The sequence below is a fragment of the Mesorhizobium marinum genome (assembly GCF_040813675.1).
GTDB lineage: Bacteria > Pseudomonadota > Alphaproteobacteria > Rhizobiales > Rhizobiaceae > Mesorhizobium_K > Mesorhizobium_K marinum.
The window spans coordinates 137501-192801 of sequence record NZ_JBFOCI010000002.1; the positions used below are offsets into that span (position 1 = coordinate 137501).

At 67.5% G+C, this 55301-nt stretch carries 53 protein-coding genes and 1 tRNA gene (2 of these 54 running past the window's edge); 22 read left to right on the top strand and 32 right to left on the bottom strand.

From position 1 onward, the window contains the following. Positions 1-1083 carry the 3' portion of a M23 family metallopeptidase gene (locus ABUE31_RS06150; protein ID WP_367722651.1) on the top strand. 882 nt of this gene lie to the left of the window's left edge, so 1083 of the gene's 1965 nt are visible here — the last part of the coding sequence; the start codon falls outside the window, past its left edge; its stop codon occupies positions 1081-1083. A gap of 112 nt (positions 1084-1195) precedes the next feature. Here the strand turns inward: ABUE31_RS06150 and ABUE31_RS06155 are convergent. The 11 genes from ABUE31_RS06155 to ABUE31_RS06205 form a co-directional block, all read right to left on the bottom strand. Continuing rightward, positions 1196-1962, bottom strand: a protein-coding gene (locus ABUE31_RS06155) for an IS5 family transposase (RefSeq protein WP_367722482.1) whose coding sequence is annotated in 2 segments (ribosomal slippage) — positions 1196-1638 and positions 1638-1962 — 768 coding nt in all. Because the reading frame shifts where the segments join, the coding sequence is not laid out codon by codon here. Between the two features lie 70 nt (positions 1963-2032). Continuing rightward, complete coding sequence (locus tag ABUE31_RS06160; protein WP_367722652.1) at positions 2033-3520, bottom strand: L,D-transpeptidase family protein; 1488 nt, start codon at positions 3518-3520, stop codon at positions 2033-2035. Between the two features lie 154 nt (positions 3521-3674). After that, on the bottom strand, positions 3675-4031 hold the full coding sequence (locus ABUE31_RS06165) for an MmcQ/YjbR family DNA-binding protein (RefSeq protein WP_367722653.1): 357 nt from the start codon (positions 4029-4031) through the stop codon (positions 3675-3677). Between the two features lie 91 nt (positions 4032-4122). Beyond that, positions 4123-4857, bottom strand: coding sequence for a PGG domain-containing protein (locus ABUE31_RS06170; RefSeq protein WP_367722654.1), 735 nt, complete (start codon positions 4855-4857; stop codon positions 4123-4125). 210 nt (positions 4858-5067) lie between these two features. After that, positions 5068-7674, bottom strand: a complete 2607-nt coding sequence (gene clpB / locus ABUE31_RS06175) for an ATP-dependent chaperone ClpB (protein WP_367722655.1) — start codon at positions 7672-7674, stop codon at positions 5068-5070. A 204-nt stretch (positions 7675-7878) separates the two neighbouring features. Then, on the bottom strand, positions 7879-8634 hold the full coding sequence (locus ABUE31_RS06180; protein WP_437344080.1) for a DUF4167 domain-containing protein: 756 nt from the start codon (positions 8632-8634) through the stop codon (positions 7879-7881). A 296-nt stretch (positions 8635-8930) separates the two neighbouring features. Beyond that, complete coding sequence (gene prmC, locus ABUE31_RS06185; protein WP_367722656.1) at positions 8931-9785, bottom strand: peptide chain release factor N(5)-glutamine methyltransferase; 855 nt, start codon at positions 9783-9785, stop codon at positions 8931-8933. A 52-nt stretch (positions 9786-9837) separates the two neighbouring features. Continuing rightward, the gene (gene prfA, locus ABUE31_RS06190; RefSeq protein ID WP_367722657.1) at positions 9838-10911 is read right to left on the bottom strand and encodes a peptide chain release factor 1; all 1074 of its coding nucleotides are present in this window, start codon (positions 10909-10911) and stop codon (positions 9838-9840) included. A 9-nt stretch (positions 10912-10920) separates the two neighbouring features. Next, positions 10921-13191 carry a phosphoenolpyruvate--protein phosphotransferase gene (gene ptsP / locus ABUE31_RS06195; RefSeq protein WP_367722658.1) on the bottom strand — a complete coding sequence of 757 codons (2271 nt, stop codon included), beginning with the start codon at positions 13189-13191 and terminating at the stop codon, positions 10921-10923. Positions 13192-13283: 92 nt separating this feature from the next. Further along, positions 13284-14558 carry an aspartate kinase gene (locus ABUE31_RS06200; protein WP_367722659.1) on the bottom strand — a complete coding sequence of 425 codons (1275 nt, stop codon included), beginning with the start codon at positions 14556-14558 and terminating at the stop codon, positions 13284-13286. Positions 14559-14738: 180 nt separating this feature from the next. Further along, positions 14739-16145 carry an adenylate/guanylate cyclase domain-containing protein gene (locus ABUE31_RS06205; RefSeq protein WP_367722660.1) on the bottom strand — a complete coding sequence of 469 codons (1407 nt, stop codon included), beginning with the start codon at positions 16143-16145 and terminating at the stop codon, positions 14739-14741. A 176-nt stretch (positions 16146-16321) separates the two neighbouring features. Between ABUE31_RS06205 and ubiG the strand changes: the two genes are divergently transcribed. Further along, positions 16322-17068, top strand: a complete 747-nt coding sequence (gene ubiG, locus ABUE31_RS06210) for a bifunctional 2-polyprenyl-6-hydroxyphenol methylase/3-demethylubiquinol 3-O-methyltransferase UbiG (protein ID WP_367722661.1) — start codon at positions 16322-16324, stop codon at positions 17066-17068. Positions 17069-17081: 13 nt separating this feature from the next. Here ubiG and ABUE31_RS06215 read toward each other — a convergent pair whose 3' ends face one another. The 4 genes from ABUE31_RS06215 to ABUE31_RS06230 are packed head-to-tail and all read right to left on the bottom strand — an operon-like array spanning position 17082 to position 19492. Continuing rightward, positions 17082-17507, bottom strand: a complete 426-nt coding sequence (locus tag ABUE31_RS06215; protein ID WP_367722662.1) for a DUF1178 family protein — start codon at positions 17505-17507, stop codon at positions 17082-17084. Next, complete coding sequence (locus tag ABUE31_RS06220) at positions 17504-18367, bottom strand: carbon-nitrogen hydrolase family protein (RefSeq protein ID WP_367722663.1); 864 nt, start codon at positions 18365-18367, stop codon at positions 17504-17506. Before ABUE31_RS06220 ends, ABUE31_RS06215 begins: the two co-directional genes overlap by 4 nt. A gap of 17 nt (positions 18368-18384) precedes the next feature. Next, entirely contained in the window at positions 18385-18648 is a 264-nt protein-coding gene (gene grxC / locus ABUE31_RS06225) for a glutaredoxin 3 (RefSeq protein WP_367722664.1), read from the bottom strand. Positions 18649-18676: 28 nt separating this feature from the next. After that, on the bottom strand, positions 18677-19492 hold the full coding sequence (locus ABUE31_RS06230) for a ComFC family protein (protein ID WP_367722665.1): 816 nt from the start codon (positions 19490-19492) through the stop codon (positions 18677-18679). An 87-nt stretch (positions 19493-19579) separates the two neighbouring features. Here ABUE31_RS06230 and ABUE31_RS06235 point away from each other — a divergent pair, with 87 nt between their 5' ends. Continuing rightward, positions 19580-20464 carry a methyltransferase domain-containing protein gene (locus ABUE31_RS06235; protein WP_367722666.1) on the top strand — a complete coding sequence of 295 codons (885 nt, stop codon included), beginning with the start codon at positions 19580-19582 and terminating at the stop codon, positions 20462-20464. 1 nt (position 20465) lies between these two features. On the opposite strand, the gene ABUE31_RS06240 is transcribed toward ABUE31_RS06235, so the two are convergent. The 5 genes from ABUE31_RS06240 to argJ all read right to left on the bottom strand — a co-directional run bounded on the left by ABUE31_RS06240 (position 20466) and on the right by argJ (position 23662). After that, complete coding sequence (locus ABUE31_RS06240) at positions 20466-20642, bottom strand: Flp family type IVb pilin (RefSeq protein ID WP_367722667.1); 177 nt, start codon at positions 20640-20642, stop codon at positions 20466-20468. Between the two features lie 103 nt (positions 20643-20745). Further along, positions 20746-21051 (bottom strand): hypothetical protein, encoded by a 306-nt coding sequence (locus tag ABUE31_RS06245; RefSeq protein WP_367722668.1) that lies wholly within the window; start codon positions 21049-21051, stop codon positions 20746-20748. Between the two features lie 139 nt (positions 21052-21190). Beyond that, positions 21191-21604 carry a (deoxy)nucleoside triphosphate pyrophosphohydrolase gene (locus ABUE31_RS06250; RefSeq protein WP_367722670.1) on the bottom strand — a complete coding sequence of 138 codons (414 nt, stop codon included), beginning with the start codon at positions 21602-21604 and terminating at the stop codon, positions 21191-21193. 3 nt (positions 21605-21607) lie between these two features. Beyond that, on the bottom strand, positions 21608-22381 hold the full coding sequence (locus ABUE31_RS06255; RefSeq protein ID WP_367723565.1) for a GNAT family N-acetyltransferase: 774 nt from the start codon (positions 22379-22381) through the stop codon (positions 21608-21610). A 39-nt stretch (positions 22382-22420) separates the two neighbouring features. Continuing rightward, positions 22421-23662 (bottom strand): bifunctional glutamate N-acetyltransferase/amino-acid acetyltransferase ArgJ, encoded by a 1242-nt coding sequence (argJ, locus tag ABUE31_RS06260; RefSeq protein ID WP_367722671.1) that lies wholly within the window; start codon positions 23660-23662, stop codon positions 22421-22423. Between the two features lie 210 nt (positions 23663-23872). Here argJ and ABUE31_RS06265 point away from each other — a divergent pair, with 210 nt between their 5' ends. Then, positions 23873-24817 carry a glycosyltransferase gene (locus ABUE31_RS06265; RefSeq protein WP_367722672.1) on the top strand — a complete coding sequence of 315 codons (945 nt, stop codon included), beginning with the start codon at positions 23873-23875 and terminating at the stop codon, positions 24815-24817. Between the two features lie 69 nt (positions 24818-24886). On the opposite strand, the gene ABUE31_RS06270 is transcribed toward ABUE31_RS06265, so the two are convergent. Then, positions 24887-25798, bottom strand: coding sequence for a peptidylprolyl isomerase (locus tag ABUE31_RS06270; protein ID WP_367722673.1), 912 nt, complete (start codon positions 25796-25798; stop codon positions 24887-24889). A gap of 244 nt (positions 25799-26042) precedes the next feature. On the opposite strand from ABUE31_RS06270, the gene secA reads away from it, so the two are divergent. The 4 genes from secA (at position 26043) to ABUE31_RS06290 (ending at position 33465) form a co-directional block, all read left to right on the top strand. Then, complete coding sequence (gene secA, locus ABUE31_RS06275) at positions 26043-28778, top strand: preprotein translocase subunit SecA (protein WP_367722674.1); 2736 nt, start codon at positions 26043-26045, stop codon at positions 28776-28778. Between the two features lie 137 nt (positions 28779-28915). Beyond that, complete coding sequence (locus ABUE31_RS06280) at positions 28916-30667, top strand: B12-binding domain-containing radical SAM protein (RefSeq protein WP_367722675.1); 1752 nt, start codon at positions 28916-28918, stop codon at positions 30665-30667. Positions 30668-30784: 117 nt separating this feature from the next. Further along, positions 30785-32188 carry a lipopolysaccharide biosynthesis protein gene (locus tag ABUE31_RS06285; RefSeq protein WP_367722676.1) on the top strand — a complete coding sequence of 468 codons (1404 nt, stop codon included), beginning with the start codon at positions 30785-30787 and terminating at the stop codon, positions 32186-32188. Continuing rightward, a complete protein-coding gene (locus ABUE31_RS06290; protein ID WP_367722678.1) occupies positions 32185-33465 on the top strand; it encodes a GNAT family N-acetyltransferase in 1281 nt (426 codons plus the stop codon). Before ABUE31_RS06285 ends, ABUE31_RS06290 begins: the two co-directional genes overlap by 4 nt. On the opposite strand, the gene ABUE31_RS06295 is transcribed toward ABUE31_RS06290, so the two are convergent. The 5 genes from ABUE31_RS06295 to ABUE31_RS06315 form a co-directional block, all read right to left on the bottom strand. Continuing rightward, positions 33452-35095 carry an AMP-binding protein gene (locus ABUE31_RS06295; protein ID WP_367722679.1) on the bottom strand — a complete coding sequence of 548 codons (1644 nt, stop codon included), beginning with the start codon at positions 35093-35095 and terminating at the stop codon, positions 33452-33454. The genes ABUE31_RS06290 and ABUE31_RS06295 overlap by 14 nt on opposite strands. A 240-nt stretch (positions 35096-35335) precedes the next feature. Then, positions 35336-36622 (bottom strand): TRAP transporter large permease, encoded by a 1287-nt coding sequence (locus tag ABUE31_RS06300; RefSeq protein WP_367722680.1) that lies wholly within the window; start codon positions 36620-36622, stop codon positions 35336-35338. A 16-nt stretch (positions 36623-36638) separates the two neighbouring features. Next, positions 36639-37142 (bottom strand): TRAP transporter small permease, encoded by a 504-nt coding sequence (locus tag ABUE31_RS06305; protein WP_367722681.1) that lies wholly within the window; start codon positions 37140-37142, stop codon positions 36639-36641. 96 nt (positions 37143-37238) lie between these two features. Then, positions 37239-38279, bottom strand: a complete 1041-nt coding sequence (locus ABUE31_RS06310; RefSeq protein WP_367722682.1) for a TRAP transporter substrate-binding protein — start codon at positions 38277-38279, stop codon at positions 37239-37241. Positions 38280-38391: 112 nt separating this feature from the next. Then, complete coding sequence (locus ABUE31_RS06315; protein ID WP_367722683.1) at positions 38392-39180, bottom strand: IclR family transcriptional regulator; 789 nt, start codon at positions 39178-39180, stop codon at positions 38392-38394. Between the two features lie 181 nt (positions 39181-39361). Here ABUE31_RS06315 and ABUE31_RS06320 point away from each other — a divergent pair, with 181 nt between their 5' ends. Beyond that, complete coding sequence (locus tag ABUE31_RS06320; RefSeq protein WP_367722684.1) at positions 39362-40261, top strand: dihydrodipicolinate synthase family protein; 900 nt, start codon at positions 39362-39364, stop codon at positions 40259-40261. A gap of 157 nt (positions 40262-40418) precedes the next feature. Here the strand turns inward: ABUE31_RS06320 and ABUE31_RS06325 are convergent. Continuing rightward, positions 40419-40503: transfer RNA gene (locus tag ABUE31_RS06325), tRNA-Leu, on the bottom strand. A gap of 229 nt (positions 40504-40732) precedes the next feature. On the opposite strand from ABUE31_RS06325, the gene ABUE31_RS06330 reads away from it, so the two are divergent. Beyond that, positions 40733-41314: a YqaA family protein gene (locus ABUE31_RS06330; RefSeq protein WP_367722685.1), complete on the top strand. Its 582-nt coding sequence runs from the start codon at positions 40733-40735 to the stop codon at positions 41312-41314. Positions 41315-41321: 7 nt separating this feature from the next. Then, the gene (locus tag ABUE31_RS06335; RefSeq protein ID WP_367722686.1) at positions 41322-41828 is read left to right on the top strand and encodes a disulfide bond formation protein B; all 507 of its coding nucleotides are present in this window, start codon (positions 41322-41324) and stop codon (positions 41826-41828) included. A gap of 4 nt (positions 41829-41832) precedes the next feature. Here the strand turns inward: ABUE31_RS06335 and ABUE31_RS06340 are convergent, their stop codons facing one another. Together ABUE31_RS06340 and ABUE31_RS06345 are read right to left on the bottom strand one after the other, a co-directional pair. Next, positions 41833-42390: an HNH endonuclease gene (locus ABUE31_RS06340; protein WP_367722687.1), complete on the bottom strand. Its 558-nt coding sequence runs from the start codon at positions 42388-42390 to the stop codon at positions 41833-41835. Positions 42391-42520: 130 nt separating this feature from the next. Beyond that, the gene (locus ABUE31_RS06345) at positions 42521-43162 is read right to left on the bottom strand and encodes a DNA-3-methyladenine glycosylase family protein (protein WP_367722688.1); all 642 of its coding nucleotides are present in this window, start codon (positions 43160-43162) and stop codon (positions 42521-42523) included. Positions 43163-43254: 92 nt separating this feature from the next. On the opposite strand from ABUE31_RS06345, the gene gluQRS reads away from it, so the two are divergent. Continuing rightward, positions 43255-44127 (top strand): tRNA glutamyl-Q(34) synthetase GluQRS, encoded by an 873-nt coding sequence (gene gluQRS, locus ABUE31_RS06350; protein ID WP_367722689.1) that lies wholly within the window; start codon positions 43255-43257, stop codon positions 44125-44127. A gap of 3 nt (positions 44128-44130) precedes the next feature. Here gluQRS and ABUE31_RS06355 read toward each other — a convergent pair whose 3' ends face one another. Beyond that, positions 44131-44418: a hypothetical protein gene (locus tag ABUE31_RS06355; RefSeq protein WP_367722690.1), complete on the bottom strand. Its 288-nt coding sequence runs from the start codon at positions 44416-44418 to the stop codon at positions 44131-44133. Between the two features lie 163 nt (positions 44419-44581). On the opposite strand from ABUE31_RS06355, the gene ABUE31_RS06360 reads away from it, so the two are divergent. Beyond that, a complete protein-coding gene (locus ABUE31_RS06360; RefSeq protein ID WP_367722691.1) occupies positions 44582-45463 on the top strand; it encodes a DMT family transporter in 882 nt (293 codons plus the stop codon). On the opposite strand, the gene ABUE31_RS06365 is transcribed toward ABUE31_RS06360, so the two are convergent. After that, complete coding sequence (locus ABUE31_RS06365; RefSeq protein ID WP_367722692.1) at positions 45460-46311, bottom strand: YihY/virulence factor BrkB family protein; 852 nt, start codon at positions 46309-46311, stop codon at positions 45460-45462. The genes ABUE31_RS06360 and ABUE31_RS06365 overlap by 4 nt on opposite strands. Positions 46312-46446: 135 nt before the next feature. On the opposite strand from ABUE31_RS06365, the gene ABUE31_RS06370 reads away from it, so the two are divergent. The 8 genes from ABUE31_RS06370 (at position 46447) to ABUE31_RS06405 (ending at position 53093) form a co-directional block, all read left to right on the top strand. Beyond that, positions 46447-47280 (top strand): SDR family oxidoreductase, encoded by an 834-nt coding sequence (locus ABUE31_RS06370; protein ID WP_367722693.1) that lies wholly within the window; start codon positions 46447-46449, stop codon positions 47278-47280. Positions 47281-47300: 20 nt separating this feature from the next. After that, entirely contained in the window at positions 47301-47495 is a 195-nt protein-coding gene (locus ABUE31_RS06375; RefSeq protein WP_367722694.1) for a twin transmembrane helix small protein, read from the top strand. Between the two features lie 7 nt (positions 47496-47502). Then, positions 47503-48084, top strand: coding sequence for a cob(I)yrinic acid a,c-diamide adenosyltransferase (locus tag ABUE31_RS06380; protein WP_367722695.1), 582 nt, complete (start codon positions 47503-47505; stop codon positions 48082-48084). A gap of 34 nt (positions 48085-48118) precedes the next feature. Further along, positions 48119-48889, top strand: a complete 771-nt coding sequence (locus ABUE31_RS06385; protein ID WP_367722696.1) for a rhomboid family intramembrane serine protease — start codon at positions 48119-48121, stop codon at positions 48887-48889. Between the two features lie 196 nt (positions 48890-49085). Further along, complete coding sequence (locus ABUE31_RS06390) at positions 49086-49832, top strand: electron transfer flavoprotein subunit beta/FixA family protein (protein WP_367722697.1); 747 nt, start codon at positions 49086-49088, stop codon at positions 49830-49832. A gap of 19 nt (positions 49833-49851) precedes the next feature. Beyond that, complete coding sequence (locus ABUE31_RS06395; protein WP_367722698.1) at positions 49852-50781, top strand: electron transfer flavoprotein subunit alpha/FixB family protein; 930 nt, start codon at positions 49852-49854, stop codon at positions 50779-50781. Between the two features lie 115 nt (positions 50782-50896). Then, positions 50897-51772 carry a 3-hydroxybutyryl-CoA dehydrogenase gene (locus ABUE31_RS06400; RefSeq protein WP_367722699.1) on the top strand — a complete coding sequence of 292 codons (876 nt, stop codon included), beginning with the start codon at positions 50897-50899 and terminating at the stop codon, positions 51770-51772. A gap of 121 nt (positions 51773-51893) precedes the next feature. Continuing rightward, a complete protein-coding gene (locus tag ABUE31_RS06405; RefSeq protein WP_367722700.1) occupies positions 51894-53093 on the top strand; it encodes a hypothetical protein in 1200 nt (399 codons plus the stop codon). Positions 53094-53326: 233 nt separating this feature from the next. Here ABUE31_RS06405 and tlpA read toward each other — a convergent pair whose 3' ends face one another. Then, positions 53327-54016, bottom strand: a complete 690-nt coding sequence (tlpA, locus tag ABUE31_RS06410) for a thiol:disulfide interchange protein TlpA (protein ID WP_367722701.1) — start codon at positions 54014-54016, stop codon at positions 53327-53329. Between the two features lie 44 nt (positions 54017-54060). Between tlpA and argH the strand changes: the two genes are divergently transcribed. Next, positions 54061-55301, top strand: partial view of an argininosuccinate lyase gene (gene argH / locus ABUE31_RS06415; RefSeq protein WP_367722702.1) — the 5' portion only. 172 nt of this gene lie beyond the right edge of the window; 1241 of the gene's 1413 nt are visible here — the first part of the coding sequence; it begins with the start codon at positions 54061-54063; its stop codon lies off the right edge, out of view.

Below are 55301 nucleotides of genomic sequence, written 5' to 3' on the forward strand. Positions count from 1 at the left end.
GTCGACATGGCCGATGCGATCGCCAAGCTGATGAACGCGCCGGCGCTGAAGGCCGGCACCGTCCTGCGCGTCGGCCTCGAGGTCAACGGCGACATCGCCAAGGTGGTACGCACCAGCGTCTACGACCGCCAGACGCATCTCGTCTCGATCGCGCTCGACGACCGCGGCCAGTACGTGCCGGCGGCCGAGCCCGAGCCCAACCCCGAACTGCTGACCGCCTTCGACGAGAACCGTCCGAAGCCGGCCACCCGCGGCAACCTTCCGTCGATCTACGACGGCATCTACCGCACCGCCTATTCCTACGGCATGTCGAAGCGCATGACGCAGCAGCTGGTCAAGCTGCTGGCGTCGGACGTCGACTTCCAGTCGCGGCTGAAACCGGCCGACAACATCGAGGTGCTGTTCTCGCAGCCCAACGGCCAGGACGAGGTGTCGGCCGATTCGGAGCTGCTGTTCGTCTCGGCGACGTTCGGCGGCAACACCCGCAACCTCTACCGCTTCCAGATGGAAGACGGCAGCTACGACTACTTCGACGAGGACGGCCGCAGCGCCAAGCAGTTCCTGCTGCGCAACCCGCTGCCCAACGGCAAGTTCCGTTCGGGCTTCGGCGGCCGCCGCCACCCGATCCTCGGTTATTCGAAGATGCATACCGGCGTCGACTGGGCGGCCCCGACCGGATCGCCGATCCTCGCAGCCGGCAACGGCGTCGTCGAGAAGGCCGGCTGGGCCGGCGGCTACGGCAAGCAGACGATCATCCGCCACGCCAATGGCTACGAGACGTCCTACAACCACCAGAGCCGCATCGGCGACGGCATCAAGCCGGGCGCCCGGGTGCGCCAGGGCCAGGTGATCGGGTATGTCGGATCGACCGGCCTGTCGACCGGCGCGCACCTGCACTACGAGCTGATCGTCAACAAGCGCAAGGTCGACCCGATGCGCGTGCGCCTGCCGGTCGGCAAGGTGCTGAAGAGCAAGGAACTCGAAGCCTTCAAGCGCGAGCGCACCCGCATCGACGAACTGCTGAAGCAGGAGGACGGCGATTCGCTGAAGGTCGCCAGCGCCACCGGCAAGCTCGGCGGCTGATCGAAGAATTTTGGAGCCGGTCGAACCGGCGTGAACAAAAAAGGCGCCTGCGGGCGTCTTTTTTGTTGGGTCTGATTCGGGCGGAACATGCGGCCGCTCCAGTTCCCACGGACTAGGGCGTGGACTCAACTGAACGCATCCAGAGTCTAGCCGAAGCGAGTGCGACAGCGGCGAGGAAGTTCGTGGCGTGCTTTTCGAAGCGAGTGGCGATGCGCCGGAACTGCTTGATCTTGCAGAAGAAGCGCTCGACCAGGTTGCGGCGTCTGTAGAGTTCGTGATCGACGGAGCGTTGGGCCTTGACGCGGCTCTGGGTCGGGATATGGGCCTCACCGCCTGCCCTGCGGACGAGATCGATGATGGCGCGGCTGTCGTAGCCACGGTCGGCGACGAGCGCCCGAGCTGGCGGCAATCCCGCCAGAAGATCTGGCACGGCGGTCTTGTCTGACGCCTGCCCAGGCGTGATCAACAACCGGACCGGCAGTCCGTCTTGATCGACGACGGCATGGATCTTGGTGCTCAGTCCGCCACGAGAACGGCCGATGGCGTGATCCGGACCCCCTTTTTTCCACCGGCTGCGTGCTGGTGGGCCCGCACGATCGACGAGTCGATCAGGTGAAGAGACTGCGGCGACTGGGCCGCCAGGGCCTCGAACAGGCCGAGCCATACCCCCTTCTTGGCCCAACGATTGAAGCGGTTGTAGACCGTCGTGTATGGCCCATACCGTTCCGGCAGATCACGCCACGGCGATCCTGTCCTCAGCACATAGAAGATGCCGTTGACCACCCGACGGTCGTCAACCCGACGCTTACCCTTGCCAGCCGCAGGAAGTAGCGGCTCGACAATCCGCCACTCCGCCTCGTTCAGATCGTATCGCGCCATTTCAAGGCCTCCTTCCGGAACCCTTGAATCAACACCGCGACCAATCAGCAAGGCCTATTGAGTACGCGCCCTAGTCGACGAACTCGACCGGCACGCCCGCCTTGACCATCTTGGCCAGCTCCTGCGCGTCCCAGTTGGTGAGGCGCACGCAGCCGTGGCTTTCCGTCTTGCCGATCTTGGAGGGATCGGGCGTCCCGTGCACGCCGTCGGTCGGCTTGTCGAGCGCGATCCAGACCGAGCCGACGGGGCCATTGGGTCCGGGCGGGATGGTCAGGATCTTGTCGTTGTCGCCCTGCTTGAAGTTGACGTTCGGGTTGTAGGTGTAGTCGGGGTCGAGCACGACGCGCGAGACCAGATGCGTGCCGGTCGGCGACGGCGTGTCCGTGGACCCGATGGTGGCCGGGTAGCTGACCACCAGCCGGTTGTCGTCGTCATAGGCAAACACCTGCTTCCTGCCCTTGTCGGCGACGATGCGCGCAACCGCGCCGGTGGCCGGCTTGCCGATGTTGGCGACCCGGATGATCGTGCCGACACGGCCGAAATTGGCGTTGGGGTTGAGCGCCTTGAGATAGGCCTCGTCCATGTGGAAGCGCTCGGCGAGCATTTCCGAGACCGAGGTGTAGCTGAGCTTGTCCAGCTTCGCCTTGGCGCCGTAGTCGGCCGGCACCGACGCCACGACGGGGCCGGAGGCGTCGGCTGCGGTGATGGTGTAGTTCACGAACGGGTCGCCGCCACTCTCGGCGAGCGCCTTCTTGATTCCCTCCGCGTCGGTCGACTTAAGGTTCTCGCGGGTGATCGACCGGTAGGCGACGATGGCCTTGTCGACATTCGAGCCGAAACGCCCGTCGATCACGCCGGGCGACGCGCCGCGCCGGTCGAGCAGTATCTGCAGCGCGGCGACATCCTCGCGCGCGCCGAGCTTGAGCGACGGATCGATCGCGCCCTCGATGATGGTCGGCGCGGTCGCCGAGGGAAGCTCGGCGACCGCGGGTGATTCGGGCCGGGCCTGCGGGCTGTCGAGCGGCGCACGCTCGATCGGGCCCGGCGCCGGCTCGCGCGCGATCACGTCGGGGGCCGGCTCGATCGGCATCGCGCGGCCGCGCGGCGCCTCGGGATACCGGTCGATGCCGCCCGGCAGGCCCTGGCGCGAATAATCTTCATACCGGTCGACAGGCGGCCGGGCGACGATGCCGGCGTCGCGCAGCTTCTGCTCGCGCAGCCGGCGCATGTCCTCGGGGTCGTCAAGGTAGTAGCGTTCCTGCTCGCCGCGCCTGGCGTCGCGGCGCGCCCGCATCTCGTCGCGGCGCTGCCGGCGTTCGCCCCGGCGCGGCCGTTCCACGGCGATCACCTCGCCGGTATAGGCATCGATGATGACGCGGCGGCCGAACTCGTCGTAGTAGACTTCGACGTCGCCGTACTGGGCAAGCTGCAGGCCCCTGGCGGTCGGGGCAGCGGCCGGAACGGCCGCGCCGTCTCCGGCCGGCGGAACCGCCGCTTCGGCCCCGAGCGTCGCCAGGCCAGCCAGGAGCGCCGAAAGCACGATTGTCCTGCGCAGCATCGTTTGATCTCTCCGTCCGTTTCCATCGTCCCGTCGCGCCGCGCCCACCTCGGAGGGCAGCAAACATGGGAACAACGTCAATCCCGCATTAACGGTTGCAACATGAACGGGGCATGAAAATGGCGCGTTTCCGGGCCCGGCCCGACGTCCGCGCTCACAGCCCGGCCTCCATTCGGACGCGCTTCGGCAGCCTGGCGGCGACCAGCCGATGGCTCTCGGCGAGGTAGGCCTCGAGCGCGGCGTCGTCCATGCTCTCGTCGGTCATGCGCTGGATCCAGCTCATGCCGCGCGAGGCGAGATAGGGGGCCGGACGGCAGCCCGGCTGCTCCTTCAGAAGGTCGAAGCTCATCTCCGAGCATTTGAAGGTGACGAAGAGCGCTTCGCCGTCATCCCAACCGCCGATGGCGAACACTTTGCCGGCGACCTTCCACACATGCGCGCCGCCCCATTGGACGACATGGCTGGCGGCGGGCAGCGAAGCGCAGAAACGATTGTATCCGTCGAGGGTCATGGTTCTCCTCTCTCGCACACATGCGGGATCGTCGCCACGCCGGCGTCCTGCCGGGCAGCCTGTTTCCGAAATTGCGACGGCAGGCGGCAGCTCATGAGGTATCGGGGCCGCGGGCGCGAAGCGTCAGCGCATGATGGGCGAGCGCATGGGCATGGGCCAGGATCACATCGACGTCGCGAACGCTCCTCCCGCGATGCGCATCGGGGTCGTGGCGCGCCAGGCGTCCACCCGGCGGGCGGCCGCCGCGCAGCGGGCCGACCCGGTGGGACCGGCCCGCCGCCAGCGCCCGGTCGCGCCGCGCCTGCCAGCGCTGGAAGCGCCGGGCAAGCCCGGGCAGGTCGTCGAGCACGCCGGCGAGCGCGGCAAGCCGCCGGCCAAGGCGCGTGGCGTCGAGCGGATCGTCCGGCAGCGGCGGCCGCCAGGCCGGGACGACGGGGCGCGGGCCGACGCCGGGCACCGAAATGCGGGGTGGTGCGACGGCCGCCGTCCGGCGGCGGCGGCGACGCCACCGCGCCAGCGGATCGAGAAGCGGGAAGGCGAGCACGCCGGAAGCGACACGGGCGGGCGCCGGGCGTGACGACGGCGCGTGCGGAACAGGCGGCGGCCAGGCAAGACGGCAGGCGAGCGCGACGGCCAGCCGCCGCGCCGCCGATTCGGCCGGCCTCAGCAGCCGGAGCACCGCGCGGTGGAGATGGCGCGGCAGCCTCGCCGGCCCGTCGCCGCCCGGCATGGACCGGCCCGCGCCGAACGCGACCATGGCGACGAGCGCGGCGACGATGCCCTGCAGCGCCGCGCGGTGCCTTCCGATCACGGTGGCCAGGTCCATTGCCGCTTCCTTTCGTTCGGCCCGGTTTCGGAGGGCGAAATTATGCCGGAGGGGCGGAAGACGTGGATGAAATGTCGGGAAAAATGTCGATTCTGGATGGGAACCCGGCGATCGGCGACGAGAAGCACCCCCTCACCGTCTCGGCCCCGCAGGCCGAGCCACCTCTCCCCCTGACCGGGGGAGAGGATATGCCAGTCGACAAGGGCCGCCTTACGCCGCCTCGTCGGTGGCGACCGCGGCGGGCTTCGCGCGGAAGTTCAGGCGGTCGGAGCCGGCCGTGATCTTCACCGTCGAGTTGTCGCGGATGTCGCCCTGCAGGATCTTCTCGGCGAGCGGGTCCTGCAGTTCCTTCTGCATGACGCGCTTCAGCGGGCGCGCGCCGTAGGCCGGGTCGTAGCCCTTGGCCGCAAGCCAGTCGACGGCCTCCTTGTCGAGGTCGAGCGCAATCTTGCGCTCTTCCAGGAGCTTTTCGAGCCGCTTGAGCTGGATCTCGACGATCCTGCCCATGTCCTGCCGGCGCAGCCGGTGGAACAGCACGATCTCGTCGACGCGATTCAGGAACTCCGGCCGGAAGTGCGCACGGACGGCGTCCATGACCGGGCCGCGCGCGGCGTCGACATCCTGGTCCTCGCCGAGATTGACGAGGAACTCGGAGCCGAGGTTGGAGGTCATCACGATCAGCGTGTTCTTGAAGTCGACCGTGCGGCCCTGGCCGTCGGTGAGGCGGCCGTCGTCGAGCACCTGCAGGAGCACGTTGAAGACATCGGGATGCGCCTTCTCGATCTCGTCGAACAGCACGACCTGGTAGGGCCGGCGGCGGACGGCCTCGGTAAGCGCGCCGCCCTCCTCGTAGCCGACATAGCCGGGAGGCGCGCCGATCAGCCGGGCAACCGAATGCTTCTCCATGAACTCCGACATGTCGATGCGCACGAGCGCATGCTCGTCGTCGAACAGGAAGTCGGCGAGCGCCTTGGTGAGCTCGGTCTTGCCGACGCCGGTCGGCCCGAGGAACATGAACGAGCCGATCGGCCGGTTCGGATCCTGAAGGCCGGCGCGGGCGCGCCGGACGGCCTTGGAGACCGCCTGCACCGCCTCGCCCTGGCCGACGACGCGCTTCGCCAGCTCGTCTTCCATGCGCAGGAGCTTGTCGCGCTCGCCTTCCAGCATCTTGTCGACCGGGATCCCGGTCCAGCGCGACACGATGTGCGCGACGTGATCCGGCGTCACGGTCTCCTCGACCATGCCGCCCTTGTCGTCCTGCGCCTCGGCCTCGGCGAGCTTCTTCTCCAGCTCGGGGATGCGGCCGTAGGCAAGCTCGCCGGCGCGCTGGAACTCGCCCTTGCGCTGGGCGATGGCGAGTTCGTTGCGGGCTTCGTCGAGCTGGCCCTTGAGGTCGGCCGCAAGGCCGAGCTTCTGCTTCTCGGCCTGCCACTTGGCGGTCAGCGCGTCGGATTCCTCCTCGAGGCCGGCGAGTTCCTTCTCGATGCGCACCAGCCGGTCCTTCGAGGCGTCGTCCTTCTCGAGCTTCAGCGCCTCGGCCTCGATCTTCAGCTGCATGATGCGGCGGTCGATCTCGTCCAGCGCCTCGGGCTTGGAATCGACCTGCATCCTCAGCCGCGACGCGGCCTCGTCGACCAGGTCGATCGCCTTGTCGGGCAGGAAGCGGTCGGTGATGTAGCGGTTCGACAGCGAGGCGGCCGAGACCAGCGCGGAATCGGAGATACGCACCTTATGGTGCTGCTCGTACTTCTCCTTCAGGCCGCGCAGGATGGAGATGGTGTCTTCCACTGTCGGCTCCTCGACGAAGACCGGCTGGAAGCGGCGGGCGAGCGCCGCGTCCTTCTCGACATGCTTGCGGTATTCGTCGAGCGTGGTCGCGCCGACGCAGTGCAGCTCGCCGCGGGCGAGCGCGGGCTTCAGGAGGTTCGACGCGTCCATCGCACCGTCCGCCTTGCCGGCGCCGACCAGCGTGTGCATCTCGTCGATGAACAGGATGACGCCGCCGGCGGCCGCTGTGACTTCCGCAAGCACCGCCTTCAGGCGCTCCTCGAACTCGCCGCGATACTTCGCGCCGGCGATGAGCGCGCCCATGTCGAGCGCCATCAGTTGCTTGTCCTTCAGCGATTCCGGCACGTCGCCGTTGACGATCCGGAGCGCCAGGCCCTCGGCGATTGCGGTCTTGCCGACGCCGGGCTCGCCGATCAGCACCGGGTTGTTCTTGGTGCGGCGCGACAGAACCTGGATGGTGCGGCGGATCTCGTCGTCCCGGCCGATGACCGGGTCGAGCTTGCCGGACCGCGCGTCGGCGGTGAGGTCGCGCGCATATTTCTTCAGCGCGTCGTAGCCCTGTTCGGCGGATGCGCTGTCGGCCGTGCGGCCCTTGCGCAGATCGTTGATCGCCTGGTTGAGCGACTGCGCGGTGACGCCGGCCTTCGACAGGATGTCGGCGGTCTTCGCCGACTTCTCGACGGCGAGCGCGGTAAGCAGGCGCTCGACCGTGACGAACGAATCGCCGGCCTTCTTCGCCATCTCCTCGGCGGTGGTGAACACCTTGGCCAGCGGCTGCGCCATATAGAGCTGGCCGTTGCCGCCCTCGACCTTCGGCAGCGCGTTCAGCGCCGCCTCGACGCCCATCTGCACGGACTTCGCGTCGCCGCCGGCGCGCGCGATGAGCGAGGCGGCGAGCCCTTCCTCGTCGTCGACGAGGACCTTCAGCAGATGTTCGGGGGTGAACTGCTGGTGGTTGCGGGAGAGCGCCATGGTCTGCGCCGACTGGATGAACCCGCGCACCCTCTCCGAGTACTTCTCAATATTCATATCCTGTCTCCTATCCGTCTGCGGCCCGCTTCGCGGCGCCGGTCAGGCAAAGTTGACGGACCCCCTCATGCGAGCAGGGCCCTAATGGAAACGGATATGGGTATGCGCCGGTTTTCGCTCAAGAAGCATCCGGCGCGGCGGGCAACAAAAAAGGGCGGCGGGATTGAGCCCGCCGCCCTCATGCGATGCTTCGCGAAACTGCGTTCAGCTTCCGGTGTCGGCGAGCTCGGGATCGCCCTCGCCCTTCGCCTCGGCGGCAGGCTCCTGGGGCGCCGACGGCGCCGCGCCGCGCGACAGCGTGGCGGCCAGACCCTGCTCGGCGGACGCCTCGTCGGCATCGCCGCCCTCGGTGTCGGGACGGCTGCGCTCGCCGCGGCGCGGACGCCGGCTGCGGCGGCCTTCGCCATGGCCGTTGACCGCGCGCTCGCGCGCGCCGTTGCCTTCGCCGGCCGCTTCCGGGTTGAGCGCGACCTCGGCCGGCACGCCCTCGATCACCGGCTGCGGACCGGAGGCCTGGTCGACCTCGGCCTCGTTGCCCGGCGCGGCGGCTTCCTGGCGGTTGCCCGACGGCGCCGGCTGCGCGGCGTTGCCCTGGTTCTGGCCGGTCACGACGTGGTCGAACTCGTCGCGCTCGTCGTCGCCATCGTCGTCCGACGCGTCGCGCTGGTTCTGCACGTTCTGGATCGGCATCTGCGCCTGGGCGGCCGCGATGATGCGATTGTAGTGCTCGGCGTGCTGCAGATAGTTCTCGGCCATCACCCGGTCGCCGGAGCTCTGGGCGTCGCGGGCCAGCTGCGCATACTTTTCGGCGATCTGCTGGGCGGAACCGCGGATCTTCACGTCCGGCCCGTTGCTCTCGTAGTTGCGCGTCAAGGGGTTGGGGCCCTTGCGGTTCTGGTTGTTATTACCGCCGCCGCCGTTGCGGCCGCGCATGCGCCTGTTCTGCTGTTGTGGCCTCATAAGACTCTCTTGGTTGAGTAAGCGACGGATACGGGGCGCAGGAAATGCCCGCCGTTCCATGTTGTCCTAACGGTGCTCGCCCGCGTTTGCGTCGGCGCCACGTTTCCCGTTCCAGTTACGTGTTAACTGCCGGACGATCCCCGCACGAAGCTAAGGCGTCGTTTTCGCAAGAAGGCAGAGCATTCCTTTGGAGAACCCGGTCGGTGACAGCACTGCCTGCTTCGTCTCATCCGGTTATCGGAACCCTAGCGGCATTCGACATGCTTGCCAAGCGGTTTTTGTGCGGCGGAAATGCGTCAATTCCGCCCGAAAACCAGCACCCTGTCGCGCCCCGCGAGGTCGCTCCTCGCCTCGACCAGCCGAAAGCCGGAACGCTCGAACAGATGCGTCACGTCGCGCTTCTGCGCGTGCCCGATCTCGACCGCGACGAGCCCGTCGGGCTCCAGATGCGCCGCCGCCTGCGCGGCGATCGTCCTGTAGGCGTCGAGCCCGTCCGGCCCGCCGTCGAGCGCGCGCGCCGGATCGAATTCCCTGACTTCCCGCTGCAGGGTCGCGATCTCCCGGCTTTCTATGTAGGGCGGGTTGGAGACGATTGCATCGAACCGGCCGGAAACTGCCTCGAACCAGTTGGAGCGGATTGCCGAAAACCGCTCCGAAAGCCCGTTTTCCAAGGCGTTGCGGCCGGCGGTGGCAAGCGCGTCGGCAGACAGGTCGACGCCGACGGCGGTCGCCTGCGGCACCTCGGCGAGCAGCGCCAGGGCGATCGCGCCGGTGCCGGTGCCGAGATCGAGGAGGCGGCAGGCGCCGCCCGCCGCGACGCGCCGGCGCAGCCACGGCAGGACGGCGTCGACCAGCGTTTCTGTGTCCGGGCGCGGCTCCAGCGTCTCGGCCGACAGGAAAAGTTTCAGGCCGTAGAACTCGCGAAAGCCGAGGATGCGGTGGACCGGCTCGCCGGCCGCCCGGCGGGCAATGGCGTCGCGCGTCGCGGCGACCGCCCGGGGATCGATCGCCATGTCGGGCCTGCCGATCGCATCGGTCCTGCTGGTGCCGGAAAAGTGCTCGACGATGACGCGTGCGTCGAGCGCCGCGTCGTCGATTCCGGCTTCCGCGAGGGAAGCGCGTGATTCGCCGAGTAGAACGGAGAGCTTCACTGGCGTCGAGGAGCGGCCGGCGCTCTATGTTGCCGCCTGGCACCCATCGCGACTACGCGCTCTCGGCCGCCAGCAGCTTCGACTGGTGGTCGGTGATCAGCGCGTCGATCAGTTCGTCGAGTTCGCCCATCATCACCCGGTCGAGCTTGTAGAGGGTAAGGTTGATGCGGTGGTCGGTGACGCGGCCCTGCGGGAAATTGTAGGTGCGGATGCGCTCCGAACGGTCGCCGGAACCGACCTGCAGCTTGCGCGATTCGGACCGTTCCTCGTCGGCCCGGGAGCGCTCCATGTCGAACAGGCGGGCGCGGAGGATCTGCATGGCGCGCGCGCGGTTCTGGTGCTGCGACTTCTCCGCCTGCACCACCATGATGCCGGTCGGCAGGTGGGTGATGCGAACCGCCGAGTCGGTCGTGTTGACGTGCTGGCCGCCGGACCCCGACGCGCGCATCGTGTCGATGCGGATGTCTTCGGCGCGTATCTCGATGTCGACCTCCTCGGCCTCCGGCAGCACGGCGACGGTCGCGGCCGAGGTGTGGATGCGCCCCGATGCCTCGGTGGCCGGCACGCGCTGCACGCGATGCACGCCCGATTCGAACTTCAGCCGGGCGAACACGCCCTTGCCGGACACACTGGCGATGATTTCCTTGTAGCCGCCGGCGTCGCCCTCGCTCGCCGAGACGACCTCCATGCGCCAGCCATGGTCGGCGACGTAGCGCTCGTACATGCGAAAGAGGTCGCCGGCGAAAAGCGCCGCCTCGTCGCCGCCGGTGCCGGCCCTGATCTCGAGGATCGCGTTCTTGTTGTCGGCGGCATCCTTCGGCAGCAGGAGAATCTGGATGTCCCGCTTCAGGTCGTCGATCCGCTCCTCGACGCCGGGAAGGTCGGCCTCGGCGAGCGCTCGCATCTCGGCGTCGGTGCCCTTGTCGGCGAGCATCGCTTCGAGGTCGGAGAATTCCGCCTCCGCCTTGAAGAGCTCGCGGACCCTGGTCGCGATGTCCTGCAGCTCCGAATATTCAGAGGCCAGCTTCACATAGGCGTCGGCGTCGGGACCGGCGGCCATCCTGGCTTCGAGCATGTCGAAGCGCTTGACGAGCTGGTTCATCCGGTCGCGGGGGAGAGAAATCATGGGCACACTTCAGAGCGGGATGCCGCGGTCGTCGGCGAAGGCCTGCAGCAGGGCGCGCATCGGAAGGCCGGCGGCCTGGCCCGCCAGGTTCTCCTCGAAGAACGTCTCGAGTTCGCCGACCGGCAGCTCGGCCAGCATCGCCTTGACCGGGCCGATCGACGCCGCCGACATGGAGATCGACCTGTAGCCGAGGCCGATCAGGGCCATCGCCGAGATCGGCTTTCCGGCGAGTTCGCCGCACAGGGTGACCGGCGTGTGGTTGCGCGCTCCAGCGTCGGCAACCGACTTCAGGGCGCGCAGGAAGGGCGTCGACAGCGGATCGAAGCGGTCGGCAAGCTGCGTGTTGCCGCGATCGGTGGCCATGATGAACTGGAACAGGTCGTTGGAGCCGACAGAGACGAAGTCGACCGCCTTCATCAGTTCGTCGAGCTGCCACAACAGCGACGGCACCTCGACCATGGCGCCGAGCTTCAGGCTGGTCGGCAGCAGATGCGCGAAGCGCGACAGGTGGCGAACCTCCTTGTCGATGATCTCGCGCGCCTGTGCGATCTCGGACAGCACGGTGACCATCGGCAGCATGACGCGCAGCTCGCGTCCGCCGGCCGCCTTGAGCAGGGCGCGGATCTGCGTGCGCAGCAGGCCGGGACGGTCGAGCGTCAGGCGGATCGCACGCCAGCCGAGCGCCGGATTTTCCTCGGCCGCGGCGTTCTTGAAATAGGGCAGCACCTTGTCGCCGCCGATGTCGATGGTACGGAAGGTCACGGGCTTGTCGCGCGCGATGTCGAGCACGTCGCGGTAGAGCGCCTCCTGCGCCTCGGCGCGCGGGAACGCCGCGGCCACCATGAATTGCAGCTCGGTGCGGAACAGACCGATTCCGGCCGCGCCCGATTCGGCGAGTTGCGGCAGATCGACCACCAGCCCGGCATTCATCATCAGGTCGACATGCACGCCGTCCTTGCTCTCCGAGGGCTTCTTGCGCAGTTCCCGGTAGAGCTCCTGGCGGCGGGCGCGGAAACGCACCTTCTCGGCGTAGGCCGACTCGAATTCCGGCTGCGGGCGAAGCTGGATCGTCCCCTCGTCGCCATCGACGATGATGGCGTCGCCGTTTTCCGACATCGACACCGCGCCCTTGACCTGGCCGACGACGGGAATGCCGATGGCGCGCGCCACGATGACCACGTGGCTGGTCACGGTGCCGTCCTCAAGCACCAGCCCGCGCAGCTTCTCGCGCGGGTAGTCGAGCAGTTCGGCCGCACCCATCGAGCGCGCGACGATGATGGCGTCCTTCGGCAGGGCGGCGGCGACGTCGTCGGGGCTGCGCCCGAGCAGCATGCGCAGGAGCCGGTTGGCGAGATCGTCGAAATCGCTCATCCGTTCACGCAGGTACGGATCGGTCATGTGCATCATGCGCGCGCGCATGTCGCTCTGGACCTTCTCGACCGCCGCTTCCGCCGTCAGTCCGTTGCGGACCGCCTCGTCGAGGCGGCGCACCCAGCCCTGGTCGTTGGCGAACATGCGATAGGCCTCGAGGACGGCCCGGTGCTCACCCTCGAAGGCGACGTCGCGGCGCGACAGCATGTCGTCGATGGACAGCCGCAGCGACCCCAGCGCCTGCTCGAGGCGGCGCATTTCCTCGTCGCTGTCCTCGTTGAACAGGTTGGTGACGACGATCCTCGGCTCGTGCAGGACGACATGGCCGAGCCCGATGCCGTCGTTGAATGCGATGCCGGTGAAGCTGACGGACCGCCGGAGATCGAGCTCCAGGCCTGGCCGCGTGAGACGGGCAAGTTCGCCGGCCGCGATCATCTCGGCGATCACCATGGCGGCGGTTTCGAGCGCCTCGACCTCGTCGTCGCGGTACTGGCGCTGGGTCCGGTTCTGCACGACGAGCACGCCAAGCGTGCGCCCCGCCCTGAGAACCGGCACGCCAAGGAAGGAGGAATAGATCTCCTCGCCCGTCTCCGGCAGGTAGGCGAAGGCCGGGTGGTGCTGCGCATCCGACAGGTTGAGGGCGCGGGCCGACGCCGCGATGGTGCCGACAAGGCCTTCGCCGAGCTTCAGCTGCGCCAGGTGGACCGAGCCCGGGTTGAGACCTTCGGTGGCGTAGAGCTCGAGCACCGAATCGGCCCGGAGCACGTAGAGCGAGCAGACTTCCGCCACCATGTTCTGGGCGATGTCGTGCACGATGCGATCGAGCCGCGCCTGCGGCTCGAGCGCCTCCGCCATCAGCTCGCGGAGCCGTTTCAACAGAACGCGCGGGCCCGCGGCCATGTCACGCATCAGGCGGCTCTCCCAGGGCACGGGCGCAACACGCGCCCGAATCCGAAACTTCCGTCATCGGAAGTCGGCGAACTCCAGATTACTCGGATCAGCTACTGCTTATCCAGACCGTACACCGAATGCAAAGTCCTGACGGCAAGTTCGGTGTAGGGACCATCGATGAGGATGGAGATCTTGATCTCGGACGTGGTGATCGCCCGGATGTTGATCGATTTCTCCGCAAGCGCCTTGAAGGCGGTGGCGGCGACGCCGGCGTGGCTGCGCATGCCGATGCCGATCACCGATATCTTGGACATGCCCTCGTCGTGCTGGACGACGTCGAAGCCGACCGTCTGCCTGACCCGGTCGAGCACCGCCAGCGCCTTGGCGACGTCGCCCGACGGGACGGTGAAGGTCATGTCCGTCGACTTGCCGTCCTCGGAGATGTTCTGGACGATCATGTCGACATTGATGTTCGCCTCGGCCAGGGGGCCGAAGATGCCGCCGGCGACGCCGGGCCGGTCGGCCACGCGCCTCAGCGAGATCTGCGCTTCGTCCTTGGCATAGGCGATACCGGTGACGACCTGCTGTTCCACGATTTCATCCTCATCGCAAATAAGGGTGCCGGGCGGGTTCAAGAAATCGCCCATCCCCGGCGCGTCCGGGTCTTCGAAGGAGGAGCGCACGAACGTGCGCACCTTGTGCACCATGGCCAGTTCGACCGAGCGGACCTGCAGCACCTTGGCTCCGAGCGACGCCATCTCGAGCATTTCCTCGAAGGAAATCCTGGCCATGCGCCGCGCCTTGGGCTCGATACGCGGGTCGGTGGTATAGACCCCGTCGACGTCCGTATAGATGTCGCAGCGATCCGCCTTGACCGCCGCGGCGATGGCGACGGCGCTGGTGTCGGAGCCGCCGCGACCGAGCGTCGCGACGCGGTTGTCGGGGCCGATCCCCTGGAAACCGGCGATGACCGCGACCTGGCCGAGGCCGAAGCGCCGGACCAGTTCGGTCCCGTCGATGTCGAGGATGCGGGCGGCGCCATGCGCGTTGTCGGTGCGGATCGGGATCTGCCAGCCGTGCCAGGAGCGCGCGTCGACGCCGATCGACTGCAGCACGAGCGCAAGCAGCCCCGACGTCACCTGCTCGCCAGACGCCACCACGGCATCGTATTCGCGCGCGTCATAGATGTTGACGTTAGAGCCTTCCGCCTTCGACGCCTCGTGCACCCAGCCGACGAGTTCGTTGGTCTTGCCGGCCATGGCGGAGACCACGACGGCAACCTCGTGGCCGGCGTCGACCTCGCGTTTGACATGGCGGGCGACGTTCCGGATGCGGCCGATATCGGCCACGGAGGTCCCTCCGAATTTCATCACGATGCGAGCCATGGGAGCCGGATGTCTGTGCCGGGTCGAAACCGGGAATTGCTGGAATTGACGCGGAACGGAGCGGACCGCGGACTTGCGCGGCCTCCATATCCAATCGACGGTGTTCTAGCAAGGCCGCTCTCCCCCGCCGGGGCGCAGCGGGCGGGGGCAAGAGCGAAGGCGCGCGGGGCAGCTTCGCCCTCAGGGAATGGCGTAGACCCTGACCTCGCGCTCGATGCCCCTGAGCGAGACGTTGTGCGACTGCGGGGTCAGCGCCCTGCCCTTCAGGAGGTCGACCGTCCTGTTGTCGTCGACGACCGCTCCAGTGGCGAAGATGGACTGCGAATCGGCCAGCCCCTGGACCCGCGAGGCGATGTTGACGGTCTGGCCGAAATAGTCCTGACGCTCGTTGAGGGTGACCGCGATGCAGGGCCCCTCGTGCACGCCGATCTTGAGAAGCAGGTCCTCCCTGCCGCTCTGGTTGTTGAGGTCGCGCATCGCCTCGCGCATGCGCAGCGCCGCCGACACCGCGCGGTCGGGCGTCGGGAAGGTCGCCATGACGGCGTCGCCGATCGTCTTGACGACGGCGCCCGCCTCGGAAGCGACGATCTCGTGCAGCACCTGGAAATGCGCCCGGACGAGGTCGAAGGCGACGAGGTCGCCGACCCGCTCGTAGAGCTCGGTCGAGCCGCGCAGGTCGGTGAACAGGAAGGTCAGGCTGGTGATCTTGAGCCGCTGGTCGACGTCCAGCGTGTCGGTCCGGTAGACGTCGCGGAAAGTCTGGTTGGAGAGCAGCCGCTTGGCGGTCAGGAACGGCCGGCGGCGGCTCAGCATCTGGTGCAGCGTCTCGCCGGCGATGCAGACGCTGGGCAGCACGCGCCCCCCGGTGCGGTTCTCGAGCGCGATGCGCAGCGGCCCCGGCTGCATCTCGGTCGTCTTGCCGTGCGCATGCTCGCGGTCGAAGACGAGCGACAGCGTCTGGCGCTCGCGGGTCGGCTCTCCCTTGACGTCGATGAACTGCGCCGTGTGGGTGATCGGCTCGAAGATGATGACGAATTCCGGCGGCAGCTGCACCGCCAGCACGCCCTTTTCGCCGGGCGCCAGCTCGATATGGTCGACGGTGAAGGCGTCGACCGTCTCGTCATAGTTCTCCGGCAACTCGATGCCGGACCCCCAGTAGAGCTGCCGGTAGTATTCCTTGAGCGGAAGGTCGTCGGGATTGTGCGCGCCGATGCGGCGCAGGCGCGGGCTGACGGTGAAGGTGACGTCGACCATCTCGTCCAGCGTCGGCTCGTAGGACCCGGCGCAGAGCGCGCAGGAATATTCCTGCTTCTGCAGGGTCTTGAGCGTCGCGTTGGTGTCGAGCACGCCGCCGCAGCCCGGACACAGCACGTTCCAGGCGATGTCGAACATGCCGAGGCGCGTGCCGTGCAGGAAGCCGGCGATCGTCGCTTCCTCGTCGAGCCCGTTGGCGGCCGCGAAGGACAGCGGGTTGATGCGGCAGAGCTGGTAGTCCTGCCCGCCTGCGACAAGCCGCTCGATGGCGTCGACCACCGCGCCGTCGGCGGATTGCCGCAACAGCGCAAACAGATCCTGGGCGTCACTCATGTGTGTTCTCCCGTGCGCCGCGATGAGCATCCGGGCGGGGCCGTCGGCGCATTATACTCCCGGCCTCCGGGACCGCCATCACAATCGCGATGCCCGCGCGCTCCTCCTGCCACCTGTTCGATCCGGCCTTGACTTTGTTACCTTAGCGCACGACTTCGACGGCGAAGGAGCATGACATGGCCGAACCGAACCGAACGACGATCGACGCCGCCGAAGTTGAGCGGTTCTCCGCGATGGCCGCCGAATGGTGGGATCCGAACGGCAAGTTCCGGCCGCTGCACAAGTTCAATCCGGTCAGGCTGGTCTACATCCGCGACAAGGTAGCCGCCCATTTCGGGCGCGACCCGCATGCGGCCCGGCCGTTCGAGGGGCTGCGCTTCCTCGACATCGGATGCGGCGGCGGGCTGCTGTGCGAGCCGATGGCGCGGCTCGGCGCCGAGGTCGTCGGCGTCGACCCCTCGGAGACCAACATCGAGGTGGCGCGGCTGCACGCGGCCGAGGCGGGCGTCGCGGTCGACTACCGCGCGGCGACGGCCGAAGCGCTGGCCGACGCCGGCGAACGCTTCGACGTGGTGCTGAACATGGAGGTCGTCGAGCATGTCGCCGACGTCGACCTGTTCGTCGCGCGCTGCGCCGAGATGGTGAAACCCGGCGGGATCATGGTGATCGCGACGATCAACCGGACGCTGAAGGCGCTCGGGCTGGCGATCATCGGCGCGGAATACCTGCTGCGCTGGCTGCCGAAGGGCACCCACCAGTACGACCGGCTGGTCCGCCCCGACGAACTCGACCGGGCGCTGGCCGGCACCGGCATGACCGTGATCGACCGCACCGGCGTCAGCTACAACCCGATCGCGGATCGCTGGGGGCAGTCGAAGGACATGGACGTGAACTACATGCTGCTGGCGCAGAAGGCCGGCTGAGGCCTGCGACCGCTCAGTTGCGATCCTCGGGAAACACCGGGATGGGCATGAAGCCGACGCCGTCCTCGGCAAGGCCCTTCGCCTCGTCCAGCGTCGCCTCGCCATAGATGCCGCGCGCGTCGGTCTCGCCGAAATGGATCTTGCGCGCTTCCTCGGCGAACTTGTCGCCGACATAGTCGGCGTTCTCGCGGATCTTTTCGGACAAGGCCTTCATCTCGGCCATCGCCTTCTTCTGCATCTCGTTCATGGCGAGCGCGATCTTTTCCTTCTTGCGGCCGGTCGAGACGGCGGGCGCCATCAGCGCCTTGCCGACCTTCTTCGAGCCGCAGGACGGGCATTCGACGAAACCGCGCTTCTTCTGCCGGTCGAAATCGTCGTTGTTGCGGAACCAGGCCTCGAACTCGTGGTCCCTCTCGCAGACAAGCGAAAAGCGGATCACGACGCTGCTCCCCGCAGGGCCGGCGGAGCGGCGACATTCGCGACGCCGAATTCGCGCGCATTCCTGAGATTGGGGATCTTCTGGCGCGCCTGTGCCGACAGCGCCGTGTCGATCTCGGCGACGATGACGCCGGGCTCGTCATGGTCGGCCTCGGCGAGGATCCTGCCCCACGGATCGACGATCAGCGAATGGCCGAACGTCTCGCGCCCGTCCTCGTGCAGCCCTCCTTGCGCGGCGGAAACCATGAAAGCGCCGTTTTCGATGGCGCGCGCCCGCTGCAGCACGTGCCAGTGGGCCTGGCCGGTCTGCCGGGTGAAGGCGGCCGGCGCGGTCAGCACCTCGGCGCCGGCCAGCGCCTCGGCGCGGAACAGCTGCGGGAAACGCACGTCGTAGCAGATACCGAAGCCGAGCCTGGCGATGCCGATGTCGGCGACGGCGGCTTCCGAGCCGGCCTCGTAGGTTGCCGATTCGCGCCAGCTCTCGCCATTGTCGAGATCGACGTCGAACATGTGGATCTTGTCGTAGCGCGCGGCGAGCGAGCCGTCCGGCGCGAAGAGATAGGCGCGGTTGGCGATCTTGCCGTCCTCGCGCAGGATGCCGGTCGAGCCGACATGCAGGTAGATGCCGAGATCGCCGGCAAGCCGCCTGGCCGCCGCGACGACGGCATCCTTGCCCTCAAGGGCAAAGGCCGCGGCGCGGTCGGCCTTGTCGCGGATGATGGCGCCGGTCATCTCCGGCGTCTGCACGTAATGCGCGCCCTTGCCGGCGGCCTCGCGCACCAGCGCCTCGAAATCGACGACGTTGCGGCCCGGCTCCCTGCCGGAGCGCATCTGGACGGCGGCGGCCTTGAACTTACCCATGCTGCTGTTCCCGTGTTTCAGGCGCCCTTGGCGAGAAGCGGGTCGAGCCCGCCGCGACGCTCCAGATCGTGGAGCTCGTCGGAGCCGCCGACGTGGTGGTCGCCGACGAATATCTGCGGAAAGGTGCTGCGGCCGTTGGCGCGCGCGATCATCTCCTGGCGCAGCTCCGGCGAGAAGGAGGCGTCATGCTCGACATAGGCGACGCCCTTGCGATCGAGCAGCCGCTTGGCCGCCGAGCAGTAGCCGCACATCATCCTGGTATAGATAGTCACGTCGACCATGGTCGTTCCGTCTTCTGTCCTTCGCCGACTATATAGGGTCTGGCCGGTCGGCCCGGAAGTCCCCTGACCTTAAGTCCCCCGGCGTAACACCGCTTGGCAGCACCCGTGCGAATGTGAGCACATCGACCGCGATCGCGCCACCTTTCACCAGCGCGCGGGTCGCCGAGGCGACCGTCGCGCCGGTCGTGTAGACATCGTCGACCAGCAGAACCCGGCGGCCACGCACGCGGATTTCCTGGCCGGGCGGCACCCGGAAGGCGGCGCGGACATTGTCACGGCGCTCGTCATGGCCGAGCCCGACCTGCTGGCGGGTCACCTTGACGCGGCGGATCGCCGTCGGCTCGAACGGCTTGCCCGTCTGTGCGGCAACGGCGCGCGCAAGCTCCGCCGACTGGTTGAAGCGGCGCACGAAGAAGCGGCGCCAGTGCAACGGCACCGGCGTAACGACATCGGCGTCGCTGACGAGTTCGGCGCCGGCGCGCACCATCCAGCGGGCCATCCAGGGCGCGAGATCGGTGCGGTCGGCATATTTCAGCGCCTGGACCATGCGGCCGGCGACGCCCGAATAGGCGACCGCGGCGCGGGCCCGCGCAAAGGGCGGCGGGTCGGCGATAGCCTCCGCCGACAGGAACCCCTCGCCCATCTCGTGTGCGAAAGGCGTGCCCATCACCGCGCACCAGGGACGCTCGAGGAACCGCAGCATCGGCCAGCACGAACCGCACAGCGAGCCGGGCTGCGAAACCTGCCGGCGACAGCCGGCGCAGACCGGCGGCAGCAGCAACCGGAGCGGCGCGGCCAATGCGCCACGCGCAAGCGTTGCGAAATGCGTTCCGCGAAGCAACATTGGCGAGAGCCCTTGCGGTCGACGCCCGACGATAGCAGAAGTCGCAACCATCGCGGCGAACAATTCGCCGCCCGAACGGAAGATGCCGTGACGCCGGAGCCACAACAGATCATCGACACGCGCCTGTCGATCGAGCGCAAGCGCCGCGCGCTTTTGCGCGCCACGCCTGGCGCCGACTTCCTGATGACGCGCGCCGCCGACGACCTCGCCGACCGGCTGTCCACGATATCGCGGCGCTTTTCCCGCGCGGCGGCGCTTTATTGCGTGACCGCCGCGGCGACGGAAGCGATCCGGGCAGCCGGCAAAGCCGACGAGACGGTGAGGGTCGAAGCAGACCCATCCTTCCTGGGCGGCGCGCCGGGCGTGGTCGCCGAGGCCGGGCACCTGCCGTTCGAGCCGGCGAGCATCGACCTCGCGGCATCGCTCCTGTCGCTGCAGGACGAAAACGACATTCCCGGCATGCTCGTGCAGATCCGCCGCGCGCTGATGCCGGACGGCCTCTTCCTGGGGGCGATGGCGGGGGCCGGCACGCTTGCCGAACTGCGCGAGAGCCTGCTTGCGGCCGAGGCTGAACTGTCGGGCGGGGCAAGTCCGCGCGTCTTGCCCTTCGCCGACGTCAGGGATGCGGGCGCCCTGCTGCAGCGCGCGGGCTTCGCCCTGCCGGTCACCGACGTCGAGACAACGACGGTGCGCTACGCCACGATGTTCGACCTGATGGCCGACCTGCGCGCCATGGGCGCGGCAAACACGCTGTCGGGACGCTCGCGCCGGCCCCAGACGCGGGCATTTTTCGCGCGCGCGGCGCAGATCTATGCCGAACGCTTCTCCGACCCGGACGGCCGCATCCGGGCGACGTTCTCGATCATATGGATGTCGGGCTGGGCGCCTGACGCCTCGCAACGGAAGCCGCTGCGGCGTGGATCGGCGGAGGTGTCGCTGGCAAAGGTGCTGGGCGACCGGGGAGCAGGCTGACCTACCGGTTGAATGCCTTTTGTATCTCGCGGTCCTGATTGGCGAACATGTCCTTGACGCCATCGCCGACCGCTCCGATTCCGGCGACGACGACCAGAGACAGCAGCGCCACGATAAGGCCGTACTCGATGGCGGTCGCGCCGCCTTTGTCGGCCAGGAATCGCTGGATCAATCGCATGACGTCCTTCCCTATTCGGCCCGCAGGGTATCGCTGACCCCTTAAGAAAGGTTAACGACGCAGCGTTAAGAAAGCTTAAGCGCGGGACCCGAAAAGGCCGGGATCAGCAATCGCCGCTGCGCCGCCCGTCCGAGCGGATGATGCAGCTCGCACCGGGCCTCTGCAGCACGCTCTTGCGGATCGTGTAGACGTCGCGCAGGCCGATCGAGCCGGTGGTGGTATGGTCGATTGCGCCGAGAGCGGCGAGCGGTGACCTTGCGTAGCGCTCCGCAACGGGCGCAAGGATCAGCGCCAGGGCGACAGCGCCGGAGCCGAACAGCAACGCGACGCGCAGCATGCCCATACCGGCCGCGCCGAGCACGGGCGCTTTCGGCCCGCGAATGGCATTCCAGTCGTCTTCCTGCTGCATGTCGACCATTCCCAAGCGCCACGGTCGGTGAAATCCGGCCAGGAGCGCGGCCGGTCGATGGTTCAATTTTTCACAGATCGCTAAACGGTTGATTAATGCAGATGCCAGCTTCCGCGGCGGCAGGCGGCCAAACGGCGACCTACAGCAGGTCGATGAGGTGCGGGACCAGCGGCAGGTCGGCCGGCGGCATCGGATAGTCGCGCATCTGAATCGGCCGCACCCACTTCAGCGCCTGGCCCTCGAGCGGCTGCGGCACGCCCCAGAACCTGCGGCAGACGAACAGCGGCATCAGCAGGTGGAAGTCGTCATAGGTATGGCTGGCGAAAGTCAGGGGAGCCAGGCAATCGACCTTGGTTTCCACGCCGATCTCTTCGCGGAGCTCGCGAACGATCGTCTGTTCGGGCGTTTCGCCTGATTCCACCTTGCCGCCCGGGAACTCCCACAACCCGGCCAGCGCCTTGCCCTCGGGACGCTGTGCGAGCAGCACGCGGCCGTCCGCGTCAACCAGGGCGACGGCCGCGACGAGCAGGAGCCTCCTGGCGTCGGCTGTCACCCCTCAGCCCTCCGGCCTGCGGCGGTAGTGGTAGCTGTAGAGTTCGGTGAAGCCGAGCCCGCGATAGAGCCTGAGGGCGGCGGGATTGTCCGCCTCGACCTGCAGCCAGGCTCGCCGGGCGCCCCGCAGCCTCGCCCATTTCAGCGCCGACAGGACGAGCCTTCGGCCGTGGCCCTTGCCGCGCTCGGCCTCGGCGGTGGCGACCTCGAACAGCCCGGCAAGATCGCCCTCGTGCACGCAGATCGCGGTCGTCAGCGGCTCGTCGCCGCGCTCCAGCGCAAACAGGCCGACCTCAGGCTGGATCGCGCCGATGATCTCCGAAAGCCCCGCCCTGAGCGTTGCGTCGGTGGCGTGCGTCGTCATCGTGGCGGTGACGAAGCGGCCCATGTCCTTCAGCGGAATCTGGTCCATCGCGCCATTCACCGCCGCATTGTCGAGATCAGCCTGCATGACCAAGGAATCGCCGAAGCGGATCCACCCCTCGCCCTCGAGGTGGCGCTCGAGCGGGGCGCCTGCCAGCGGCGACATGCGAAACGTCAGCGGCCGGCCGTAGGCCTCGAAGCGCCGGCCCGCGCGCATGACGCGCTCAGGCAGGTCGTGAACGTCGCGCGGGTCGAGCGGATTGACCGAGTTCAGCCGCTTGGCCGGGTGGCCGGCCGTCAGGCGCACGACCCAGGTGCCGTCGTAGTGGACGGCCGCCGCCGGCCAGGCGCGGAACCCCGCCGCCTCGAACTGGCGCACGGTCGACAGGCCGGCCCCGGCGCGCTGGCCCGGCATCGCGTCAGCGCCGCCCGACACTTGGCCCGATCCCGTCCATCAGCTTCTGTAGTCGCCGTTGATGGCGACGTATTCCTTGGTCAGGTCGCACGTCCACACCGTCGCCTTTCCGCGGCCGATGCCGATGTCGGCGACGATCCTGATCTCGTCGCGCTGCATGTAGCGCGAGGTCGCCTCCTCGGAATAGCCGGGATCGCGCTCGCCCTCGAAGGCGAGGCGGTTGTCGCCGAACCAGATCGACAGGCGGTCGCGGTCGGCCGGTTCGCCGGACTTGCCGACGGCCATCACGACGCGGCCCCAGTTGGCGTCCTCGCCGGCGATCGCCGTCTTGACCAGCGGCGAGTTGGCGATCGACAGCGCGATCTTCCTGGCCGAACGCGACGATTTCGCGCCGGTCACCGTCACCTCGACCTGCTTGCGGGCGCCCTCGCCGTCGCGCACGACCTGCAGCGCCAGCGACTTCAGGACCTTGCCCAGCCCGCGCTTGAAAGCGGCGAGCCGGGGGTCTTTCACATCGGCGATGCGCGGCGCGCCCCGCTTCGCCGCAGCCCCGGTGGCGAACAGCAGCAGCGTGTCGCTGGTCGACGTGTCGCTGTCGACCGTGATGGCGTTGAAGGTCTTGCCGACGGCGCCGGACAGCAGGGACTGCAGGACCGGCGCGGCGATCGGCGCGTCGGTGGCGACGAAGGACAGCATGGTCGCCATGTCGGGCGCGATCATGCCGGCGCCCTTGGCGATGCCGTTGATGGTCACGTCCACGTCGCCGAGCCTGACGGTCACGGTGGCGACCTTCGGGAAGGTGTCGGTGGTCATGATGGCGCTGGCGGCCTCGCGCCAGAATTCGCCCGTCGCCTGCTTCACCATGCCGGCAAGCAGGTGAGAGAAGCGGCTGGCGTCGAGCGGCTCGCCGATCACCCCGGTGGAGGCGAGGAAAACCTCGTTTTCGCGGCAGCCCGCGGCCGCCGCGCCGGCCTTGCCGGTCATGGCGGTCGACTCGCGCCCCTTCTTGCCGGTGAAGGCGTTCGCATTGCCCGAATTGACGACCAGGAGGCGCGCCTTGCCGCCGGCGAGATTGCCGCGGCACCAGTCGACCGGCGCCGACGGGCATTTCGAGCGGGTGAAGACGCCGGCGACTTCCGTGCCCGCGTCGAACACCATCGCCAGGACGTCGGTGCGGTCCTTGTACTTGATGCCGGCCGCCGCGGTCGCCATGCGCACGCCCTCGATGGCGGGCATCTCAGGATATTTCTTCGGAGCGAGCGGGGAAACGGCAGTCGACAACAGAGAACCTCCGCGTGGCGGCGATGATCGGCACCGTTTGCCCGATAGCGCGGGGCTTCGCAAGGCGTCGCGTCGCATGAAATGCGATCCGGGGTCTCAATTTGCCAAGGGGTCGCGGAAGACGGGACCTAGCCGACCAACGGTGAAGCGGGTTGCCGAAATGATCATTTTGGAGCAATCGTTTCCGGCAACAGGAACCGGGCACTTTTCATGACAGAAGTCACATCGCCGGTCCTGCCGGTGAGCCTGATCATCGTTTCGGACTACGCGACGGCAGACGGCGACGGCGAACTGCGCCTGGCGCTTCAGGCCTATGGTCGCGACCCCGAGGGCATTCCGGCCGAGATCGTGGTGATGCTGCCGACCGGCCGTTCGTTTCGGCCGGATGAAGATCCCGACCTGGCGGAGGTCGCCGCTGTGGCGGCGATCATCGTGGTCACGCACGACAGCGAGGAATCGTCGCAACTGAAGGATGCGGGCCTGGCGCACTGCCGCCACGACGTGGTCGCCGTGGTCGAGGCCGATTGCCTGCCAAGGCCGGGCTGGCTTGCCACGCTGTTCTCCTCATTTGCCATGCGGCCCGAAGCGGAGGCGATTTCCGGGCGGACCAGCTACGGCGACGACAGCATGATGAAACGCGTGTTTTCGCTGCTGGACCGCGGATTCCTGGAATGCCGCGACCCGGACGGCCGGATCACCCATGTCAGCAACAACGGCGCTCTCTACAGACGCACGATGCTGGAACGCTTTCCCTACGAACCCCATCTGGGGCCGTTCATCAGCGCCCATCTGAGGCAGCATGCGATGGTCCGGGAAGGCATCGTCGTGGAGCTGGACGCCCGGGCCTTGTCGATCCATGCCTATGAGGGATTGCCGTTCCTTTGGGACCTCAGGCGCAACAAGGGTTTTCAGCACGCGCAGATGAAGCTGCGCAAGGCACCAGAACGCGGCCGGCTCGGCGCTGCGCTGAGCGCCGTGATGGCCTCCTTCAACGAGAACCGCAGGACCGCCCGCGCGGTGGGCCGCGACTTCTGCCGCCCGGGCGACTGGCCGCTGTTCTGGGTCATGATGTTCCTTGTGCGCATCCCCGAATTCGCGGGCGCAATCGCCACTGACGATACCGCCGGCTTCATGGCTTCGACCAAATATCGCTGAGAACCGGGCGAAGCCGGCGATAGCGCGAAATCGCCGGCGACAGGCTGCGCGGCCCGGGCCAGGCGACGCCTACGGGTTGGCGGCGTCCATGGCGTCGACGGCCGTCTTCAGGGCGGGGTCGGTCACATCGACCTTGCCGTCCTTGCGCAGCTGGTCGACCAGGGCGAAATACTTCTCGCGGAAGACCAGGTTGCGGATCTGGTCCTTTACCGCGTCGAAAGCCGGCGGCTGCTGGGCGCGCTTGTCCTCGACCAGGATGACGTGCCAGCCGAACTGGCTCTGGATCGGCTCCTTGGTGTAGCCGCCGACCTCGAGCGCGAACGCGGCCTTCTCGAACTCGGGAACCATCTGCCCGGGCGAGAAATAGCCGAGGTCGCCGCCGGTGGTCTTGCCGCTCGGGTCGGTGGTGTGCTGGGCCGCGAGGTCCTCGAACTTGGCGCCGCCGTCGAGCTGTTTGATGATCGCATCGGCCTCCTCCTTGGTCTTCACCAGGATGTGGCGCGCCTTCACCTCGTTGACGGGCTCGGCCTCGGAAATCTGCTTGTCGTAGCGGGCGCGCACCTCTTCGTCGGTGATCTTCCGGCCGATATCCTTGTCGATCACCTCGCTGTGCAGCGCGCGCTGCTGGAGGAAGGCCATGCGGCGCTGGAACTCCGGATCCTTGTCGAGGCCCTCGGCGACGCCGCGCGCCGCAAGCAGCCGGATCTCCATGATCGCCATGAACGCCGCGGCGCGGCGCTGTTCCGGCGGCAGCTGGGCGTATTGCTGGTCGACGCTCGCCAGCGCCATCGCCAGGTCGGCCTCGGTGACCGGCTGGCCCTCGATGGTGGCGACGACGGCGGCCGGATCGGGCGCGGCCGTTTCGGCCGGCTGGGCGGCCGGCGCGGCGTCCTGGGCGAGGACGGGGACCGTCAGACCCGCGATCATGCCGAGCGGCAATGCCAGTTTTGCAAGCGCGGCGCGGCGGAAGGAAAAGGACATGAAGCTCTCCGGTCGGGGATTCAGGAAGTACCTTCAAACACGCCCGATTGTGGCGGAATTCAGCGCAAAGTGGCGCTGCGGCGCGCGTTGACATCGGTTGAGGCCCCTCTTATCTGTCCAGCGTCTTTGCGTCCAGAAGCGTTTTCGGGACGCATTTCGCTGTTTTTCGGGTCCGCCCCGCCTGCCAAGCCCTGCGGATTGCGCTGGCGGCAGCCGGCAAAACCACGTTTGAAAGGACCATTTGATGGTCAGTCTCGGCGTCCTCGCCCGCAAGATTTTCGGGTCTTCCAACGATCGCCGCATAAAATCGACCCGACCGCGGGTCGAGGCGATCAACGCCATGGAAAACGAACTCGCCGGGCTTTCCGACGCCGAACTCGCGGCCCGAACCGAGCAGTTCCGGGCCGACCTCGCCAACGGCGCGACGCTGGAGGACCTGCTGGTGCCGGCCTTCGCGACAGTCCGCGAGGCGGCACGACGGGTGCTCGGCCTCAGGCCCTTCGACGTCCAGCTGGTCGGCGGCATCGTCCTGCACAATGGCGGCATCGCCGAGATGCGCACCGGCGAAGGCAAGACGCTGGTCGCCACGCTGCCCGTCTACCTGAACGCGCTCGCCGGCAAGGGCGTCCACGTCGTCACCGTCAACGACTACCTGGCCCGGCGCGACGCCGAATGGATGGGCCGCGTCTACAAGTTCCTCGGCCTGACGGTCGGCGTCATCGTGCACGGCCTTTCCGACGAGGAACGCCGCGCCGCCTATGCGTGCGACGTCACCTACGCCACCAACAACGAGCTCGGCTTCGACTACCTGCGCGACAACATGAAGTACGATCGCCCGTCGATGGTGCAGCGCGGCCACAACTACGCGATCGTCGACGAGGTCGATTCGATCCTGATCGACGAGGCCCGCACCCCGCTGATCATCTCGGGCCCGCTCGAGGACCGGTCGGAAATGTACAACACGATCGACGCCTTCATGCTGAAGCTCGATCCCCCGGACTACGAGGTCGACGAAAAGCAGCGCACCGCCATCTTCACCGAGGAAGGCACCGAGAAGCTGGAGAACCTGCTGCGCGAGGCCGGCCATCTGAAGGGCGAGTCGCTCTACGACGTCGAGAACGTGGCGATCGTGCACCACGTCAACAACGCGCTGAAGGCGCACCGCCTGTTCCAGAAGGACAAGGACTACATCGTCCGCAACAACGAGATCGTCATCATCGACGAGTTCACCGGCCGCATGATGCCTGGCCGGCGCTATTCGGAAGGCCTGCACCAGGCGCTGGAGGCCAAGGAGCATGTGGCGATCCAGCCGGAGAACCAGACGCTCGCCTCGGTGACGTTCCAGAACTACTTCCGCATGTACAAGAAACTGGCCGGCATGACCGGCACGGCGCTGACCGAGGCCGAGGAGTTCGGCAACATCTACGGCCTCGAGGTCACCGAGGTGCCGACCAACCTGCCGGTCAAGCGGCTCGACGAGGACGACGAGGTCTACCGGACCGTCGAGGAGAAATACAAGGCGATCGTCCGCGACATCCGCGAGGCGCGCGAGAAGGGCCAGCCGATCCTGGTCGGCACGACCTCCATCGAGAAGTCGGAGCAGCTGGCCGAGCGCCTGCGCAAGGAGGGCATCCAGGAATTCCAGGTGCTGAACGCCCGCTACCACGAGCAGGAGGCGATCATCGTCGCCCAGGCCGGCAAGCCCGGCGCCATCACCATCGCCACCAACATGGCGGGACGCGGAACCGACATCCAGCTCGGCGGCAACGCCGACATGCGCATCGCTCAGGAACTCGGCGAACTTGCCGAGGGCGCCGATCGCGACGCCAAGGAAAAGGCGATCCGCGAGGACATCCGCCAGCTCAAGGACAAGGCGCTGGCCGCCGGCGGCCTCTACGTGCTGGCGACCGAACGCCATGAAAGCCGCCGCATCGACAACCAGCTGCGCGGCCGCTCGGGCCGCCAGGGCGACCCCGGCCGCTCGAAATTCTACCTGTCCCTGCAGGACGACCTGATGCGCATCTTCGGTTCCGACCGGATGGACGGCATGCTGCAGAAGCTCGGCCTGAAGGAAGACGAGGCGATCATCCACCCGTGGATCAACAAGGCGCTGGAGAAGGCCCAGAAGAAGGTCGAGGCGCGCAACTTCGACATCCGCAAGAACCTGCTCAAGTTCGACGACGTGGCCAACGACCAGCGCAAGGTGGTGTTCGACCAGCGCCTGTCGCTGATGGACGGCGAGAACCTGTCGGAGACGGTCGCCGAGATGCGCCAGGACGTCATCGACGACCTCGTCGCCAAGCACATCCCCGAAAACGCCTATGCCGAGCAGTGGGACGCCGCCGGCCTCAAGGAAGGCGTGCGCCAGAGCCTCAACCTCGACCTGCCTGTAGAGGAGTGGGTCAAGGAGGAAGGCATCGCCGAGGAGCAGGTGCGCGAGCGCATCTCCCAGGCCTCCGACGCCGCAGCCGACGACCGCGCCGGCCGGTTCGGGCCGGAAGTGATGACCTATGTCGAGCGCTCGGTCATGCTGCAGACGCTCGACCACCTGTGGCGCGAGCATCTCGTCAACCTCGACCACCTGCGCTCGGTGGTCGGCTTCCGCGGCTACGCCCAGCGCGACCCGCTGCAGGAGTACAAGCAGGAGAGCTTCGAGCTGTTCCAGGCGATGCTGGCGAACCTGCGCCAGGCGGTCACCGCGCAGCTGATGCGCGTCGAGCTGGTGCGCGAGGCGGCCGAGGCACCGCCGCCCCAGGCGCCCGAGGCGGTCGGCCACCATATCGACGGCACCACCGGCGAGGACGATTTCGGCGAGGGCTTCGGCGACCCGCAGCTTGCCGTGCTGGCCGACAGCCGCACCGTCGCGCCGGAAGAGCGCGACCCCAACAACCCCGCGTCGTGGGGCAAGGTCGGCCGCAACGAGGCCTGCCCCTGCGGCTCCGGCAAGAAGTTCAAGCACTGCCACGGCGCCTTCGTCTGAACCGTCCGCGCCGCCGGCCCGGCGGCGCGAGACGGCTGACGGCTTGTTGACCGCGATCGGCTGAAACGACCCGCGCCAGCGGCAAAAGATGTGCTATGACGTCCCTCACATGACCTCAGGTGATGTGAAGGAACGCCATGAAAGCCTTCCAGCTCGTCCTGATCAAACCGTCGCACTACGACGACGACGGCTACGTCATCCGCTGGTGGCGGGCCATGACGCCATCGAACTCGCTTGCAGCGGTATACGGCATCGCCGCCGACTGCGCCGAGCGCCAAGTGCTCGGGCCCGACGTCACCATCGAGATACAGGTGATCGACGAGACGAACACCCGCGTGGACATTCCCGCGCTGCTTGCCCGCTTCGCGCGAAACGACAATTTCGGTTGCGTCGCCCTGGTCGGCGTCCAGTCCAACCAGTATCCGCGCGCCCTCGACATCGCCCGGCCGTTCCGCGCGGCGGGCGTCGAAGTGGCAATCGGCGGCTTCCACGTGTCCGGCTGCCTCTCGATGCTCGACGGCCACGCGGTCGGGCTCGACGCCTGCCGCGACATGGGCATCGCCATCTTCGCCGGCGAGGCGGAGGGCCGCCTCGATGCGGTGATCGCCGACGCGGCGGCGGGGCGCCTGGCGCCGGTCTACAACTACATGAACGACCTGCCGGGGATGGAGGGCACGCCCGTGCCGTTCCTGCCCAGGAAGCATGTCGAACGCACGCTGGGCGCGAGTTCCAGCTTCGACGCCGGGCGCGGCTGTCCCTACCAGTGCTCCTTCTGCACGATCATCAACGTGCAGGGTCGCAAGTCGCGCTACCGCTCGGCCGACGACGTCGAACGCATCGTCCGCCTGAACTGGGCGCAGGGCATCCGCAAGTTCTTCATCACCGACGACAATTTCGCGCGCAACCGGGAGTGGGAGACGACCTTCGACCGGCTGATCGAACTGCGCGAAAAGGAAGGGATTCCGCTCGGCCTAATGATCCAGGTCGACACGCTCTGCCACAAGATCCCGGGCTTCATGGAGAAGGCCAGGAGGGCCGGCGTCAACAAGGTGTTCATCGGGCTGGAGAACATCAACCCGGCGAACCTGGCGGCGGCGAAGAAGCGCCAGAACAAGATCACCGAATACCGCAAGATGCTGCTGGCCTGGAAGGCGCAGGGCATCCTGACGATCGCGGGATACATCCTGGGTTTCCCCGCCGATACCGCCGAGACGATCCGGCGCGACATCGAGATCATCAAGCAGGAGCTGCCCATCGACCTGCTGGAGTTCTTCTGCCTGACGCCGCTGCCGGGTTCGGAAGACCACCAGACGCTGTGGAGGAACGGCGTCGCGATGGACCCGGACCTCAACAACTACGACGTCGAGCACGTCTGCACGGCGCATGCGCGCATGAGCCCGCAGGAATGGCGCGACATCTACCACGAGGCCTGGCATCTCTACTACACGCCGGCCCACATGAAGGTCCTGCTGAGGCGGGCGGCGGCCACCGGCGTGCCGATCGGCAACCTGGCGAAATACCTGCTCACGTTCTCGACCACCGACCGGCTGGAAAACGTGCATCCTCTGCAGGGCGGCATCCTGCGCCTGAAACGCCCGTCCGAGCGGCGGCCCGGCATGCCGCGCGAAAGCGCTTGGCTCTTCTGGCCCCGCTTCGCATGGCATACCGCCGCCAAGCACGCCGCCCTCGCCGCGGCGGCGGCGCGGCTTCTGGCCTGGCAGACCGCAATCAGCCGCAGCCCCGGCGCGCGCGACTATACCGACCAGGCGCTGACGCCGGTCGGCGAGGACGACGACGCGCTCGACCTGCTGACTAAGACGACCGGCGCGCAGGCCGCGGTCGCCCATATCCGGAAGGTCGCGGAACTGACCGCCGCACGAAGCGCCTGACCGCCGAGACGGCGAGAAAGTCCGCTCGCGCAGGCCATGCGAACCTGCGCCGCCCAATGGTTTCTTAAAGAGTTTTGAATAGGTTGCGCACCGCGAGCGGAATACGGAGTTCAGCGGGTGCGTTTTTCAACGGCAACGACCGCCGAAAGGCTGCTGCCGGAGCGCCTGGCAATGCGCGCGCGGCCGCTGCTCGATCGTATCGACGCCGTGCTGTTCAGCCCCGACGAGCGCGGCGAGGCCGGCCGCATGTCGGTCATCGCCTTCGCCATCCGCATCGTCAGCGCCGTCATCGCGTTCGCGAGCCAGGTGATGCTGGCGCGCTGGATGGGCAGCTTCGAGTACGGCATCTTCGTGCTGGTGTGGATGACCATGGTCATCGGCGGCAACGTGGCCTGCCTCGGCTTCCACACATCGGTCATCCGCTTCATCCCCGAATACCGGGAGAAGGGAATGCTCGCCGAGCTGCGCGGCGTGCTGGTCGCCAGCCGGATCTTCGTGTTCCTGGCATCGTCGGCATTCGCCGCTATCGGCGCCCTCGGCGTCGTGCTGCTGTCCGGCTCGATCGAGAGCTACTATGTCGTGCCCTTCGTGCTCGGCTTCGTCTGCCTGCCGATGATCGCGCTGTCGGACCTGCTGCAGGGCGTGTCGCGGGCGAACTCCTGGGCGGTGCTCGCGCTGTCGCCGACCTATCTGGTGCGCCCCGTGCTGATCCTGGTGCTGATGGGGGTGGCGCTCGCGCTCGGCCATGGCGCCGACGCCCGTACCGCGCTGATCGTGGCGATCGCGGCGACCTACCTCACCACCATCTGGCAGTATGCCGGCATCGCCCGGCGTACGCGCCAGACGCTGGCGGCCGGGCCGCGCACGCTCAACGTGCGGGCCTGGGTCGCCGTGTCGCTGCCCATCTTCCTCGTCGAGAGCTTCTTCTTCCTGCTGACCAACGCCGACGTGCTGATGGTCGGCTTCTTCATGGAGCCGGAGGATGTCGCCGTCTACTTCGCCACCGTGAAGACGCTGGCGCTCGTGCATTTCGTCTATTTCGCGGTCAAGACCGGCGCGGCGCAGCGCTACGCCGCCTACACGCACGGCGACACGGCCAAGCTCGCCGCCTTCGCGCGCGACACCGTGTCCTGGACGTTCTGGCCCTCGCTGCTCATGGCGATCGTCGTGCTGGCGCTCGGCGAGGTCATGCTGAAGCTGTTCGGCCCCGGTTTCGACGTCGGCTATCCGCTGCTTTTCCCGCTGGTCGTCGGCGTCGTCGCCCGGGCCTCGGTCGGGCCGGCCGAAAGCCTGCTCACCATGACCGGGAACCAGAACGCCTGCGCCGTCGTCTACGCGGTCACGCTGGTCCTCAACATCGCGCTCAGCGTCGCGCTCATTCCCGCGTTCGGCCTGTGGGGCGCGGCGATCGCCACCGCCGCGGCGATGATCTTCGAAGCGGCGGCGCTGACCTTCACGGCGTGGCGCAGGCTCGGCATCGTCATGACCATCTTCCACGCGGGCGGGAGCCGGCCCCGATGACGGCCATCCCGCTTCAGGAGGAGACAAGCAGCCCCTCGAGCACCATGATCGCCGAACTGGCCGGCATCGACGGCAGCCGTTTGGACCCGGCGCATCTCGAACTGCTGCGCGACAGCCGCCCGCAGCGACGGCTCGCCATCTACGCGGCGTCGGCGGGCTTCGACCTTGTCGACGAACTTGACTATCTGAGTGCGCGCGCCATCGAGCCCAACATCTTCTTCAATCCGCACTTCCTGGCCCCGGCGATGCCGCGCCTCGAGGATCGCGAGGTCCGCCTCGCCGTCATCCGCGACGGCGCCGGGCCGCGCAGCCGCCTGCGCCTGCTGGCGCCGTTCTCGATCGAGCGCTCGCCGGTGCCGCTCGGCGTCTCCATCATGCGCATCTGGGCCAATCCCTTCGGGCCTCTCGGCGCGCCGCTGATCGACCGCGACGACCCGGCCGGCGTCATCGAAGACTTTTTCGCCATGCTGTCGCGGCCGCACCTGAAGCTGCCGAGGGTGCTGGTGCTGCCCGACATGCGGCTCGACGGCCCGGTTGCGGCGATGCTGCACAACGTCGCCGACCTGCGCGGGCTGCCCCTGGTGACCACCGGCCGCGTCGAGCGCGCCTTCCTGGAAAGCGGGCTCGACGGCGAGGCCTACCTCAAGCGCGCGATGCGCACGCCCCGCTACAACGAGTTTCGCCGGCTGAAGCGGCGCCTCTCCGAGCAGGGCGAGGTGGCGCACCATGTGGCGCGCGGGTCGGGGGAAATCCGCCACGCGGTCGAGACCTTCCTGGCGCTGGAGGCGGCCGGCTGGAAGGGCCGCGTGCGCACCGCCATGGTGATCGACCGCTACCAGGCCGCCTTCGCGCGCGAGGCCGTGCACCGGCTTGCCGAGCGCGACCTCTGCCGCGTTCATTCGCTGACGCTGGACGGCAGGCCGATCGCCAGCCTCATCGTCTTCGTCGAGGCCGGCGTCGCCTACACCTGGAAGACCGCCTATGACGAGGAGTTTTCGGCCTTCTCGCCGGGCACGCTCCTGATGATCGAGGTCACCAAGCAGCACCTCGACGATCCCAACATCGAGCAGACCGATTCCTGCGCGGTGCCCGACCACCCCATGGTGTCGAGGCTGTGGAGCGAACGAAAGCCAATCGGGACGCTGGTCATCGGCATGAGCCCGGCGGCCGACCGCATCACGCGGCAGGCCGCGTCGCAGCTGCATCTCTATCGCGAGACGCGCCAGATCGCCCGCCGCATCCGCGACCGCGTCAGGGGCCTGCTCAGACGCCGGTGACCTGCGACGCCTCGCGCCGCGCGCGTTCGCGAAAGATGCGGCGGATCACCTTGCCGGTGGTGGTGAGCGGCATGGAATCGACGAATTCGACCTCGCGCGGATATTCATGCGCCGACAGACGCTCGCGCACCCAGCGCGAAATGCCGCCGGCGAGTTCCGGGCTGCCGGCGAAGCCCTCCTTCAGCACCACATAGGCCTTGACGATCTCGGTCCTCAGCACGTCCGGCTTGCCGACCGCCGCGGCGAGGGCCACGGCCGGGTGGCCGGTCAGGCAGTCCTCGATCTCGCCGGGTCCGATGCGGAAGCCGGCCGAGGTGATGACGTCGTCGTCGCGGCCGAAGAACTGGACGTAGCCGTCCTCGTCCTCGACGCCCTGGTCCCCGGTCGTCATCCAGTCGCCGACGAACTTGCGCCGCGTCGCCTCGGGGCTCTGCCAGTATTCAAGGAACATCACGGGATCGGGCCGGGCGACCGCGATCTGTCCGACCGTGCCTGATCGCACCGGCCGTCCCTCGCCGTCGATGATGGCGACGCGATGGCCGGGAACGACCTTGCCGATTGCGCCGGCCCGGCTGACGCCGATGCCCGCGCAGGAGCCGAGCACCAGATTGCACTCTGTCTGCCCGTAGAACTCGTTCGGCGTGACGCCGAGCGCCGCCTTCGTCCAGTCGTAGGTTTCGCGGCCGAGCGCCTCGCCGGCGGTGCACACCGAGCGCAGCGCCAGCCGGAACCGGCCGCCGATGTCGGGCGCCGACTTGAGCATGCGCAGCGCCGTCGGCGGGATGAAGGCGTTGCGGACCGCGAGCTTCTCGAGCAGGACGAGCGCCGTTTCCGGGTCGAACTTCTCGAAACGCGCGGCGACCGCCGGCACGCCGAGATAGAGCGCGGGCAGCAGGGCATTGAGCAGGCCGCCGGCCCAGGCCCAGTCGGCCGGCGTCCACATCAGGTCGCCCGGCCGCGGCAGGAATTCATAGGCCATCTGCACCCCGGGAAGATGGCCGAGGAGAACCCGGTGCGGCAGCAGCGCGCCCTTGGGCGGGCCGGTGGTGCCGGAGGTGAAGATCATCAGCGCGGGATCGTCGGGCCCGGTATCCTCCGCGACGAAGTCGGGCGAATGGCCTGCCACCAGGCGATCGAAATCGTCACGGCCGGCGTCCGCGCCAACCACCACCATCCCGTCGAAGGCCGGCATCCGGCCGGCGATGCCGGCGAGCTTCGCGGCACCCGCGGCATTGGTCACGGCGAGTTTCACGCCCGCGGTCTGCAGCCGGTATTCCAGCGCCTCGACGCCGAAAAGCAGGGCCAGCGGCACGGCGATGGCGCCGAGCTTGTAGATCGCGAGATGCGCGACCACGGTTTCGAAACTCTGCGGAAGCAGCAGCGCCACCCGGTCGCCGCGCCCGATGCCGCGGGCGCGCAGCGCATTGGCGAAGGCGTTCGAGCGCGCGGCGAGCGCGCCGTAGCTCAGCCGATCCGGCGCGCCGTCGATGCGATAGTCGAGGAGCGCGGTGCGGTCGGGGTCGAGCGCCGCCCAGCGGTCGGCGACCGCCGTCCCGATGTTGAAGCGGCCGGGGATGGTCCAGCGAAAATCCCTGTAGAGCGAACGATAGTCATCGCGCCGTTCGAGCATGAACGTCCTGGTCTCCGCTCCTCCGCGAGCTGCAAACCGTGCGGACCCGGCGACGACCGGGACCGGGAGCCGCGGCGCCCCCCGGCGCCCGCGACCTTCCGGCTTCTCGTAAGGCCTGCCTCGGCTCGCTGCAAGTCGGAGCCGACGCACGCTGCGGCAGGCGGTGCATCCGGGCTGCATTGCGAGTGCCGAGCGGCGACCGGCTGGCGCCGTGGCCATCCATGGCCGCCGCGCGCCGGGTCAGTTGAGAAAGCCGGCCAGACGCGGCAGCGCCAGCGACACTTCCGGCACGAGGACGAGGATGAGCAGGAACACGACCTGCACGGCATAGAACGGCAGCATCGCCAGGCTGATCGTCTCGATCTTGAGCTTGCTCACGCTGGCGGCAGCAAACAGACACGGCCCCACCGGCGGCGTGGTCAGGCCGACGACGAGCGTAAGGGCCATCACGATGCCGAAGTGAATGGGATGGATGCCGCCGCTGACGGCCACCGGGGCAAGGATCGGCGCCATCACGATGAGCGCCGCGCCGGAATCCATGAACATGCCGACGACAAGCAGGACGCCGACGATCAACAGCAGCAGCATCACCGGATCGGTGGCCACGCCGACCAGCGAACCGGCGATGGTCTCCGGAATGCGTTCAAGGCCGATGAACCAGCCGAACACATTGGCCGTGGCAAGCACCATGAAGATGACCGAGGTCATCACGCCGGCCCTGAGCAGGCAGCCCGGTATGTCGGAGAACTTCAGGCTGCGCTTGATGAACAGTCCGATGACCAGGATGTAGGCGACGGCCAGCGCCGCGGCCTCGGTCGCCGTGACGATGCCGCTCAGTATGCCTCCCAGAATGATGAACGGCATCGCCATCGGCAGCGCCGCGTTGACCGATATGGCCATGAATTCCTGGGAGCTCAGGCGCGTGTCGCGGCGGGGGAAATCGTACTTGCGCGCGAGGACGACGACGACCGCCATCAGAAGCAGAATGAGCAGCAGGCCGGGCACGATGGACGCAAGGAAGATGGCCGCCACCGACACCTGGGCGACCGAGGCATAGAGCATAAGGATGATGCTCGGCGGGATGATCGCTCCGACAATCGACGAGGCTACCGTCAGGGCCGTGGCAAAGCGCTTGTCATACCCCATGGTCTCCATCGCCTTGATTTCGATGGACCCAAGGGTGGCGATGTCGGCAAGCGCCGAGCCGGACATGGTCGAAAAGAGCGCGCTGGCCACGATGTTGACATGGGCGAGGCCGCCGCGCAGCCGGCCGACCAAGGCGTCGGCGAACTTCACGATGTCTTCGATCGCCCTCGACGCCGTCATCAGCTCGGCGGCGAGGAAGAAGAACGGAATGGCCATGATCGTGAAGACGTTGAGCCCGGCAAAGACGCGCTGCGGCACGAGAAGCATGAACTGCGCTCCTCCCGCATTGAACATCAGCCATAGCGAGACCAGGCCGACGACAAAGGCGATCGGAATTCCGACGAGCAGGAGAAAAACGAACGCGATTCCAGCGAATGCCATCTTGGAGACTCGTCGATCAGGCAGCCGAAGGTGGACCGAAGGGGGACTGGCTCCTGAGCGTTCGCTGCCAGCCCTCTATCGAGACCGCGACAATCTGGATCAGCATCATGACGCCGCCAATCGGCATGGAGGCATAGGCGATCGCCATGCTCACGCCCAGCGACGAAGAGGTCTGGCGCGGCCCCATCTCGACGGTCAGACGCCAGCTGAACCAGATGAATACAATCAGAAACACCGCGATCATGATGTTGCCGAAGATGTAGAGCGCACCTCTGACGCGCATCGGCAGTGCGTCCACCAGCAGTGTTATGCCGACGTGATCCAGCTGACGGATGGCGACGCTTGCGCCGATCATCGTCACTGCCACCATGAGGAAACGCGCCGCTTCGGGCGGCCAGGCCATGGGTATCGGAATGACGAAGCGGAAGAACACGCCCACCAAAACCGAGAACACCATGCCGGCGACGATCAGGATCGTCAGCAACTTCGCGACGACCAGCAGCCGGTCCGCGAGCTTCATGAAAGCTGCCATGCCTCATTCCTCCCCGGGCGTGTCTAGCACGGCTTTTGCAGGCCGACGCCTCGCGGCGCCAGCCTGCAATTTTCGAATGTCCCGCTAGTCCACCTTGAGGTCGGACTCGGCGGCAGCGACGGCCGCCTTGAAGCCGTCAACCTGGTCCTGGCCGAACTGGCCGACCATCCATTCGACCACCTTTGGCTGGGCGGTGTCGCGGAATGCGGCGATCTGCTCGGGGCTCGCGGACGTGACCTCGACGCCGCGGCGGCGGAACTCCTCGACCACGTCGCCGACCAGCGTCTGCGAGACGCCGCGACCGGCGACGGCGGCCTGACGGCCGGCCAGCACGACGGCCTGGCGCAGTTCGGGCGGGAGGCCCTGGAACCACTGCTCGTTCACGACTATGAAGACGAGGCTGTATACGTGCTGGTCGATGGTCGCGTATTTCAGCACTTCCTGCAGGTTCTGCTGCAGCGTGCCGATGACCGGCAGCTCCGCGCCATCGACGACGCCGGTCTGCAGCGCGCCGTAGACTTCGAGCCACGGGATGGCCGTGGGAAGCGCGCCAAGGCTCGAGACCATCTCCTGGTGCGCCGTGATTTCCATCGTGCGTATCTTGAGGTCCTTCATGTCGGCCGGACCGGTGATCGGGCGGACATTGTTGCCCCAGATCCGGAAGCCGGCATTCTCGCCGATGGCGACGGCGCGCAGGCCGGTGGTTGCCGCCATTTCGTCGAACAGCGCGTCGCCCCATTCGCCGTCCAGCACGTCCCAGGCCACGACCGCGTTGGGGAACACGTAAGGAATTGTGGTCAGCTGGATCTTGGGAAAGAAGCCGGAGATGGTCGCTTCGTTGGGCGTCGCAGCCTCGAGCACGCCTGCCTGCACGGCTTCGAGGTTCTCGCGCAGGTCGCCGAGGGTGCCGCTCGGGTAGAGCTCCACGGCCATACGACCACCCGACAGACTTTCGAGCGCGTCCTTGAACGTGCGCATCATCGCATAGGTGTGGTTCGGATAGGCCATCTCGCCGACCTTCGAAAGCGGCGGATCCACGTTCGGCAGCCGAATCTTGTATTCCTGAGCCAAGGCGGCCGAGCCCATCATCAGCAGCGCCGCAAAGCCGGCAAGGATCTTCGTCATGATTGTTGCGTCCTCCCAATCCGTCCCCCAATGCCTCCTGCAAGAGGGGAAATTCAGGAACTAAATCCCGAATACCGGAACATCATTCAATTGGGTGGGCATGTCAAGGCCGCTATTCCGGACGCCCCTCGTAACCGAGATGGCTCGAAATCTGGCCGGCGTGGTGGATGACGATGGCCGCCACGGATGCCTCGCGATCGGCTGGAAACTGCATCGAGGACGCCGTCGCGCTGATGCTGGCAAAAACCCGGCCGAACTGGTCGCGGATGGGCGCGCCGACACAGCGCAGTCCGGGCTGGTGCTCGCCATTGTCCAACGCATAGCCACGATCGCGAACCTTCTGCAGTTCGAGCCGCAGCTGCTCGCCATCGGTGATGGTCGAATCGGTATAGCGCGCAAGGCCGGCCTCGATGACGCGCTCCACGACAGACTCCGGCTGGAAGGCGAGGATGGCCTTGCCGATGCTGGTGCAATGCACCGGCGCGTTTTCGAGCAGGTTGAGCGGCGTCAGCCCGCCTGGCGCCGGCTCGGCGCGATGGATGACCACCGCGCGCTCGCCGCCGAAGACCGCCAGATGCACGGAAAGGCCCGTCATTCGCCCGAGCGCTTCGACATAGGGGCGCGCTTCGCGATGGAGATCCATGTTGGCCAGCATGACATTGCCATAGGCGAAGAGCTTGATGCCGAGGCGATAGCGCTCGCGCTCGCGATCCTGGTCGAGGAACCCGACTTCGCGCATCGACGCCAGCAGCCGATGCGTGGTGCTGCGCGGATAGCCGGTGTGCTTGCAGATATCGGCCAGCGACATCGCCCGGTGCGTGGTCGAGAAGCAATCGAGGATCGCCGCGACCTTGCTCAGCGACTTGAGGTTCTCGTCTCTGGACGCTTTCTTTTCGGCCATGCCCTGATCCGCCGTTTCCCGCTATCCGGAATAGACAATGGCCGCCCGGAGCACAATAGCCAACGCGAGCGGGCAGCCGGCGAAGAAATTGACGGCGGAACGAGTCGCTGCTACATCGACACTATTGCGGTTTTAAATCCCGTTATTCGGGATAACGATTTGAATGCGAGGGAGAAGAGACTTGTCCGTACTGTCCGCCGATCAACGCCACGCCATCACCGGCATCCTGCCGCCCATCACCAGCCCGTTCACCGAGACCGGCGCGCTTGACGCCGGCGGCTTCGCCGAGCAGGTCGACTTCATCATGGCCGCGGGCGCCCGCGGCATCGTCATCGGCGGCAGCACGGGTGAAGGCCATACCCTCAACCGGCAGGAGTTCGACACCTCGATGCGCGCCTCATCGGACGCGCTGAACGGCCGCGGCAGCCTGCTGGCCGGTCTCATCGTCAACAGCACCCAGGAAGCCATCGACCGCGTGAAGATGCTCGACGGGCTCAAGGTGGATGCCCTGCAGGTCACCCCGGTGCACTATCTGTTCAAGCCGGGCGCGCAGGCCACCATCGACCACTTCAAGGCGATCGCCGACAGCACCGACATCCCGATCCTGATCTACAACGTCATCCAGTGGAACTACCTCGGCGTCGACCTGATGCTGCGCATCATGGATGAAGTGCCGGGCGTCGTCGGCATGAAGCAGAGCAACGGCGACCTCAAGTCGGTCTCGGACCTGCTGATGCGCCTCAAGCCGCACAACGTCATCATCACCGGCATCGACGCGATGCTCTATCCGGCCTTCTCGCTGGGCGCCCATGGCGCCATCACCGCGCTGACCGCCGCGGCTCCCGCCGCCGTGGTTCGGCTCTGGAACGCGGTCGAGGCCAAGGACTACGAACTCGCCAAGGACCTGCATTTCAAGCTCGGCGCGCTCTACAACGCCTTCAATCACGACAACCTGCCGGCCTGTACCAAATACGCCCAGCATCGCCAGGGCATCCGCATGTTCTATCCGAAGTCGCCGATGGAGCATGTCAGCGACGAACAGAAAGTCCGCATCGATCGCGCGCTCAACGCGCTGATCTGACACTTCCGGCGCAGGGCATCGCCCTGCGCCGCCCACTTCGACGGGAACGCCGACACTTTTCCGGTTCCAGCGAACCGCGATCCGCAAAGTGATGCGGCGACCCTCGGCCTGGCGGGCCCTCGGCCTACCCGCCAAAATCCGGTTCAACTGAAGAAGGTGGTGCGGGTGGCCGGGATCGAACCGGCACTCCTTTCGGAACTGGATTTTGAGTCCAGCGCGTCTACCAATTCCACCACACCCGCACGCCGCGGCGCCCGCCGCTCCGTACGCCAAGGGCGCACCGGACCTGCCGACTACTTGAGACGCGACGCGCCGTCAACTGCGCGCCGGCCGCGGATCTGCCCCGCCGGGGTCTGCGGCCTTTGCGCGCATTTTTGCCGGTCGCCCCTGCCCGCGCCGGCCTTCCGGCGCTCCGCCATTGTGCGCCGCGCGAAATCTTCCTAAAGACGGCGGTCCGCACGGGAGCGCCGCATGCTTCGAAAGATCTACGACTGGACCATGGCGCTCGCGCGCACTCGACATGCCGAGCGTTCGCTCGCCGGCGTTTCCTTCGCCGAAAGCTCGTTCTTCCCGATCCCGCCCGACGTGCTGCTGATACCGATGGTGCTGGCGCAGCGGCAGAAGTGGGTGCGCTACGCGCTGATCTGCACGATCGCCTCGGTGGCCGGGGCGGTGCTCGGCTACTTCATCGGCGCCGTCCTGTTCGACGCGGTAGGCCGGCCGATCATCGACTTCTACAAGGCCGAGGACGCGTTCGGCCGGATCCAGCAATGGTACGACACCTGGGGCGCCTGGGGCATCCTGTTCGGCGCGGTGACGCCCTTCCCCTACAAGATCCTGACGATCTTCTCGGGCTTCGCCGGCTTCAACCTGGTCACGCTGATCCTCGTCTCGATCCTCGGGCGCGGCCTGCGCTTCTTCGTCGTTTCCTGGCTGCTGCACCGGTTCGGCGAGCCGATCCGCATGTTCATCGAGAAGAACCTCGGACTGCTCTTCACCCTGTTCATGGTGCTGCTGATCGGCGGCTTCGCCGCCGTGCGCTACGTATTCTGAGGCAAGCATGACACTCACCGGAGCCACCGGCAGAACCCAGACCATCGGCGCAGCGCTTGCCGGCCTCGGCATGGCCGTCGCCGTCGGCACCGCCCTCGGTTTCCAGCATCTGGGCGGCTACATTCCGTGCAAGCTCTGCTTCGAGCAGCGCATCCCGCACTATATCGGCATCCCGGTGATGGCGCTGGCGTTGGTTTCGTCGCTCCTGAAGCTGCCCCCGGTAATCACCCGCGGGCTGCTGGCGATCGGCGCCGGACTGATGATCTGGAGCACCTATCTCGGCGCGAATCACTCCGGCGTGGAATGGGGGTTCTGGCCCGGCCCGACCGACTGCGGCGCGATCCCGCCGTCCGACCGCGCGGGCAGCCTGCTCGACCAGTTGAACATGGTGATCCCGCCGTCATGCGACGAGGCGGCCGGACGTTTCCTTGGATTATCCTTCGCCGGCTGGAACACCGTCGCGAGCCTGGGCATCGGCGCCATCGCCGCCATCGCGGCGTTCCGCAAGGCGTGAAGGGCTACGGCTCGAGTTCCACGTCCCAGTAGAGATAGTCCATCCAGCTTTCGTGCAGATAGTTGGGCGGGAACAGCCGGCCGTTGTTGTGCAGGTCCTGGACCGTCGGCTTGAAGGGCTTCTGCAGCGGCCACATCTTGGCCTGCGCCGGCATCATGCCGCCCTTCCTGAGGTTGCAGGGCGAGCAGGCGGCGACCACGTTCTCCCAGGTCGTCGCGCCGCCGCAGCGTCTGGGCGTCACGTGGTCGAACGTCAGATCCTCCGGCGTACCGCAATACTGGCACTGGAAGCGGTCGCGCAGGAAAACGTTGAACCGCGTGAAGGCGGGATGGCGCGACGGCTTGACGTAACTCTTGAGGCTGACGACGCTCGGCAGCTTCATCGAGAAGGTCGGCGAAGAAACCTGGTGCTCGTACTCGGCGACGATGTTCACGCGGTCGAGGAACACCGCCTTGATCGCGTCCTGCCAGGACCAGAGCGACAGCGGATAGTAGCTGAGCGGCCGGTAGTCGGCATTGAGAACCAGAGCCGGCAGCCCGTCCGGGGACACCGCGATCGTCACTTGCGACTCCCTTCTCGGACCACGTTGCGATGCGCCGCGATAGTGTCGACGGGAGATGACAGCAGTGTGAACCGACCCGCACCCTGTGCGGACCGGGGCCTTGTCGCGCGGATCGCTCTATGTGCCAGGCTTATGAAGGCGGCGCACCCTCCCGATCTCGGATATGCCGATAATACGCCCAGAAAAGCCGCGACGCCACCCCTCGATGCGGGGCCCATGTTTCGGCGATCCGGCGGAGCGCGTCCTCGGCCGGCCTCGGGTCGATGCCGAGGGCGTGGCCGACGGCGGTCTGCAGCGCCACGTCGCGGGCCGGAAAGACGTCGGGATGGCCGGCCGCGGACAGGAGATAGACCTCCGCCGTCCAGCGCCCGATGCCGCTGACCGACGTCAGGGCGGCGATCGCCTGCTCCGCGTCGAGGTCGCAGAGCCGGACGAGATCAAGCCCGCCGAGCACGGCCTCGCTTGCCGCGCGCAGCGTGCGCACCTTCGGCCGGGACAGCCCGGCCGCCCGGAACACGGTGTCATCGGCGGCGAGGGCATGCGGCGTCAACGGATCGACCAGGCTCGCCAGCCTGCCGAAGATGGCGTCGGCGCTGGCGCGCGAGACCTGCTGGGCGACGACGATCGAGACAAGGCTGGCGAAGCCGGGCTCGGCGCGGCGCAGCGGCACGTCGCCGGCCAGCGCCCTCACCTTCTCCAGCCGCGGGTCGGCGGCGCAGAGCCGGTCGAGCGCCGCGACGACGTCGTCGATATGGTCGATCCGGCCTGGCATCCCTTGTGCGCTCATGGTCCGACGGATAGCAATCCGCTGATGACGACGCCAACCCGAAAACCCGTCGCTCCTGACAGTGCGGCCCGGTTCCGATGAGCCGACCGGTGTTTCGCTTCGCGCCGAGCCCGAACGGCGAGCTTCACCTCGGCCATGCCTACTCGGCGCTGCTGAACCAGCGGATGGCGCGGGCCGCGGGCGGCCGGCTCCTGCTGCGCATCGAGGACATCGACACGGCGCGCTGCACCCCGCAATTCGAGGAGGGCATCTACCGCGACCTCGACTGGCTCGGCATCGCCTGGGAAACGCCGGTGCGCCGCCAGTCGGAGCATTTCGACGACTATGCGGGCCTATTGCGGACACTGATCGCGCAGGAACTGGTTTATCCGGCCTTCATGAGCCGCGGCGAGGCTCGCGCCCATATCGCCGAAGCCGAGGCAGGCGGGCGATCCTGGCCGCGCGATCCGGACGGCGTTCCCGTCTACCCCGGCCTCGACAGGCGGCTCGGCGAGCGCGAACGCAAACGGCGCATCGCCGACGGGCAGCCCTTCGCCTGGCGCCTGGATACGGGATTGGCGCTCGCAGGGCTGAGCGGGCCGCTGGCCTGGGACGAACTGTCGGGGGAAACGGGTCTGGCGCGGACGGTCGAGGCGGACCCCGAGGCGTGGGGCGACGTGATCCTGGCACGCAGGGAAATCGCGACGAGCTACCACCTGTCCGTCGTCGCCGACGACGCCGGACAGGGCGTCACCCATGTCGTACGCGGACGCGACCTCTACAGCGCCACAGCCATCCACCGCCTGCTGCAGGAACTGCTCGGCCTGCCGGCCCCGGCCTATTGCCATCACCGCCTGATCCTCGGCCCGGACGGCCGCAAGCTCTCGAAAAGCCTCGGCGACACCGGGCTTGCCGCCCTGCGCGCGGCCGGTCGCACGCCGCAGGAGATAGAGGAGATGGTCGGGCTTTGAGGGTCAGACGCGGCCGACGCCGGCCTTGATGAGCGCGAGCAGGCTGACCGTGGCGAAGGCGCCGCCCAGGCCCCACGCCACCGCCAGCTTGAGGTCGCGCAGGCTGATGCCCCAACTGTTGGCGAGCAGAACCGCGAGGAAGAAGCCGAGGGTGAAGAGCAGCATGTTGCCGGTCGGGCCGAAACCGTCGTCGCGCATGATGGCGTCGAGCGCGGCCCCGAAAAAGAAGGCAAGGACGGCGACCGTCGCCACCGCCATCATCAGCCAGCCCGGCTCAAGGTTCCAGATCATGTCTGCCCTTTCCGGCGATCGGCGGAGCAGGTGCAGGCGCGGCCCCGCCACCGTTCCGCGATTCAATGCGCCTGATGTTATGGATCAATCGTTTCGCTTTGATTGCCCGAATGATTGGCATTAGAGCGAAACCGTCCACGCTTCTCCAACCATTGGCGCCACAATGACCTCCGCCAAGCGGCTTATCCCCGCAGCCTTCGTGTTCCTCTGGGCAACCGGCTTCATCGGGGCGCGCTATGCGATGCCCTGGGCGGAGCCGTTCACCTTCCTGGCGGCGCGCTTCGCCATCGCCTTCGCCCTCCTTGCCGCCGCCGCCCTGCTGTGGCGCTCCGCCCGCTTCGGCACGCGCGACACGCTGATGGCCGGCATCGCCGGCATGCTGATGCACGGCGTCTATCTCGGCGGCGTCTTCTGGGCGATCCGCCACGGCATGCCGGCGGGCCTGTCGGCGCTGATCGTGGGGCTGCAGCCGCTGATCACCGCCGTGCTCGCTGGCAGCCTGCTCGGCGAGCGCATCCTGCCGCGCCACTGGGCCGGGCTGGCCGCCGGGTTCGCCGGCGTCGTCGTCGTGCTGGCCCCGAAGCTCGGCGCGATCGGCGGCGGCGTGACCGTTGCGACGCTCGTCGCCTGCTTCATCGCGGTTGCCGGCATGAGCGCCGGCACGATCTGGCAGAAGAAGTTCCTGTCCGGAAGCGACCTGCTGGCCGGCACGTGCTGGCAGTATGCCGGCGCGGCGCTGATGATGACCGTGTTCTCCTTCGCCTTCGAGACGCGCTCAGTCACGCTGAACGGCGAGCTCGTCTTCGCCATGGCATGGCTGGTCCTGGTGCTGTCGATCGGCGCGATCGGGCTCCTGATGGTGATGATCCGCGACGGCGAGATGTCCAAGGTGGCCTCGCTGTTCTACCTCGTCCCGGCGGTCACCGCGCTGATCGCCTGGGCGCTGTTCGGCGAGGAGCTGTCGCTGGTGCAGATCGCCGGCATGGCGCTCGCGACATTCGGCGTCGCGCTGGCGACGCAACGCGCGCCCGCGACGGCCGCCTAGCGCGGAACCCGCGCCCGCGCCTCGAAATAGTGGCTGATGGCGGCGTTGAGCTCGCCCCCGAGGATGAAGATCATCGAGACGATGTAGAGGAAGACGACCGCCACCATGATCGAGGCGAGGCCGGCATAGGTGGTGACGTAGGACGAGAAGCGATCGAGATAGCCGGCGAAGATCGTCGAGCCGACCAGCCAGCCGATCAGCGTGAAGATGATGCCGGGCACGATGTCGACGAAACGCCGCTTGCCGGCGGGCAGCCAGACATGCACGGCGACCAGGCCGAGCACGATGACCATCGAGGCGATGACGAAGCGCCAGAGCGTGATGGTGCCGAGATAGGGCTCGATCCACTCGAACCGCGCCAGCGCCAGGCGCACCATCAGCGGCGCGAAGACCAGCAGCACGCTGATGGCGAGGAAGCCGATCGTGGCGATCAGCACGAAGGCGAGGCTCTGCACGCGCCGGAAAAGGAAGGAGCGGGTCTCGACGACCCGGTAGGCGCGGTTGAGCGCGGTGCGCAGCGATTCGATGCCGTTGGAGGCGAAAAACGCCGCCAGCAGCGCGCCGTAGGTCAGGAGGTCGCTGCGCTGCACCGTCAGCACGTTGACGACCTCGCGCGAGATCGGCGCGGCGATCTGTTCGGGCCATGTGTCGAAGACGAGGTGGACCGCCGTCTCGGCAAACGCGTCCGCCCCGAGGAAGCTTGCCAGCGTCGTCGCGAAGATGAGGAACGGGAACAGCGCCATCAGGGCGGTGATCGCCAGATGGCTCGCCATCGACCAGCCGTCGTCGTAGTTGAAGTGGCCAAATGCGTCGAACAGGATGCGCTTCAGCGCGACGACCCTGCGCATTCAGTTGGCTTCCACGGCTGGCCGGACCAGGATCACGCTCGCCCTCCGTAACGTCGTGCAGTCATTGTTTCCCGCATCCGAATATGGGAAGGGATTGCCGAAAATGGCAAGTCTTGAACGGTATCGGCCGACGGCATGAGCGAAATGCGCACGATCATCGTGACCGGGGCGTCGTCCGGCATCGGCGCCTATTGCGCGCGCGCGCTCAAGGCCGAGGGCTGGCGCGTCATGGCCACCGCGCGGCAGCCGGCCGACATCGCCGCGCTGGAGGCCGACGGCATCGAGGCCTTCTACCTGGACTATCGCGAGCCGGCTTCGATCGCCCGCCTGGTCGACGACGTGCTGGCGAGGACCGGCGGGACGATCGACGCGCTGTTCAACAACGGCGCCTATTCGCAGCCGGGCGCCGTCGAGGACATCGGCACCGACGTGCTGCGCGAACAGTTCGAGGCGAACTTCTTCGGCTGGCACGACCTGACGACGCGCATCGTGCCGGTGATGCGCAGGCAGGGCCGCGGCCGCATCGTGCACTGTTCGTCGATCATGGGGCTGGCCCCGTTCAAGTTCCGCGGTCCCTACGCGGCCTCGAAATACGCGCTCGAGGGGCTGATGCTCTGCCTGCGCTCGGAACTGCAGGAGACGGGCATCCACGTCTCGCTGATCGAGCCCGGCCCTGTGAAATCGAAAATCGCCACCAACGCGCTCGCCTGGTTCTTGAAGAACGTGGACCACCAGAATTCGGTGCATCGCGATGCCTACCAGCTGCAGCTCGACCGGCTGAACGCCGGCGGCAGCGTGTCGCGGCTGAAGCCCGGCCCCGAAGTGGTGCATGCGGCGCTGCGCCACGCGCTGCATGCCCGCAGGCCGAAACCGCACTATGTTGTGACCTGGCCGGCGCGATTCGCGGTCGCGATGAAACGGGTGCTGCCGGCCGCAACCCTCTACCGCATGCTCGCAGCCCGCTCGTAACCGACGTTAGGACCCGCCCGATGACAACCGTGCTCAACATCCTGGCCATCCTGGTGATGATCGCCGTGGTCGTCGTGCTGATCCGCGGCCTCGCCAACATGCTGCGGGGCGGCTCCGGCAACACCTCGAACAAGCTGATGCAGATGCGCGTCCTGCTTCAGTTCATCGCGCTGGTGCTGATCATGGTCGCGGCCTATCTCGCCGGCCGGTCCTGAGGGCCCGATGGTCAAGCTCAACAAGATCTACACCCGGACCGGCGACAGCGGCACGACCGGCCTCGGCGACGGCGGACGGCGGCTGAAATCCGATCCGCGCGTCGAGGCCTACGGCACGGTGGACGAGGCCAATGCCTGCATCGGGCTGGCGCGCCTGCACACCCTGGCCGCCCACCCCGAACTCGACGCGATGCTGGGTCGCGTGCAGAACGACCTCTTCGACCTCGGCGCGGACCTGTGCACGCCCGACACCGGCAAGCCGCTGGACTACGAGCCGCTGCGCATCATCGCCGCGCAGACCGCCCGCGTCGAAACCGAGATCGATACCCTCAACAAGAACCTGAAGCCGCTCCGGTCCTTCGTGCTGCCGGGTGGCACCCCGGCCGCGGCGGCCCTGCATCTCGCCCGCACCGTCAGCCGCCGCGCCGAACGCATGATGGTGGCGCTTGCGCAGGTCGAGGGCGAGCACGTCAATCCGGAAGCCATCCGCTACATCAACCGCGTTTCCGACCTGCTGTTCGTCGCCGGTCGCGCGGTGAATGACAACGGAGAGGCCGACGTGCTATGGGTTCCGGGCCAGAACCGCTAGCCGGCCGCCGGAGGCATGGAGCGAGAAGCCAGCGATGTTCATCCCGCTCCACGACGCCAACAGCCTGAAGCACATCCGGCTGCAATACGTCACCATCGGCCTGATCATCGCCAACGTGCTGATGTTCTTCCTGACCGCCTTCGGCACGGAGCAGGCGACCACCGCGGTCGCCTACGGGCTCGGCTACATCCCCTCCGTCGCCTTCGGCTACGCCGAACTGCCGCCCGAACTCGTCTTCCTGCCCGAGGACATGACCTACGTGTCCTACGCCTTCCTGCATGGCGACATCTTCCACCTGGGCGGCAACATGCTGTTCCTGTGGGTGTTCGGCGACAATGTCGAGGATGCGCTCGGCCACGTGAAGTTCCTGATCTTCTACCTGCTCTGCGCGGTCGCCGGCGCGCTGTTCCACGGCATGCTCGCGCCCGACTCGCAGGTGCCGCTGATCGGCGCGTCGGGAGCGATCGCCGGCGTCGTCAGCGCCTACCTGATCCTGCATCCGCGCGTGAAGATCTGGATCCTGGCGTTCGGCCGCATCCCGCTGCGCATCCCGGCCTTCATCGCGCTGGCGCTCTGGATCCTGTTCCAGTTCGCCATGTTCCTGGCCGGCGGCGAGGAGCAGATCTCCTGGGCCTGCCATATCGGCGGCATCGTCGCCGGCGCGCTGCTGGTGCTGGTCCTGCGCAACCGCGACGTGCCGCTGTTCGACCGCCAGATCGTGACGCCGCGCGCCGTCGTGGTGGAGCAGCCGAGCGCGGTCCGCCCTGTCAGGGCGGAACCCGCGCCGCGCTGGGGCCGGCAGTGACTGAACCGATTTGAGCCGTCCCGCGATATTGACGCATGCGGCGGCCCAAACTAGGGTCCGCGCGCTTTTCGGGCCTGTCGCCGGCGAAAAGCACGGCGACAGGTCCATTTTTGCGCCAGGAATGTCGAATATCGACAACCAAGCTTTGCGCGGCGCTGCTAGATGCGCCTTGAAATCTACGGAGAGGCTTTAGACCATGAAAGTTCTGGTGCCCGTGAAGCGGGTGGTCGACTACAACGTCAAGATCCGGGTGCGGCCTGATGGCTCGGGCGTCGAGCTGGCCAACGTCAAGATGTCGATGAACCCGTTCGACGAGATCGGCGTCGAGGAGGCGATCCGGCTGAAGGAGGCCGGCAAGGCCGAGGAGATCGTGGTGGTGTCGATCGGCCCGGCGCAGGCCGCCGAGACGCTGCGCACGGCGCTGGCGATGGGCGCCGACCGGGCGATCCTGGTCAAGGTCGACGATCTGGTGGAGCCGCTCGGCGTCGCCAAGGTTCTGAAGGGCGTGGTCGAGGCCGAGAAGCCCGGCCTGGTGATCCTCGGCAAGCAGGCGATCGACGACGACGCCAACCAGACCGGCCAGATGCTGGCGGCGCTGCTCGGCTGGAGCCAGGGCACCTTCGCCTCGAAGGTCGAGATCGAAGGCGACAAGGCCAAGGTGACGCGCGAGGTCGACGGCGGGCTGCAGGTGGTCGAGGTCAGGCTGCCGGCGATCGTGACGACGGACCTGCGCCTGAACCAGCCGCGCTATGCGTCGCTGCCCAACATCATGAAGGCCAAGAAGAAGCCGCTGGATGAGAAGACGCCGGCCGACTACGGCGCCGACGTGTCGGCGAGGCTGAAGGTGCTGAAGACCGAGGAGCCGGAAGGCCGCAAGGCCGGCGTCAAGGTCAAGGACGTGGCCGAACTCGTGTCCAGCCTGAAGACGGCCGGCGTTCTCTAGGGGCGAAAGGAAAACAAAAATGGCAATCCTCCTCATCGCCGAACACGACAACCACAGCCTGTCCGACCAGACCGCGAAGACGCTGAGCGCCGCGAGCGGGATCGGCTCCGACATCGACGTGCTGGTGGCCGGCAACGGCGCCAGGGCGGCGGCCGACGCGGCGGCCAGGCTCTCGGGCGTGCGCAAGGTGCTGCTCGCCGAGGCGCCGGAACTGGAGAACCGGCTGGCCGAGCCGCTGGCGGCGTTGATCGTGTCGCTGGCCGACGGCTACGACACCATCATCGCGCCGGCGACGACGTCGGGCAAGAACGTCATGCCGCGGGTCGCCGCACTGCTCGACGTGATGCAGATCTCGGAGATCGTCGAAGTGGTGTCGGCCGACACCTTCAAGCGCCCGATCTACGCCGGCAATGCGATCCAGACGGTGCAGTCGGGCGACGCCAGACGCGTGATCACCGTGCGCACCGCCTCGTTCCAGGCAGCGCCCGAGGGCGGCTCGGCTCCGGTCGAGAGCGTCTCGGCGGCGACCGATCCCGGCCTGTCGAGCTTCGTCGAAAGCCGCCTCTCCGGCGGCGAGCGGCCGGAACTCACCTCGGCGAAGATCATCATCTCGGGCGGACGCGCGCTCGGCTCCTCGGAGAAGTTCCGGGAGGTCATCCTGCCGGTCGCCGACAAGCTGGGCGCCGCGGTCGGCGCATCGCGGGCGGCGGTCGACGCGGGCTATGCGCCGAACGACTGGCAGGTCGGCCAGACCGGCAAGGTGGTCGCCCCCGACCTCTACATCGCCTGCGGCATCTCCGGCGCCATCCAGCATCTCGCCGGCATGAAGGACTCGAAGGTCATCGTCGCCATCAACAAGGACGAGGAGGCGCCCATCTTCCAGGTCGCAGACTACGGCCTCGTCGGCGACCTCTTCACCATCCTGCCAGAGCTCGAAAAGGCGCTTTGACGCCCCCGCGCGCATCGTATTAAATTTGGGAGGCCGGGGTGGACGAAACCGCCCCGGCCTCTTAGTGTGCGGCGCACAAAAACGGGCCGAAGCGGCCTTCGACGGGATCGGTAAGATGACAATCGAGACGGTAGGCGTCATTGGCGCCGGACAGATGGGCGGCGGCATTGCGCAGGTCTCCGCGACATCCGGCTACCAGGTGCTGCTCTACGACATCGCCCCCGAGCGGATCGAGGCCGGCCTGGCCACGATCAGCGGCAATCTCGCCCGCATGGTGGGCTCCGGCAAGCTCTCCGAGGAGGACCGCAAGGCGGCGCTGTCGCGCATCGCGCCGGCGACCGAACTGAGCGCGCTGGCGGCCGCAGACCTCGTCATTGAGGCGGCCACAGAGGACGAAAGCGTCAAGCGCAAGATCTTCTCGCAGCTCTGCCCGAAGCTCAATCCGCAGGCCATCCTCGCCACCAACACATCGTCGATCTCGATCACCCGCCTCGCCGCCGCGACCGACCGGCCGGAACGCTTCATGGGCGTGCACTTCATGAACCCGGTTCCGGTCATGAAGCTGGTCGAACTCGTGCGCGGCATCGCCACGGACGACGCCACCTTCGAGGCGGCGAAGTCGTTCGCCGCGAAGCTCGACAAGACGGTGACGGTGTCGGAGGATTTTCCGGCCTTCATCGTCAACCGCATCCTGCTGCCGATGATCAACGAGGCGATCTACACGCTGTACGAAGGCGTCGGCTCGGTCGACGCGATCGACACCGCGATGAAGCTCGGCGCCAACCATCCGATGGGGCCGCTGCAGCTTGCCGACTTCATCGGGCTCGACACCTGCCTGTCGATCATGCAGGTGCTGCATGACGGCCTGTCGGACTCCAAGTACCGGCCCTGCCCGCTGCTGGTGAAGTATGTCGAGGCCGGCTGGCTCGGCCGCAAGACCGGCCGCGGCTTCTACGACTATCGCGGCGAGCATCCGGTCCCGACCCGGTAAGCCTCTTTCCACGAGGGGTCGTCCCTCCGGGGGGACACGGCGAGACGAGCAATGCCGGCGCATTGCGCGCGCGCCGCGGACATGCCACCACAGCGGGCAGCCTCGCCGCCCCGGGAACCGCATGGCCTATCTGCTGCTCGCCAACCTCATCCTGATGACCGCCATCGTCGCGGTCGGAGCCGGCTTCGGGCTGCGCGCCTACCGCAAGCGCAGCCGTTCGCGCCGGCACTCGCGCCGGGCCGGCGATCCGGCCCGCGACTATGCGGTGCGCCAGGACTGGCGCGGCAGCGCGGGCAAGCTCAACTACTCGTCCTTCGTCTATTTCGACGTCGATCGCGACGGCCGCTACAGCCTTGGCGACCGGCCGATGGGCGGCATCGCGGCGCGGCTCGCCAATGCCGACGGACGGCACATCCTGACCTCGCGCAGCAACGGCAACGGCTTTGCCAACTTCACCATGTCGCTGGGGCGGAGCAGTGCCCATATCGCCCGCCCGGGCGTCTACCGGTTCACCGTCTCGGTGCCGCCGGGCTGGGAATGCACCAGCGGCAACGCCGTCCAATCGAGGGATTTCAGGGAAATTGCAGGCGCCCCTTCGGGCATCGGTTCGGACGAGATGGTGACGCCGGTCGGCCTCGCGCCGCTGCGCATGCTGAGCGGACGCGCCGGCGCTTCGGCGGCGACGGCGACGATCCTGAAGGCGGGGCAGGTCCTGGCGACGCAGGCGCTCGACGCGCAGGCTGCCTTCCGCTTCCGCCTGCCCGACGAGGCCGACGCCGTGCTGATCGAAGGCGCGGGGCCGGCCCGCCGCCTTGCGCTGTCGCCCTATCCGGCCGAAGTCGGCCTCCTGGCGCCCGAGCGCACACCCGTTCCGCACGACGCCGCGCTCGAGACGATCCGTTTCGACGACGTCACGCCGCGCGGCCTGCGCAAGGTGCCTTCGGGCTACGCCGGACTGAACTGGTTCAACCTGAACGCCATGTCGCGCGACTTCGCCAGCGGCAGCGAGGGGTATGTCAACGGCACCGTGTCCGGCGACCATTCCTGCTACACCAGCAGCGGCCACCCCGCCGAGTTCTGGAGCGACCGGCCCTTCGGCTTCCACTCGCTGATGATCGCGTCCGCCTGGCTGCGCGCCGAAGGTGAAACGGCGCTGATCGAGAGCTGGAGCGGGGAACGGCTGGTGGCCCGCGACGAGATCCACGTATCGGCGCTGACGCCGATCCACTACGCGCCGATGCTCAGCGACATCACGCGCGTGCGGCTATCCTCGGAACACTACTGGCAACTGGTGATCGACGACCTCGTGCTGGCCCGCTAGCAGGCCAGCCGGCCCGCGGCCCCTGTCGGCGTCCGGTCAGCCAGCGCCGTTGACCCCGGCGCTTGCGCCGCCTGCCGCGACCGTCGAAAGCACCTCGCGCTTTGACAGCACCGGCTTAACATAGGCTCGCTTCATCGGGACCTCCTCAGTCAGCGAGCGCAAAGAGAGTATACAGCCGTGCGGTTGTCAATGCGCGGCCATACAGCCTGCATGCCAGACGCAGGCGCGTCGCGCTAAGGCTTGGCAGTGGCCGCGCCGACCAGCGCCTTCGCGTCGTCGCCTGACCAGTGGGCCGGTCCGTTCATGTGGGCGAGCAGGCATCCCTCGGCGTCGATCAGCAGCGTGACCGGCAGGCCGAGCGCCAGTCCGCGCTTCTTCAGGTCGTTGAACAGCGAAAGCGTGTTGTCGCGGTAGTAGCCGAGCGTGTCGATGCCGGTATCGGCGAGGAATTTCTTCGGCTTGGCGTCGTCGCCGGTGTCGACATTGACCGCGATGACCTCGAACGCGTCGCCGCCGGCATCCCGCTGGAGCGCGTCGAGCGCCGGCATCTCCTCCCGGCACGGGAAGCACCAGGTTGCCCAGAGGTTCAGGAGCACGGTCTTGCCTGCGCGATCCGCCAGCGTCATCGGCTTGCCCTCGGGGTCGTTGAAGGCGAGCGCCTTCAGCGATTGCGGCGGGTCGGCCGCGAGCATGGCGGCGACGTCGCCCCTGGCGGATGCCGCGATGGAGGCAGCCCGGTCGGCCTTGGCGGTGCAGGCCGCGACATCGGCCTCGCTTACCGACGCGGCCGGCGCGACGGCGCCGTTGTTGCCAGCAGGGCGGCTCGTGACATATACCGCGACCGCGCCGGCAAGCGCACCCGCGATCCCGGCGATCAGGACAAGGCGCAGGGCCGGGAACAACGATCTTTTTTCTTCGGCCATGCGGACCTCACCGAATTCTTTCACTCTGGCGCCCGGTTATCACGATGAGCGACGACACGAGAAGTAACATACGCGGCAACCAGATGTGGGGTGGGCGTTTTGCCTCGGGTCCCGCAGCCATCATGCAGGCGATCAACGCCTCGATCTCCTTCGACAGGAAGCTGCACGCCGAGGACATCCGCGGCTCGATCGCACATTCGGAGATGCTGGCCGAAAAGGGCATCCTGACGAAGGCCGACCAGAAGAAGATCGCCAAGGGGCTGAAGACGATCCTCGCCGAGATCGAGGGCGGCGCCTTCGCCTTCTCCGAGAAACTCGAGGACATTCACATGAATGTCGAGGCGCGGCTTGCCGAACTGATCGGTCCGACCGCCGGCCGGCTGCACACGGCCCGCTCGAGGAACGACCAGGTGGCGGTCGACTTCCGGCTCTGGGTGAAGAACGAATGCCTGCGCGTCGCTGAGGCGCTCAAGGGGCTGATCGCGGTATTCCTGCGGCGCGCCGAGGAGCACGCGGCGACGGTCATGCCGGGTTTCACCCACATGCAGGCGGCGCAGCCGGTGACCTTCGGCCATCACTGCATGGCCTATGTCGAGATGTTCTCGCGCGACCTCTCCAGGGTCCGCGACGCCATCGAGCGCATGGACGAGAGCCCGCTCGGCGCGGCCGCGCTCGCCGGCACCGGCTTCCCGATCGACCGTCACATGACGGCGAAGGCGCTCGGCTTCAGGGAGCCGACGCGCAACTCCCTGGATTCGGTATCCGACCGCGACTTCGCGCTCGAATTCCTGTCGCTCTCGGCGATCTGCGGCACCCATCTGTCGCGGCTGGCCGAGGAGATCGTCATCTGGTCGACGCCGCAGTTCGGCTTCATCAGGCTGTCGGACAGCTTCTCGACCGGCTCGTCGATCATGCCGCAGAAGAAGAACCCCGACGCGGCCGAACTGGTGCGCGCCAAGACCGGCCGCATCAACGGCCATCTGGTCGCGCTGCTGACCGTCATGAAGGGCCTGCCGCTGACCTATTCGAAGGACATGCAGGAAGACAAGGAAGCGGTGTTCGACGCGGCCGAGACGCTCGACCTGATGCTCGCCGCGATGACCGGCATGGTGGGCGATATGACGGTCGACCAGGTGGCGATGAAGCGCGCGGCCGGCGCCGGCTTCTCGACCGCCACCGACCTTGCCGACTGGCTGGTCAGGACGCTCGGCATGCCGTTCCGCGAGGCGCACCACGTGACGGGCCGCGCGGTCGCGCTTGCCGAGGAGAAGAAGGTCGGGCTGGA

Excerpts from the sequence above, each read along its gene's own strand:
- prfA (WP_367722657.1), bottom strand. The coding sequence starts at position 10,911 with ATGATTTCTCTCCCCCGCGACCGGATGAACCAGCTCGTCAAGCGCTTC.
- tlpA (WP_367722701.1), bottom strand. The coding sequence starts at position 54,016 with ATGGCCGAAGAAAAAAGATCGTTGTTCCCGGCCCTGCGCCTTGTCCTG.
- ABUE31_RS06335 (WP_367722686.1), top strand. The coding sequence starts at position 41,322 with ATGACACTCACCGGAGCCACCGGCAGAACCCAGACCATCGGCGCAGCG.
- ABUE31_RS06395 (WP_367722698.1), top strand. The coding sequence starts at position 49,852 with ATGGCAATCCTCCTCATCGCCGAACACGACAACCACAGCCTGTCCGAC.
- ABUE31_RS06375 (WP_367722694.1), top strand. The coding sequence starts at position 47,301 with ATGACAACCGTGCTCAACATCCTGGCCATCCTGGTGATGATCGCCGTG.
- ptsP (WP_367722658.1), bottom strand. The coding sequence starts at position 13,191 with ATGCGTGACATGGCCGCGGGCCCGCGCGTTCTGTTGAAACGGCTCCGC.
- ABUE31_RS06305 (WP_367722681.1), bottom strand. The coding sequence starts at position 37,142 with ATGAAGCTCGCGGACCGGCTGCTGGTCGTCGCGAAGTTGCTGACGATC.
- secA (WP_367722674.1), top strand. The coding sequence starts at position 26,043 with ATGGTCAGTCTCGGCGTCCTCGCCCGCAAGATTTTCGGGTCTTCCAAC.
- ABUE31_RS06360 (WP_367722691.1), top strand. The coding sequence starts at position 44,582 with ATGACCTCCGCCAAGCGGCTTATCCCCGCAGCCTTCGTGTTCCTCTGG.
- clpB (WP_367722655.1), bottom strand. The coding sequence starts at position 7,674 with ATGAATATTGAGAAGTACTCGGAGAGGGTGCGCGGGTTCATCCAGTCG.
- ABUE31_RS06310 (WP_367722682.1), bottom strand. The coding sequence starts at position 38,279 with ATGACGAAGATCCTTGCCGGCTTTGCGGCGCTGCTGATGATGGGCTCG.
- ABUE31_RS06165 (WP_367722653.1), bottom strand. The coding sequence starts at position 4,031 with ATGACCCTCGACGGATACAATCGTTTCTGCGCTTCGCTGCCCGCCGCC.
- ABUE31_RS06265 (WP_367722672.1), top strand. The coding sequence starts at position 23,873 with ATGACAGAAGTCACATCGCCGGTCCTGCCGGTGAGCCTGATCATCGTT.
- ABUE31_RS06345 (WP_367722688.1), bottom strand. The coding sequence starts at position 43,162 with ATGCCAGGCCGGATCGACCATATCGACGACGTCGTCGCGGCGCTCGAC.
- ABUE31_RS06365 (WP_367722692.1), bottom strand. The coding sequence starts at position 46,311 with ATGCGCAGGGTCGTCGCGCTGAAGCGCATCCTGTTCGACGCATTTGGC.
- ABUE31_RS06200 (WP_367722659.1), bottom strand. The coding sequence starts at position 14,558 with ATGGCTCGCATCGTGATGAAATTCGGAGGGACCTCCGTGGCCGATATC.
- ABUE31_RS06230 (WP_367722665.1), bottom strand. The coding sequence starts at position 19,492 with ATGTTGCTTCGCGGAACGCATTTCGCAACGCTTGCGCGTGGCGCATTG.
- ABUE31_RS06330 (WP_367722685.1), top strand. The coding sequence starts at position 40,733 with ATGCTTCGAAAGATCTACGACTGGACCATGGCGCTCGCGCGCACTCGA.
- ABUE31_RS06400 (WP_367722699.1), top strand. The coding sequence starts at position 50,897 with ATGACAATCGAGACGGTAGGCGTCATTGGCGCCGGACAGATGGGCGGC.
- ABUE31_RS06380 (WP_367722695.1), top strand. The coding sequence starts at position 47,503 with ATGGTCAAGCTCAACAAGATCTACACCCGGACCGGCGACAGCGGCACG.
- ubiG (WP_367722661.1), top strand. The coding sequence starts at position 16,322 with ATGGCCGAACCGAACCGAACGACGATCGACGCCGCCGAAGTTGAGCGG.
- ABUE31_RS06300 (WP_367722680.1), bottom strand. The coding sequence starts at position 36,622 with ATGGCATTCGCTGGAATCGCGTTCGTTTTTCTCCTGCTCGTCGGAATT.
- ABUE31_RS06290 (WP_367722678.1), top strand. The coding sequence starts at position 32,185 with ATGACGGCCATCCCGCTTCAGGAGGAGACAAGCAGCCCCTCGAGCACC.
- ABUE31_RS06355 (WP_367722690.1), bottom strand. The coding sequence starts at position 44,418 with ATGATCTGGAACCTTGAGCCGGGCTGGCTGATGATGGCGGTGGCGACG.
- ABUE31_RS06160 (WP_367722652.1), bottom strand. The coding sequence starts at position 3,520 with ATGCTGCGCAGGACAATCGTGCTTTCGGCGCTCCTGGCTGGCCTGGCG.
- ABUE31_RS06205 (WP_367722660.1), bottom strand. The coding sequence starts at position 16,145 with ATGAGTGACGCCCAGGATCTGTTTGCGCTGTTGCGGCAATCCGCCGAC.
- ABUE31_RS06220 (WP_367722663.1), bottom strand. The coding sequence starts at position 18,367 with ATGGGTAAGTTCAAGGCCGCCGCCGTCCAGATGCGCTCCGGCAGGGAG.
- ABUE31_RS06240 (WP_367722667.1), bottom strand. The coding sequence starts at position 20,642 with ATGCGATTGATCCAGCGATTCCTGGCCGACAAAGGCGGCGCGACCGCC.
- ABUE31_RS06245 (WP_367722668.1), bottom strand. The coding sequence starts at position 21,051 with ATGCAGCAGGAAGACGACTGGAATGCCATTCGCGGGCCGAAAGCGCCC.
- ABUE31_RS06315 (WP_367722683.1), bottom strand. The coding sequence starts at position 39,180 with ATGGCCGAAAAGAAAGCGTCCAGAGACGAGAACCTCAAGTCGCTGAGC.
- ABUE31_RS06370 (WP_367722693.1), top strand. The coding sequence starts at position 46,447 with ATGAGCGAAATGCGCACGATCATCGTGACCGGGGCGTCGTCCGGCATC.
- ABUE31_RS06270 (WP_367722673.1), bottom strand. The coding sequence starts at position 25,798 with ATGTCCTTTTCCTTCCGCCGCGCCGCGCTTGCAAAACTGGCATTGCCG.
- ABUE31_RS06385 (WP_367722696.1), top strand. The coding sequence starts at position 48,119 with ATGTTCATCCCGCTCCACGACGCCAACAGCCTGAAGCACATCCGGCTG.
- ABUE31_RS06405 (WP_367722700.1), top strand. The coding sequence starts at position 51,894 with ATGGCCTATCTGCTGCTCGCCAACCTCATCCTGATGACCGCCATCGTC.
- grxC (WP_367722664.1), bottom strand. The coding sequence starts at position 18,648 with ATGGTCGACGTGACTATCTATACCAGGATGATGTGCGGCTACTGCTCG.
- ABUE31_RS06255 (WP_367723565.1), bottom strand. The coding sequence starts at position 22,381 with ATGCCGGGCCAGCGCGCCGGGGCCGGCCTGTCGACCGTGCGCCAGTTC.
- ABUE31_RS06295 (WP_367722679.1), bottom strand. The coding sequence starts at position 35,095 with ATGCTCGAACGGCGCGATGACTATCGTTCGCTCTACAGGGATTTTCGC.
- ABUE31_RS06280 (WP_367722675.1), top strand. The coding sequence starts at position 28,916 with ATGAAAGCCTTCCAGCTCGTCCTGATCAAACCGTCGCACTACGACGAC.
- ABUE31_RS06170 (WP_367722654.1), bottom strand. The coding sequence starts at position 4,857 with ATGGACCTGGCCACCGTGATCGGAAGGCACCGCGCGGCGCTGCAGGGC.
- gluQRS (WP_367722689.1), top strand. The coding sequence starts at position 43,255 with ATGAGCCGACCGGTGTTTCGCTTCGCGCCGAGCCCGAACGGCGAGCTT.
- ABUE31_RS06390 (WP_367722697.1), top strand. The coding sequence starts at position 49,086 with ATGAAAGTTCTGGTGCCCGTGAAGCGGGTGGTCGACTACAACGTCAAG.
- ABUE31_RS06180 (WP_437344080.1), bottom strand. The coding sequence starts at position 8,634 with ATGAGGCCACAACAGCAGAACAGGCGCATGCGCGGCCGCAACGGCGGC.